51 protein-coding genes (2 of these 51 cut by a window edge) are annotated in these 57671 nt (G+C 43.9%); 34 read left to right on the top strand and 17 right to left on the bottom strand.

What is annotated here, in order from left to right; translation table 11 throughout:
• Window positions 1-811, bottom strand: partial view of an Hsp33 family molecular chaperone HslO gene (gene hslO, locus HRU23_11850; GenBank protein NRA54830.1) — the 5' portion only. 62 nt of this gene lie to the left of the window's left edge; only the first 811 of its 873 coding nucleotides appear in the window; the start codon lies at window positions 809-811; the stop codon falls past the left edge of the window.
• Window positions 812-854: 43 nt separating this feature from the next.
• Complete coding sequence (gene hslR, locus HRU23_11845) at window positions 855-1295, bottom strand: ribosome-associated heat shock protein Hsp15 (protein ID NRA54829.1); 441 nt, start codon at window positions 1293-1295, stop codon at window positions 855-857.
• Between the two features lie 298 nt (window positions 1296-1593).
• Here hslR and gspC point away from each other — a divergent pair, with 298 nt between their 5' ends.
• From gspC to HRU23_11785, 12 genes are all read left to right on the top strand, one after another.
• Window positions 1594-2472, top strand: coding sequence for a type II secretion system protein GspC (gene gspC, locus HRU23_11840; protein NRA54828.1), 879 nt, complete (start codon window positions 1594-1596; stop codon window positions 2470-2472).
• Window positions 2473-2570: 98 nt separating this feature from the next.
• Entirely contained in the window at window positions 2571-4634 is a 2064-nt protein-coding gene (gspD, locus tag HRU23_11835) for a type II secretion system secretin GspD (protein ID NRA54827.1), read from the top strand.
• Window positions 4627-6138, top strand: coding sequence for a type II secretion system ATPase GspE (gene gspE, locus HRU23_11830; protein NRA54826.1), 1512 nt, complete (start codon window positions 4627-4629; stop codon window positions 6136-6138). The genes gspD and gspE overlap by 8 nt, the downstream gene beginning before the upstream one ends.
• A gap of 7 nt (window positions 6139-6145) precedes the next feature.
• Complete coding sequence (gspF, locus tag HRU23_11825) at window positions 6146-7360, top strand: type II secretion system inner membrane protein GspF (GenBank protein NRA54825.1); 1215 nt, start codon at window positions 6146-6148, stop codon at window positions 7358-7360.
• A 25-nt stretch (window positions 7361-7385) separates the two neighbouring features.
• The gene (gspG, locus tag HRU23_11820) at window positions 7386-7823 is read left to right on the top strand and encodes a type II secretion system major pseudopilin GspG (GenBank protein ID NRA54824.1); all 438 of its coding nucleotides are present in this window, start codon (window positions 7386-7388) and stop codon (window positions 7821-7823) included.
• 21 nt (window positions 7824-7844) lie between these two features.
• Entirely contained in the window at window positions 7845-8471 is a 627-nt protein-coding gene (gene gspH / locus HRU23_11815) for a type II secretion system minor pseudopilin GspH (protein ID NRA54823.1), read from the top strand.
• Window positions 8464-8850, top strand: coding sequence for a type II secretion system minor pseudopilin GspI (gene gspI, locus HRU23_11810; protein NRA54822.1), 387 nt, complete (start codon window positions 8464-8466; stop codon window positions 8848-8850). The genes gspH and gspI overlap by 8 nt, the downstream gene beginning before the upstream one ends.
• A complete protein-coding gene (gene gspJ, locus HRU23_11805; GenBank protein NRA54821.1) occupies window positions 8850-9467 on the top strand; it encodes a type II secretion system minor pseudopilin GspJ in 618 nt (205 codons plus the stop codon). Before gspI ends, gspJ begins: the two co-directional genes overlap by 1 nt.
• Window positions 9467-10474, top strand: coding sequence for a type II secretion system minor pseudopilin GspK (gene gspK / locus HRU23_11800; GenBank protein ID NRA54820.1), 1008 nt, complete (start codon window positions 9467-9469; stop codon window positions 10472-10474). The genes gspJ and gspK overlap by 1 nt, the downstream gene beginning before the upstream one ends.
• Window positions 10475-10517: 43 nt before the next feature.
• Window positions 10518-11720 carry a type II secretion system protein GspL gene (gene gspL, locus HRU23_11795; GenBank protein ID NRA54819.1) on the top strand — a complete coding sequence of 401 codons (1203 nt, stop codon included), beginning with the start codon at window positions 10518-10520 and terminating at the stop codon, window positions 11718-11720.
• A complete protein-coding gene (locus HRU23_11790) occupies window positions 11717-12184 on the top strand; it encodes a type II secretion system protein M (GenBank protein NRA54818.1) in 468 nt (155 codons plus the stop codon). Before gspL ends, HRU23_11790 begins: the two co-directional genes overlap by 4 nt.
• Before the next feature lie 8 nt (window positions 12185-12192).
• A complete protein-coding gene (locus HRU23_11785) occupies window positions 12193-12945 on the top strand; it encodes a type II secretion system protein N (GenBank protein NRA54817.1) in 753 nt (250 codons plus the stop codon).
• A gap of 43 nt (window positions 12946-12988) precedes the next feature.
• On the opposite strand, the gene yrfG is transcribed toward HRU23_11785, so the two are convergent.
• On the bottom strand, window positions 12989-13651 hold the full coding sequence (yrfG, locus tag HRU23_11780; GenBank protein NRA54816.1) for a GMP/IMP nucleotidase: 663 nt from the start codon (window positions 13649-13651) through the stop codon (window positions 12989-12991).
• A 215-nt stretch (window positions 13652-13866) separates the two neighbouring features.
• On the opposite strand from yrfG, the gene nudE reads away from it, so the two are divergent.
• The 3 genes from nudE to HRU23_11765 all read left to right on the top strand — a co-directional run bounded on the left by nudE (window position 13867) and on the right by HRU23_11765 (window position 15655).
• Window positions 13867-14421 carry an ADP compounds hydrolase NudE gene (gene nudE, locus HRU23_11775; GenBank protein NRA54815.1) on the top strand — a complete coding sequence of 185 codons (555 nt, stop codon included), beginning with the start codon at window positions 13867-13869 and terminating at the stop codon, window positions 14419-14421.
• 18 nt (window positions 14422-14439) lie between these two features.
• Entirely contained in the window at window positions 14440-15237 is a 798-nt protein-coding gene (cysQ, locus tag HRU23_11770) for a 3'(2'),5'-bisphosphate nucleotidase CysQ (GenBank protein ID NRA54814.1), read from the top strand.
• A 109-nt stretch (window positions 15238-15346) separates the two neighbouring features.
• Entirely contained in the window at window positions 15347-15655 is a 309-nt protein-coding gene (locus HRU23_11765; protein ID NRA54813.1) for a TraR/DksA family transcriptional regulator, read from the top strand.
• 33 nt (window positions 15656-15688) lie between these two features.
• Here the strand turns inward: HRU23_11765 and sthA are convergent, their stop codons facing one another.
• Complete coding sequence (gene sthA, locus HRU23_11760) at window positions 15689-17089, bottom strand: Si-specific NAD(P)(+) transhydrogenase (GenBank protein NRA54812.1); 1401 nt, start codon at window positions 17087-17089, stop codon at window positions 15689-15691.
• A gap of 440 nt (window positions 17090-17529) precedes the next feature.
• On the opposite strand from sthA, the gene HRU23_11755 reads away from it, so the two are divergent.
• Window positions 17530-19671: a CHASE3 domain-containing protein gene (locus HRU23_11755; protein NRA54811.1), complete on the top strand. Its 2142-nt coding sequence runs from the start codon at window positions 17530-17532 to the stop codon at window positions 19669-19671.
• Between the two features lie 215 nt (window positions 19672-19886).
• The gene (locus HRU23_11750) at window positions 19887-20567 is read left to right on the top strand and encodes a hypothetical protein (protein NRA54810.1); all 681 of its coding nucleotides are present in this window, start codon (window positions 19887-19889) and stop codon (window positions 20565-20567) included.
• A gap of 186 nt (window positions 20568-20753) precedes the next feature.
• On the opposite strand, the gene HRU23_11745 is transcribed toward HRU23_11750, so the two are convergent.
• From HRU23_11745 to HRU23_11725, 5 genes are all read right to left on the bottom strand, one after another.
• Window positions 20754-21377 carry a LysE family translocator gene (locus HRU23_11745; GenBank protein NRA54809.1) on the bottom strand — a complete coding sequence of 208 codons (624 nt, stop codon included), beginning with the start codon at window positions 21375-21377 and terminating at the stop codon, window positions 20754-20756.
• 161 nt (window positions 21378-21538) lie between these two features.
• Window positions 21539-22660 (bottom strand): tRNA 2-selenouridine(34) synthase MnmH, encoded by a 1122-nt coding sequence (gene mnmH, locus HRU23_11740; protein NRA54808.1) that lies wholly within the window; start codon window positions 22658-22660, stop codon window positions 21539-21541.
• Window positions 22660-23700: a selenide, water dikinase SelD gene (gene selD / locus HRU23_11735; protein ID NRA54807.1), complete on the bottom strand. Its 1041-nt coding sequence runs from the start codon at window positions 23698-23700 to the stop codon at window positions 22660-22662. The genes mnmH and selD overlap by 1 nt, the downstream gene beginning before the upstream one ends.
• 238 nt (window positions 23701-23938) lie before the next feature.
• On the bottom strand, window positions 23939-24448 hold the full coding sequence (locus HRU23_11730) for a DUF4240 domain-containing protein (protein NRA54806.1): 510 nt from the start codon (window positions 24446-24448) through the stop codon (window positions 23939-23941).
• A gap of 71 nt (window positions 24449-24519) precedes the next feature.
• Window positions 24520-25455, bottom strand: a complete 936-nt coding sequence (locus HRU23_11725; protein NRA54805.1) for a LysR family transcriptional regulator — start codon at window positions 25453-25455, stop codon at window positions 24520-24522.
• A gap of 420 nt (window positions 25456-25875) precedes the next feature.
• On the opposite strand from HRU23_11725, the gene HRU23_11720 reads away from it, so the two are divergent.
• Window positions 25876-27462: an isocitrate lyase gene (locus HRU23_11720; GenBank protein ID NRA54804.1), complete on the top strand. Its 1587-nt coding sequence runs from the start codon at window positions 25876-25878 to the stop codon at window positions 27460-27462.
• Window positions 27463-27583: 121 nt separating this feature from the next.
• On the opposite strand, the gene HRU23_11715 is transcribed toward HRU23_11720, so the two are convergent.
• On the bottom strand, window positions 27584-28477 hold the full coding sequence (locus HRU23_11715) for an EamA family transporter (GenBank protein NRA54803.1): 894 nt from the start codon (window positions 28475-28477) through the stop codon (window positions 27584-27586).
• 568 nt (window positions 28478-29045) lie between these two features.
• Between HRU23_11715 and HRU23_11710 the strand changes: the two genes are divergently transcribed.
• Window positions 29046-29912, top strand: a complete 867-nt coding sequence (locus HRU23_11710; GenBank protein ID NRA54802.1) for a LysR family transcriptional regulator — start codon at window positions 29046-29048, stop codon at window positions 29910-29912.
• Window positions 29913-30030: 118 nt separating this feature from the next.
• Window positions 30031-34266 carry a DEAD/DEAH box helicase gene (locus HRU23_11705; GenBank protein ID NRA54801.1) on the top strand — a complete coding sequence of 1412 codons (4236 nt, stop codon included), beginning with the start codon at window positions 30031-30033 and terminating at the stop codon, window positions 34264-34266.
• A gap of 2 nt (window positions 34267-34268) precedes the next feature.
• Here the strand turns inward: HRU23_11705 and HRU23_11700 are convergent, their stop codons facing one another.
• Together HRU23_11700 and HRU23_11695 are read right to left on the bottom strand one after the other, a co-directional pair.
• Window positions 34269-34883, bottom strand: coding sequence for a LysE family translocator (locus HRU23_11700; protein ID NRA54800.1), 615 nt, complete (start codon window positions 34881-34883; stop codon window positions 34269-34271).
• A 19-nt stretch (window positions 34884-34902) separates the two neighbouring features.
• On the bottom strand, window positions 34903-35463 hold the full coding sequence (locus HRU23_11695; protein ID NRA54799.1) for a phosphoglycerate mutase family protein: 561 nt from the start codon (window positions 35461-35463) through the stop codon (window positions 34903-34905).
• 160 nt (window positions 35464-35623) lie between these two features.
• Between HRU23_11695 and HRU23_11690 the strand changes: the two genes are divergently transcribed.
• The 4 genes from HRU23_11690 to HRU23_11675 all read left to right on the top strand — a co-directional run bounded on the left by HRU23_11690 (window position 35624) and on the right by HRU23_11675 (window position 40336).
• Complete coding sequence (locus tag HRU23_11690; protein ID NRA54798.1) at window positions 35624-36004, top strand: YkgJ family cysteine cluster protein; 381 nt, start codon at window positions 35624-35626, stop codon at window positions 36002-36004.
• 402 nt (window positions 36005-36406) lie between these two features.
• A complete protein-coding gene (locus HRU23_11685) occupies window positions 36407-36616 on the top strand; it encodes a cold-shock protein (GenBank protein NRA54797.1) in 210 nt (69 codons plus the stop codon).
• 649 nt (window positions 36617-37265) lie between these two features.
• Window positions 37266-37751 (top strand): hypothetical protein, encoded by a 486-nt coding sequence (locus HRU23_11680; GenBank protein NRA54796.1) that lies wholly within the window; start codon window positions 37266-37268, stop codon window positions 37749-37751.
• A gap of 2 nt (window positions 37752-37753) precedes the next feature.
• Window positions 37754-40336, top strand: coding sequence for an LruC domain-containing protein (locus tag HRU23_11675; GenBank protein ID NRA54795.1), 2583 nt, complete (start codon window positions 37754-37756; stop codon window positions 40334-40336).
• 146 nt (window positions 40337-40482) lie between these two features.
• On the opposite strand, the gene HRU23_11670 is transcribed toward HRU23_11675, so the two are convergent.
• Window positions 40483-41886: a hypothetical protein gene (locus tag HRU23_11670; protein ID NRA54794.1), complete on the bottom strand. Its 1404-nt coding sequence runs from the start codon at window positions 41884-41886 to the stop codon at window positions 40483-40485.
• 289 nt (window positions 41887-42175) lie between these two features.
• Between HRU23_11670 and HRU23_11665 the strand changes: the two genes are divergently transcribed.
• From HRU23_11665 to HRU23_11625, 9 genes are all read left to right on the top strand, one after another.
• The gene (locus tag HRU23_11665; GenBank protein ID NRA54793.1) at window positions 42176-45967 is read left to right on the top strand and encodes an ATP-binding protein; all 3792 of its coding nucleotides are present in this window, start codon (window positions 42176-42178) and stop codon (window positions 45965-45967) included.
• Complete coding sequence (locus HRU23_11660) at window positions 45967-46593, top strand: hypothetical protein (GenBank protein ID NRA54792.1); 627 nt, start codon at window positions 45967-45969, stop codon at window positions 46591-46593. The genes HRU23_11665 and HRU23_11660 overlap by 1 nt, the downstream gene beginning before the upstream one ends.
• Entirely contained in the window at window positions 46593-47849 is a 1257-nt protein-coding gene (locus HRU23_11655) for a hypothetical protein (protein NRA54791.1), read from the top strand. Before HRU23_11660 ends, HRU23_11655 begins: the two co-directional genes overlap by 1 nt.
• A gap of 6 nt (window positions 47850-47855) precedes the next feature.
• Entirely contained in the window at window positions 47856-48773 is a 918-nt protein-coding gene (locus tag HRU23_11650; GenBank protein ID NRA54790.1) for a hypothetical protein, read from the top strand.
• A gap of 99 nt (window positions 48774-48872) precedes the next feature.
• Window positions 48873-50288: a replicative DNA helicase gene (gene dnaB / locus HRU23_11645; protein ID NRA54789.1), complete on the top strand. Its 1416-nt coding sequence runs from the start codon at window positions 48873-48875 to the stop codon at window positions 50286-50288.
• Window positions 50289-50297: 9 nt separating this feature from the next.
• Entirely contained in the window at window positions 50298-51380 is a 1083-nt protein-coding gene (gene alr / locus HRU23_11640; protein ID NRA54788.1) for an alanine racemase, read from the top strand.
• 277 nt (window positions 51381-51657) lie between these two features.
• Window positions 51658-52365, top strand: a complete 708-nt coding sequence (locus tag HRU23_11635) for a nucleoside-binding protein (GenBank protein ID NRA54787.1) — start codon at window positions 51658-51660, stop codon at window positions 52363-52365.
• 283 nt (window positions 52366-52648) lie between these two features.
• Window positions 52649-53368 carry a bifunctional protein-disulfide isomerase/oxidoreductase DsbC gene (gene dsbC, locus HRU23_11630; protein NRA54786.1) on the top strand — a complete coding sequence of 240 codons (720 nt, stop codon included), beginning with the start codon at window positions 52649-52651 and terminating at the stop codon, window positions 53366-53368.
• Between the two features lie 115 nt (window positions 53369-53483).
• A complete protein-coding gene (locus tag HRU23_11625; protein NRA54785.1) occupies window positions 53484-54413 on the top strand; it encodes an urea transporter in 930 nt (309 codons plus the stop codon).
• Between the two features lie 15 nt (window positions 54414-54428).
• Here the strand turns inward: HRU23_11625 and HRU23_11620 are convergent, their stop codons facing one another.
• From HRU23_11620 to HRU23_11605, 4 genes are all read right to left on the bottom strand, one after another.
• Entirely contained in the window at window positions 54429-54875 is a 447-nt protein-coding gene (locus HRU23_11620; protein ID NRA54784.1) for a hypothetical protein, read from the bottom strand.
• A gap of 178 nt (window positions 54876-55053) precedes the next feature.
• A complete protein-coding gene (locus HRU23_11615; GenBank protein ID NRA54783.1) occupies window positions 55054-55698 on the bottom strand; it encodes a LysE family transporter in 645 nt (214 codons plus the stop codon).
• Between the two features lie 47 nt (window positions 55699-55745).
• Entirely contained in the window at window positions 55746-56588 is an 843-nt protein-coding gene (locus HRU23_11610) for an AraC family transcriptional regulator (GenBank protein ID NRA54782.1), read from the bottom strand.
• A 111-nt stretch (window positions 56589-56699) separates the two neighbouring features.
• Window positions 56700-57494, bottom strand: a complete 795-nt coding sequence (locus tag HRU23_11605; protein ID NRA54781.1) for a DUF2431 domain-containing protein — start codon at window positions 57492-57494, stop codon at window positions 56700-56702.
• 131 nt (window positions 57495-57625) lie between these two features.
• Between HRU23_11605 and recJ the strand changes: the two genes are divergently transcribed.
• Window positions 57626-57671, top strand: the 5' end (the start) of a protein-coding gene (gene recJ, locus HRU23_11600; GenBank protein ID NRA54780.1) for a single-stranded-DNA-specific exonuclease RecJ. The gene runs 1688 nt beyond the window's last position; 46 of the gene's 1734 nt are visible here — the first part of the coding sequence; the start codon lies at window positions 57626-57628; its stop codon lies off the right edge, out of view.

The following is a 57671-nucleotide window of genomic DNA, read 5'->3' as shown; positions in this document are numbered from 1 at the left end:
TAAACTGATAGCTAGTTTTACAGTACTCACAGTTCATGCCAATGCTGCCTTCCTCGCTTAAGATAGATTCTGCTTCTTCACGCCCGATAGCAATAATCGCGCCCTCGCTGCGCTCGCGTGAGCAGCCACAGACATAACTTAATGATTGTGGTTCGAATATCCGAACTTCTTCTTGGTGATACAAACGATTTAAGATGTCGTTAGGTTCCAGCTCGAATAATTCGTTATCTTTAATTGTCGCGGTCAATTGCTGTAAATGACTGTAATCATTTTCACTCGCCCCGTCCTGTTCGTCGGTGCTTGGCAACGCTTGCAACATAATGCCGGCCGCATTTTTAGCGTCAGCGCGCAACCAGAAATGAGTTTTAAGTTGTTCTGACTGCATAAAATAGCTTTCAAGACACTGGCTTAACGTTGGTTTATCTAAAGCAACAATGCCTTGATAACGTTCGCCTTTTTTAGGGCTTATGGTAATAACCATATAACCCTTGTTATTAAATAATTCGGTTAAGTCGCCAGTGGTGATTTCGCCAACGACTCGGGCAACGCCACGTAATTGTTGCTGATCATTGCCGTTTACTACGGCGAGAGGCATTGGGCCATCACCCTGTAACTGCACCGCAATGTTGCCTTCAAATTTTAACAAGGCAGTTAACATTGAAGTAGCCACTAATAATTCGCCTAACAGGTATTGAACTTCAGTGGGGTAGTTATGATTAGCAATAATTTCTTGATAGGCCTGATTCGCCTGAACTAGCTCGCCACGAACAGGGATGTTGTCAAACAAATAACGGTTTAATTGATCTTTCACTTCTTTGATTCCAGTTATGGTCGGATACTTGAGTAACCGAACCTTATTGTGCTTTAAATTGAATAATTTTACGCCGTTGCTTTTTGTCTGGACGTCGCTCAGGGTGAGGATTGTCTAACACATGAAGCCGGCGTAATTCTGCATTTTTGTCGCGTAGCTCGATACTCGCGATGGTTTCTTGGTAAAGTGCTTGCGCCACCGGTGCTGGTCCGCGCTGCCCGCTTAACGCTAAAATGACTACTTCTTTATTTTCGTTACCTTGACGTAACTTAACCTTGGCCCCAATTTCAACTGTTTTACTGGGACGGCTTCGCTGATCTTGATAAGTCACTTTTCCGCCCTGTATCATGTCTTTAGCAATAGCTCTGGTTTTATAGAAGCGGGCGGCCCATAACCATTTATCAAGTCGAATGGCATTACTTTGCGTTGCGTTAGCTGTTGATTTTGCCAATTTTAAAACCCTTAAGGAGGTAGTAATAGCCATTACACCACTGCGTGATCATCTTTCTTGTTCAAAAATGAACATTTTATAAATGTAACCGGGCTAAGACGGATCAATCGCCAAAATTAGCATAAATATGGTTATTTTTCCATCTTGAATTAATGATCTGCTAAGGTGTGTTCAATGGTTGTGGCAGAGGTCATACAATAGTATCATTATATTAAATGAGAATAATTCTCGAAAAAATAAGTGTGATGTAATATTTGTTGTGATTATTTATATAAAACAATAGCTTTACGGAAATTTTGTAGGGACTGAAATTGGATGTCGTAAATTCCTGATGGATAGATTTAAACATATTATTAGCGCATCAACGATTAATAGCACTAAACTGGTTCGTTTTGCTACCGTTGTTATCGTTTTTTTCATTGTTTTTCAACTCGCTAAAATTACTTGGCTAGTGCTTACTCCTGCTGCCGAGTCTGCACCGTCATGGCGTCCGCCGGCATCAGTAAATCACAATAGCGGCTCTAATTTAACGACTAATTTTAGTGGCTATCAATGGTTTGGCAAATTTAACCAGAGTCAAAAAGTCGATATCGTTGCCCCCCAAGCTGTTACCAAGGCGCCTAAAACCAAATTAAACTTAACGCTATCAGGCTTAGTGGCCAGTAATGTTGTTGAAAACTCGATGGCGATTATTGAGTTCAAAGGCAAGCAGGCGACTTACGGCGTTAATGAGAAAATTAAAGGCACCAGGGCGGTGGTTCATCAAATCTTCCACGATCGAGTTATTTTAAAAAACGCGGGCAATTATGAAACTCTGATGCTTGACGGTTTTGACTATCAAGCACAGTCGTCCACGCAACCCGTTGCTTTAAAAAATAAAAATAGCAATAGCTTTTCGGCTCAGCTGGCTAAGTCGCGTGCGGAAATATTAAAAGATCCGGGCAAGATCATCGACCATATTTCGATTACCCCAGTACGTAAAAATAATAAAATAAAAGGCTATCGCTTAAACCCGGGCCGTAATCCGAGTTTGTTCCGCGCGTCGGGCTTAAAACATAATGACTTGGCAGTGTCGATTAACGGTTACGACCTCACCGACTTTAGTGAATCTCTTCAAGTAATGAATGATTTAAAAACCATGATAGATATGTCATTGGTGGTCGAGCGTGATGGGCAGTTGATTGATGTTCAATTTGGCTTGGCTCAGTAATTAGTCCGATGGTTGATGGCGCTAAAAAGTGCCACGACTACCTTTGTCCGGATTATCCATAAGAATTTAAGAATTTAAGAATTTAAGGAAGATTATTAATGTTCGGAACTCGCGGTTTTCTCGCATCTTGTCAGCAGGCTGTCACCATATTATCGGTCGGTTGCTTGTTATCTACCGCGTCGTGGGCGGCCCAATATTCGGCAAGCTTTAAAGGCACCGACATTAATGAATTTATTAATACTGTGGGTAAGTCGCTTAATAAAACCATCATCATTGAGCCAAATGTTCGTGGCAAAATAAATGTCCGTAGTTATCAAACGTTTAATGATGAACAATATTTCCAATTTTTTCTAAATGTATTGGAAGTATATGGTTATGCGGTTGTTAATATGGATAACGGCATTATAAAAGTCATCAAAGGTAAAGACGCCAAGCTGGCTCCTATTGCGATTGCCGACGAAAACTCTCCAGGTTATGGCGATGAAATGGTCACGCGAATTGTGCCCGTTTATAATGTGCCAGTACGTGAACTTGTGCCTATTTTACGTCAAATCACTGACAATGCCCGTGGCGGCAATATTGTGTCGCACGACGCTTCTAATGTCATTATGTTAACCGGGCGAGCGGCTGCCGTGAACCGGATTGTTGAATTAGTACGCCGAGTTGACAAGCAAGGCGATCAAGAGGTTAGCATTGTTACGCTTAAACATGCTTCTGCCCCTGAGTTGGTCCGAATTGTTGAATCAATTCTTAGCAGTGCAAAATCAGGCAAAGCGGCGGCAAGCAGCCAACTGCGACCAAAGCTTGTTGCCGACGAACGAACCAACAGTGTAGTAGTGAGTGGTGAGAAACGCGCCAGAATGCGAGCGGTTTCGTTGGTGCGCCGACTTGATAACGAGCAAGAGTCGACCGGCAATACCAAGGTCATTCACCTTAAATATGCGCAGGCGACCGACATTGTTAAAGTATTAACAGGGGTTGCTAAAAACTTACAACCGACCACGAGCAAATCTAAAGCTAAAAGCAAAACCACTAATCGCGAAATAAACATTCAGGCCCACGAAGACACTAACTCACTCGTTATCACTGCTCAGCCCGATACCATGCGCAGCCTTGAAAGCGTTATTCGCCAGCTTGATTTTCGCCGCGCTCAAATTAATGTCGAAGCGATTATTGTTGAAATTTCTGAAGGCGATGGTATCGATCTTGGCGTGCAATGGGCCAGTGCCGACGCTGGCGTAATTCAGTTTAGTAATGGCGCCTCGATTTCATCGTTAGCGGGCGCGGCAGCGGCAGCACGTGGGACAACAACAGAAGAAACATATACTCCATCAGATGGTAGTGCAGTCCAAAATCTATCTATAACCACTGAGGGAGATTACAGCTCCCTCGCTTCGATTCTAACGGGCGTATCTGGTGCCATGACTGGCTTTGTCGCTGGTGATTGGGCCATGGTACTGCAAGCCGTACGTGCCAGCAGCTCGTCTAATATTTTGGCCACACCCAACATCACCACGTTAGATAACCAGGAAGCGACATTTGTCGTTGGCGAAGAAGTGCCCGTAATTACAGGCTCGGCCGCGAGCAGTAACAATACCAATCCGTTTCAAACGATTGAGCGTAAAGAGGTTGGCATTAAGCTAACCGTGACCCCGCAAATTAATGAAGGCAATGCGGTTCAGCTTAAAATTGAACAAGAAGTCTCAGGGGTTAAAAGTGGCACCGCCGGTGCTGCGGTTGATGTTATTTTCTCTAAACGTTCGGTAAGTACCACGGTGATGGTTGACGATGGTCAAATTGTGGTGATTGGTGGTTTGATCGACGAAGATGTTCAGCAGGTGGTATCTAAGGTGCCATTGCTCGGGGATATCCCTATTTTGGGGCATTTATTCCGCTCAACCCAAAGCAAAACCACGAAGCGTAATTTAATGATCTTTATTAAACCAACCATCATTCGTGACGCAGCCACTATGTCACGATTGAGTGCGCGAAAATACAATGCTATTCGGGCGCAGCAGCTTGCTGAACGAGAAAATGGCATCGCCTTAATGCCTTATACCGATTCGCCAGTACTGGAACCCGTTGAATTGCCCAAATCATTACAAGATTATATTAAAGCGCAAAAGACCTCGCCGCCACAAAAGATAAATTATGATGAGTAATCTCGAGCAAGGCAGTTTGACTGAGCCTCAGCCTGAAGATGCTCACTTTAATCGATTTAGTTTTGCCCATGCCAAAAATCATGGAGTATTGTTGATGATTGGCGAGCAAGAGCAAACGCTGATTTTCGGCCCTGATACCACAATGGCTGCCTTGTTAGAGGCGCGGCGTTATTATGGCAGTGACCTTAAGCTTAAGCGGGTCGACAGCGACAGTTTTGAGCGTGAATTAACCATAGCGTATCAGCATGATACTTCTAAAACTCAGCAGCTGGTAGAAGACTTGGGCAACGATGTTGACCTGTTTACTCTGGCCGATGAGCTAACCGAAGTCGAAGATTTATTAGAGTCGGAAGACGACGCGCCGATTATTAAACTCATCAATGCCACCTTAAGTGAAGCGATCAAAGAAGGGGCTTCCGATGTACATATCGAAACCTTCGAGAAAAAATTAATGATCCGTTTTCGGGTTGATGGCATTTTACGAGAGGTGTTAAAACCTAATCGCAAGCTTGCATCGTTACTTGTTTCGCGTATTAAAGTCATGGCCAAGTTGGACATTGCCGAAAAACGCTTGCCCCAAGATGGTCGTATTTCATTACGCATTGCAGGACGCGCGGTTGATGTCCGAGTATCAACCATGCCATCGAATCATGGTGAGCGGGTGGTCTTACGTTTGCTCGACAAAAACCAGGCGCGGTTAAACCTTAAAGACTTGGGCATGACCGCTGGTATTCGTGAGCGGTTCGACGTTTTAATTCATCGCCCCCATGGCATTATCTTAGTCACTGGGCCAACGGGCTCAGGTAAAAGTACCACCTTATACGCAGGCTTAACCGATTTAAATAGCCAAGATCGCAACATATTAACCGTTGAAGATCCGATTGAATATAACATTGACGGTATTGGTCAGACCCAAGTTAACGCGAAGGTCGACATGACCTTTGCGCGTGGTTTACGGGCTATTTTACGTCAAGATCCCGATGTGGTGATGATCGGCGAAATTCGCGATCTTGAAACCGCGCAAATTGCGGTGCAAGCCAGTTTAACCGGTCACATGGTATTGTCGACTTTGCACACCAATACTGCGGTTGGCGCGGTAACACGCCTGCAAGATATGGGTGTTGAAACCTTCTTGCTGTCGTCAAGTTTGCTGGGTGTATTAGCGCAGCGATTGGTCAGAACCTTGTGTGGCCACTGTCGCGAAGAGCATTTGGCCGATGACGGTGAATTGGTGTTATTGCAATGTATTGAACCCACTAAAATTTACCGCGCTATTGGCTGCGAGCAGTGTAACTATCGCGGTTATCGTGGTAGAACAGGCATCCATGAATTATTAGAAGTTGACGATAAAGTACGAGAAATGATCCATAACGGCAGCAGTGAATTTGATATTGAACGCCATATTCGCACCACTTGTCCGAGCATTCGTCACGATGGTATTTCTAAAGTATTAGCCGGCATCACCACACTTGAAGAAGTGCTGCGTGTGACCCGTGATGAGTAACTAAGTCGTGGCAGCATTTGAATTCCAAGCATTAGACAAACTAGGCAAACAGCACAAAGGCGTGCTCGAAGCTGACTCTAGCCGTCAGGTTCGCCAGCAATTGCGCGAAAAAGGCTTAATGCCTGTTGATGTTAAATCGGTTGCCACCGTGACCTCAAAATTGGGGCGGGTCGGTGGGCGGCTCAAAATCAGTACTGCTGAATTAGCGTTAATTACCCGCCAAATTTCAACCTTGGTACAGTCATCGCTGCCGATTGAAGAATGTTTGCAAGCAGTCGCCGAACAATGTGAGCAAGCCAAGGTGAAGTCGGTCATTTTGGCTGTTCGCAGTCGGGTGGTTGAAGGTTATAGTTTGGCTGATTCGATGGCTGAATTTCCACAAGTTTTTGAAAAACTCTATACCGCGATGGTTGCAGCGGGAGAAAAGTCTGGTCATTTAGATATTGTGTTAAACCGACTGGCTGATTACACCGAACAACGACAAATTATGCGCGGCAAGTTAATGCAAGCGATGATTTATCCGATTATGCTGACGGTGGTAGCAGTTGGGGTTATTTCGCTATTGCTGGCGGTCGTGGTGCCTAAGGTCGTTGAGCAATTTCAGCACATGGGGCAAGAGTTACCCTTGTCGACCCAAATTCTGATTATGGCCAGTGATTTTGTCGTTAATTATGGCCTGCTGGTCGTCATATTAATTGCCGCCGCGGTGAGTCTATTTAAGCGCCAGCTTAATAATCCGGGATTTAAATTAGCGGTGCATCAGCGGTTATTGTCATTGCCAGTTTTTGGTAAGGTGATCCGTGGCCTTAATACCGCGCGCTTTGCTCGAACATTAAGTATTTTAACCTCTTCAAGTGTACCTTTGCTTGAAAGCATGAAAATATCGTCTGAGGTGTTGGCCAATATTCATATTCGTAACGCAGTACTCGAGGCGGCTAATTACGTGCGTGAAGGCTCGAGTTTACGGGCGAGTCTACAGCAAACTAAGTTATTTCCACCCATGATGCTGCATATGATCGCGTCGGGTGAAAAAAGTGGTGAGCTCGAGCAAATGCTGGGCCGAGCCGCCGATAATCAAGACCGCGAATTTGAAGCAATGGCTAATATGGCATTAGGGGTTTTTACCCCAGCCATTGTAGTGGCCATGGCCTGTGTGGTGTTTTTTATTGTTATCGCTATTTTACAACCTATTTTAGATCTCAACTCTTTAGTTGGCGGTTAATTAATTTTATATATACGAGGAATTTATGCAGTCTAATCATCACAAGCAAGCGGGCTTTTCATTACTAGAAATTATGGTTGTTATCGTTATTTTGGGTATTTTAGCCAGCATGGTATTGCCTAATATCTTGGGTAATAAAGAAAAAGCCGAGCGCCAAAAAGTGGTGTCTGACATCACGACATTAGAAAGCGCAATGGACATGTACAAATTGGATAACAGTCGCTATCCAACAACAGATCAAGGGCTTGAGGCCTTAGTCAGTAAGCCTGAAGTCGATCCTCAGCCGCGCAGTTACCGTGAAGACGGTTACATTAAGCGTTTACCGCAAGATCCGTGGGGCAATGACTATTTATTACTAAGCCCAGGAGAAAACGGTAAGTTTGACTTGTTTTCACCCGGTCTTGACGGTGAAGAAGGTACTGAAGATGATCTAGGCAACTGGAATATCTTTGACAAATCATAACTGCGTTAAGCTAACCTATTAATGCGCCAGCATGCGATGTTGTTACCGCGCCAGCTGACCAGCACTAAACAACGGGGTTTTACCCTGATTGAGTTAATGCTGGTGGCCGTGTTAATGGGGCTGGTGGCGTCGGCGGTGTTGTTTACCCTTGATAGCTCTGGGCCGCAAAAAGCGCTTAAGCGTCAGGCACAGAAAATGGCAGCACTGACCGAGTTAGCTTTAGATCAAGCGACTATGACAGGGCGTGACTATGGCTTGGTGATGACAAGCAATAGTTACCGCTTTGTTGAATTGTCAGAGCAACGTTGGCAACCCTTGGACGACACATTACTGGTCGAGCAAGAGCTTAAAGATGCCCAGCTGGTAATGTCGGTGGATGGTTTTTTATGGTCACCGCAGCAACGTGATTTTAGCTCAAGCAACTTGTTTGAAGAGCGCGAGGTTGATCTGGAACTTGATCAAAAAGAAAGTGCTCATATCCCCCAAGTATTGATTTTGTCGTCGGGCGAGCTAACGCCATTTAAGGTCGACTTTCAGCTTAATAATCAGGCTGACTTTAGTTTGTCACAGCAACAACAAAGCTACCGAGTTCGCTTAAATGCCGACACGTTGGGCATGGTTAGCGTAGTAGTAGCTGCCAATGAATAATCTAAAATTACGACTTAGCTTAGTACGCGGCATGACTCTAATTGAAGTGATGGTTGCTTTGGCTGTGTTCTCATTAGCTGCACTGGCGGCGGTTAATGTCGCCACTGAGCACATGCGCTCATTGTCTTACATTGAACAGAAAACCTTGGCCTTATGGGTTGCTAATAATCAGCTAACCCAACTTCAGCTCGATCAAAAACTACCAAAGCTTGGTGATAGCAAAGGTGAGGTTGAGTTTGCTGGTAATACTTGGTACTGGCGCCAGTCCGGTATTAAAACACCGGATCCTGACTTTAGAATGGTTAGGGTTAGCATCTTTAGCAGTGTGGACAGTAAGTCATCACTGGCAGAGTTGACCAGCTATATGGTGGCCAAATAATGAGGCTCAAATATCAAGCGGCTTTTACCCTAATTGAAATAATGATCGCGATGGCGATTTTTGCCTTAATCGGTCTGGCTTCTAATCAAGTATTGTTTTCTGTTTTGACCAGTGACGAGGTTTCACAACAAGCATCACTGCGCATTAAGCAGGTTCAGCGAAGTTATCAGCTGATCCAAACTGATTTTATGCAGATGGCCCCGCGGCCAATTCGGGTCGGTGACAACCAGCCTTCAAGCAAGTTGTTGTTGGCTGGTGACGGGGTAATCGACAGTGATGATCACGGCATCGCATTTGCCCGGTTAGGCTGGCGTAACCCAGCGCAAATGTTTCCACGTGGCAGTGTGCAAGCGGTAGGTTACCGGTTAGTGGATAATCAATTGCAACGTTTGCATTACCTTTATCCGGATCAACAAGCTGGCACCGAACCTCAAGTTACCGTGTTATTACGCGATGTTGAACAGTTAAAGTTTGAATATTTCGCGGACAAAAAATGGCAAAAAAATTGGACCAAATCCGAGTTACCTCAAGGGGTAGCAATGCTGCTTACCTTAAAAAGTTACGGCAGCCTACGGTGGCAGTTTTTAACCGTTGCTAGTGGCGAGGTGGTTAACTAATGACGGATAATTTTAGCCCGCAGCGCCAGCGTGGCGTAGCACTAATTACCGTGTTGTTGGTCGTGGCTTTAGTGGTGATAATTGCGTCGACTATGACCGAACGTTTGCAATTGACCGCTAATCGCACCATCAATCAACAGCTATACCAGCAGGGGTTATGGTCGGCGATGGCAGGCGAGCACTTAGTTTATAAAGTACTAGCGCAAGATTACAAGGACGATCCTGACTCGGTTAACTTGCAACAGCTATGGGCACGTCAGGGCATGATCTTTCCGCTTGAAAATGGTCAATTATCGGGTTCAGTCCAAGATTTGCATAGCTGTTTTAATCTCAATGTGCTGGCAACACCGCCACTGGCTGATAAAGAATACGAACCAACCATGCAGCAGCGCCAATTTGAAACACTATTACGGGCGCTAGATATTGAAGAATATCAAATTGAGCAGTTGTCGAGCACCATTCGCGATTGGGTTGATAGTAACAATAAGGTTGAAAGTTCGCTCGGGGCTGAAGACGACAGTTATGCCTCACGCCAAGTGCCTTATTTAACGGCCAATGCGCCAATGGTTTCGGTCACCGAATTACTGGCAATTGAAGGCATGACGCCAGCGATATATCGAAAAATACGTCCCTTTGTTTGCGTGATCCCCAATCAAACAACGATGGCGATAAATATTAATACCATTGATCCTGAACAGCCGCAGATCCTGATGGCGATGTTTGGCGATCAATATAAGCTGTCATTAGACGCCGCCAATTCGGTCTTGAGCAGCAGAGATGAAGAGGGCTATAAAGACCTTGATACCTTTTTTAAACTGACAGAAATAAGCGGTTTAGGCAAATTGTCCGCAGAGTTTAAACAACAGTTCTTTGTCACTAGCGATAGTTTTCGAGCGGTAATGAGCTTTACGATTGACCAGCGTAGCTTTACCTTAGAGAGTATTTTCTCTCGCAACAAAGAAGGTAAATTGGCGGTAATAAGCCGTCAGTTTGGTGACATAGAATGACAATTTTGATAGTTGGGCGCGGCCCGCGATTGGAGAATACAAAGTGAGTGAACGGTTAATCATCCGATTGGGAAGTCAGGTTACAGACACGATTAATTGGTTAGTGTGGTCAGATGGCGAACAAGAAATAATAGCCTCGGGTACGCTCAATGACGCCCATGAGCTGTCAACATTATCGCAACGGGCAGCGCGCTGTTTGGTTTTTGTGCTGGTACCGGGTGCTGACATTGGGTTTTTTGAGGTCGAATTACCTAAAACTAATCGTCGTCAAGCGCTTAAAGCCATGCCTTTTATGCTCGAAGATGAGTTAGCCAGTGATGTTGAGCAAATGCATTTTGTGCCAGGTCAAAGTGTTGGCAATAATCAAAGTGTTTATGTGGTCGATAAAAGTAAGCTGGCTTTATGGCTGAGCTGGCTAACGGCTGCCAACATCACGGTTAAGCAAATGCTGCCCGATTGGTTGGCATTGCCACTGCCAAGCACTGACGATGCCGTTAGTATTATCGAGCTCGATAATCAGTTGTTAATTCGTCAAAGCACAGAGCAAGGGCTGACGATTGCAAGCGATTGGTTTGACTCATGGTTAGCTTTTACGGCCGAGCTGCAGCCGCAACTGCTGTTAGAAAATTACGGTGCTAGTGAACAAGTAACCCAGCATGACGCCAATTGGCAAGCGCGGGATACTTTATTGCCAATGCAGTGTTTGGCGATGGGCGTCAACCAAAGCAAGGTTAATTTGTTGATTGGTGAGTTTGCGCCAGCACAGCGTCATACTACGCTGCATTTATGGCGCTCGGTCGCGGTAGTCTCTGTGGTTGCTGTCTTGCTTATTTTTGTCGAGAAATTTTATCTTATTAACCAATTAACCGCACAAAAAACGGTAGTGATGGCTAATTCGCAAGCAATCTATCTGCAACTCAACCCCGACGCAAAGCGGCTTAATCGCCTTAAATATCGAGTTAAGCAGCAGTTAAAACAAGTAACCAGTGGCGGTGGTCAATCGCACTTTTTACCAATGATGGCATCACTTAATAATGCCTTTGCTAAGGTACCGCAAATTAAGCCGGTCAGCATTAAATATGATGATAAGCGCCGTGAACTTAGGATCCAGGCTAATGCTGATAGTTATCAGCAGTTTGAGGCGTTTAAGCGTCAGTTGAGCACGACGTTTACGGTCACAACCGGGGCGATGAATAATAATGGCAGCAAGGTTAACGGTTCGTTGACGATTAAGGTGGCATCATGAAAGAATATTTAGCATCGTTGCAACAGCGAGAGCGTAATCTGGTGTATCTGATGGCAGGATTCGTGTTGCTCGCGCTAGGGTACTTTGCCGCTTACCAGCCGGTTGATCAACGCTTGCAGCGTGCGACGGCTTCGCTGGAGCGGGAAGTTAGTTTGCAACAGTGGCTTGAAACTAACGCCACTAAGCTAGTAAAACTTAGGGCTGACAATGGCCAAGCTAAAACAAGTTCGGTAGGACTCGATCAACTGGTTAATCGCAGTGCTCGCCAGTTGGGTTTAACCATTAACCGCTTGCAACCGCAAAATAACAAATTGAACGTGACCTTGGAGCAGGCGAAATTTAATACCGTACTGCAATGGCTGGCCGTGTTGCAGCAACAACATGGTGTGAAATTAAACAGTGTTGATTTTAGATCGGAATCGACCCCAGGCATGGTTCGCGTTCGTGTCTTGTTAGGTAAATAGGAGTGATGGTGAAATTTTTTAAATATGCATTATTCGCATTGCTTGGTTATAGTTTTTTTCTCGTGGCGCTGTTACCCGCTCGTTTTGTGATGAGTAAAGTACCGTCGCAACCGGGACTTACCTTCGGGGCTGCCCATGGCACCATATGGCAGGGCAAACTTGATTTTGTTCGTTATAACAACGTCAGGGTTAACGACGTTAGCTGGGATTTTAACTGGAGTAGCTTATTGCAAGGTCAAGTGATGTTAGACACTACGATGGGGCGTCATCAGGGTGACATTCGTGGTGGTGGCGCAATCGGTTATTCAATGGCTGGGGTGGTGGTAAATCAATTTAAATTGTCAGCGCCATTAAGTATTATTAGCCAAATTAAGCCACTGCCGCTGGGTTTACAGGCTTCCGGAGACTTTAATCTGACTCTGGATAGTTATCAGCAAGCTGCGCCGTGGTGCGAGACTTTAGCTGGTAACATCCGCTTGTCTGCCGCCAATATTAAAAGTAATTTTGGTAGTGTCGATATTAAAAAAGCGCAAGCGGTAGTGCGTTGCGATAAAGGTGCGCTGGTGGCGGTGATAAAACCTGCCACCAATAGTTTGGGCATTAATGCCACCGTACGGCTGGACAGCAAGCAACTACTTGAAGTGTCTGGACACGTTAAGCCGCCGGGCAATGCACCACGCGACTTTGTCGAGTTGCTGAAATTTACCGGTAAAGCGGATGCCAACGGTCGTTATTTGCTAAATTTTAAGCAAGCGATATAGCGTATCGACAGTTATAATTTAGCTTATTTATCCGGTGGTCAACTTATTTAATTTGATCAATAATCTGATTAAAATGACTGATGTTAGGGAAGTTAGCCATCTCAACTGCGGTTTTTTGGCTGTCGGGCTGATTAATCCCCAAACATTGGCCAATACCATTCTTAGCAGCGACATGCAGTAGCGGTTCGCTGTCATCGATAAACAAGCTGGTGGCCGCGATAATGTCGTGTTGCTTAAAAATAGCCTGCCACAACAGATCAGACTCTTTGGCGTAACCAAACTGGTGGGTCGACAACAATAAGTCAAAATGAGGTTGCAGTTGGGTTAATTCCATTTTGAGCGTTAAGCTGGTGGGAAAGGCGTTTGTCAGCAAAATTATCCGTTTATTAGCTTGTTTTAACGCGGTTAAAAACTCAATAACATAAGGTCTGACTTTTATTAAATGGCTCAGTTGTTGTTTTAATTCCAGAATGTCTAAATCAAGCTGTTGCTGCCAATAATCTAAACAATACCATTGTAAGGTACCGTGTACTTGTTGATACATTTCAGCGGTTTTTTGTCGGGCTTGTATCAGCGATATTTGTTGTTTTTTAGCGTATTGAGCCGGCAGATATTCTAGCCAAAACTGATTATCATAGTGCAGATCAAGCAAGGTGCCATCCATGTCTACTAATACCGTATCAACCGTTGACCAATTGATTGTCATGTTTTTCACCTCGTCATAAATTATACTTAATATGTAGTTTATCAGTATATTTGAGATGCAGGGGCGCTCTATTTTTGATTATGCTGGCTATTTTATCCCGCTATTGCGTGTTTGAACGTAAAATCGGTTGTTTAAAGCCGATAGTCGAGCTATTTTAATATGGTGGCTCGTGTGTGAGCCGGTATTTTTATCGATGCAGCCAGCAGTGAGGTTTTATGGCAAAACAGCGACAACTCCCAACGATAGTTTCTTCAACAATAAGTGCCAAAAGTCGGTTTTTTGCGATTGAGGAGCTCGAACTTAAATTCTCTAATGGGGTCGAAAGAACCTATGAGCGGATGAAAGGTGGTGGCCGTGGTGCCGTAATGATTGTGCCTTATTTAGATCAAGCGACCATGATTTTAATTCGTGAATACGCTTGTGGCACCCATAATTATGAATTAGGTTTTCCGAAAGGTTTGATTGATCCAGGTGAAACTCCTGAGCAAGCGGCCAATCGTGAGCTAAAAGAAGAAATTGGTTACGGTGCTGAGCAGTTGATCCCGTTAAAGTCTTTGGCAATGGCGCCTGGTTACTTTGGTTCTACCATGCATATTTTTATTGCAACAGGCTTGTATCCACAGCGTTTAGAAGGGGATGAGCCCGAACCATTAGAGTTAGTCCAGTGGCCATGTCAGGACATTGACCGGCTAATGAAAGATCCTGACTTTAATGACGCCCGCAGTGTTGCGGCACTGCTGATGGCGCATCAACATATCGCGACGACTTAGGAAAATTGAGGAAATTACATGGATTTGTGTGAATTAACCCTAGCTGTTGAGCAAATATCTCGGACCGCAGGTGCTGAAATTAAGCGAATTTATCAGTCAGGCAGCTTTGAGTCTCATCTAAAAACGGATGAATCGCCTGTCACCAGTGCCGATTACGCCGCCAATGATATTATTTGCAAAGCGTTGGCTGAGCTAACTCCAGAAATTCCAATTGTTTCAGAAGAATTGCCCGATATTAGTTGTCAGGAGCGGCAAAGCTGGTCCCGTTATTGGTTAGTTGATCCGCTCGATGGTACCGGCGAGTTTATTGCTGGCAGTGGTGATTTTTCTGTCGCGATAGCCTTGATAGATAACCACGTTCCGATCATTGGGGTTATTTATGCCCCGATCCACGATCGCTGTTATTTAGCAAGCCGTGGCCGTGGTGCCTTTAGGCGTGACAGCGATGGTTTGGCGCCAATCTCTGTTGATGATGAACCGCGAGAGCGCCTTAAAATAGCGGTAAGCTTAAGGCAACCAAAAGCAACGGTATTGTCGCTAGTATCGTCACAATTTAATTATGATTTAGTCCCGATGGGCAGCGCCACGTTAAAAAGCTGTTTAATTGCTGAAGGCGGTGCTGATTTTTATATCAGAATTGGGCCTACGGGAGAGTGGGACACCGGTGCAGCTCATTGTATTTTAACCGAAGCGGGTGGCGATATTAGTGATCTGTCACTGCAAACCTTAACCTACAATAAGCGCGATACGTTGGAAAATCCTAACTTTATTGTGCGTGGTAATCTTAAATTGCCGTGGCAAGACATAGTGAATTAGTCTTCTAGGTTCGATTCCGCCTTATGAGCATTGAACTTTTATTTAGCGGTTTTAGTATTATACTCAATTGTACTGATTGAAGGAGAACCTTATGCCAGAATTTGATGATATGCGTACGCGCTTAGTAGAGATGCAGCATCTGCTAACTGAAAAGTTAGAGCGGATTGTCCAAAATTTGACAACTGAAGCTAATACCGACTGGTCAGAGCAAGCACAAGAGCGTGAAAACGACGAGGTGATGGACGCACTAGGCAATGAGGTTAGACGTGAGCTGAGACAGGTTAACGTTGCGCTGCATCGGCTTGAGGCGGGAGAGTATCAATATTGTACCGACTGTGGTGAAGATATTGCGCTGGAACGATTACATGTTGTACCTTTCACTGAGCACTGTATTAAATGTGCATCGAAAAGAGATTAGCAACAGCGGTGCTAATCTCCCCCAGTATTTAGCTTAGAACAATCTGTTTAAACCATTTAATGCCGCCACGCGATAAGCTTCAGCCATCGTTGGGTAATTAAAGGTGGTATTGATAAAGTACTCAATTGTATTGCCTTCGCCTTTTTGCTCCATGATCGCTTGACCAATGTGCACGATTTCTGACGAACGTTCGCCAAAGCAATGAATACCTAATAATTGCTTGGTATCACGGTGAAATAGTAGCTTAAGAAAACCAACATCAACTCCGCCAATTTGAGCACGAGCTAGGTGTTTAAACTGCGCGCGACCCACTTCGTAAGGTACCTTCTGTTCTGTTAATTCTTGTTCTGTTTTACCCACTGAGCTGATTTCAGGAATGGTATAGATCCCCGTCGGGATATCACGAATTAACTGTCCTTCACTGTTACCTGAGATCATTGATTTGGCGGCGATACGCCCTTGATCGTAAGCGGCGCTAGCGAGCGACGGGTAACCAATCACATCACCAACGGCATAGATATTTTTAACGACAGTTTGGTAGTGCTCATTTACTTCGAGCTGGCCGCGTGAGTTAGGCTTAAGGCCGACATTAGCTAAAGCAAGTGAGTCGGTATTACCGGTACGACCGTTGGCAAATAACAAACAGTCGGCTTTCATTTTCTTGCCAGACTCTAGGTGCAGTACTACGCCGTCTTTGGTTTCTTCAATTTTTGAATAAGACTCGCTATTGCGCATCACAACGCCGCTATTCCAAAAGTGATAAGACAATGACTCGGTCACTTCAGTATCAAGGAAAGACAGTAAGCGGTCGCGGGTATTAACTAAATCGACGCGTAACCCTAGGCCACGGAAAATTGAAGCATACTCACAGCCAATAACACCAGCGCCATAAACAATAATACTGCGAGGTTGGTGTGCTAATGACAAAATGCTGTCACTGTCGTAAATCCGCGATTTATTAAAGTTAACATCACTTGGTCGGTAAGGGCGTGAGCCAGTAGCAATAATTACCTGTTTAGCACTTAAGTAAACAATTTCGTTATTAGCATCAGTAACAGCAATGGTATTGCAATCAACGAAGCTCGCAGCGCCATGATAAATTGGGCAATTGTTACGATAGTAAAAACCTTGGCGCAGTTGCACTTGGTCTTTTATAACCCGCTGGGTGTGTTGTAAAATACTTTGAAAAGTAACCTTGGCACCGATATCGGTTTCAAGATTAAAGCCGCTCTTTTTAAATTCAACCATCCGCGATACAGAATGGCGTAACGCCTTAGAAGGGATTGTGCCAACATGGGTACAGCCACCGCCAACATCTTTCTCACGCTCAATTACCGCAACAGTTTTTCCTTGCTTGGCCAACCCCATTGCAGCGCCTTCGCCGCCTGGGCCCGTACCAATCACGATAACGTCATAACTTGCCGATATTTTGATATTTTCAGGTGTTTTCTTATTCTTTGCTGCTGCTGCCACAGTTACCTATCCTTTTATATTTTTTTTAATTGGGCCAAATACTACCTTTACTAGCATAAAATCGCCATGTAATACGAAAAAAACTCGTTGGATATTGATTATCTAGGCCTTGAATACTGAGCCTTGGCATCCCATTTTGGATATTTAGTCTTTTAGTCTATAAATGACAACAAATGAGTAAGCCAAAATGCTTGATTTTGTCGGCTGGACTCACCATAGTTACTTAGATAGATTGTTTTTTGAACGAGCATGTTCATTTAATCAGAGAGGTAATAATGGTGATGGATAGTTAATTAGTTAATTATTTTATTTAATATAATAATTAATTTGTCGTATTAGCTTCAGAGCAAACTGTTACTACTGTAATTAGGTCTTTTCACCGAAATAATACGGAGAAACCCATGTTTGATCAGCTGAAATTTAGAACCAAACTATTAGCAGGGTATGGAGTCATCCTATCAATGATGCTAATTATTACGTTAATTGTTTTTTTTAGTGTTAAATCATTAGTTAGTAATTTTGGTGCGGTAACTCATACCTATGAAGTTTTAGACACTGCATCGCAAATTGAAGCCTCAGCAGTAGATATGGAAACAGGAATGCGCGGTTACCTGCTTGCAGGTAAAGATGATTTTCTCAATCCTTATCGCAATGGTGGTGTTAAATTTGATAAGTTACTCGATGAGTTATCATCAACCGTATCGGACAATCCCGCCCAAGTAACATTGCTTAAAGAAATTTCATCAACCATCTCGCAATGGAAGCACAACGTCACTGAACCTGTTATCGCGTTGCGGACCCAGATTGGTGATGCTAAATCGATGAACGATATGGCGGATATTATTGGTGAGGCCAAAGGTAAGCAATACTTCGATAAATTCCGCAGTCAATTGCAAACCTTTATTGGCCGTGAACGGGTCTTAATGGAGCAGCGTCAAGAACGGGTCAAGCAAAGCTTCTCAATCGAAGAGGTCAGAGAATTAAATGCCCGAGTTAGTCATACCTACGATGTCATGGCCACAGCGCAGTCTATTGTTGCTGCGGCGGTTGATATGGAAACGGGAATGCGAGGCTTTTTACTCGCCGGAGATGAACACTTCCTCGATCCATTCAATAGTGGTAAGCAACAATTTTTTCAGCTAATTAGTCAATTGTCCAATACGGTATCTGATAACCCCGCTCAGGTTGAATTGTTAGCTCAAAGCAAAGACACAATTAATGATTGGATTAACAAAGTGGTCAACGAACAAATTGACCTTCGTCGACAAATCGGTGACTCCAAAACCATGGACGACATGGCTGACTTAGTTGGCGAAGCCCATGGCAAGGTCTACTTTGACAAGTTTCGTGATCAAATAAAGACATTTAAAGATCGAGAAAGCAGCTTAATGATGACTCGGGTTAGTTCACTGGCCGACACGGAAACAATAGTCATTAACAGCAGTATTTTTGGTACTTTAATCGCCATCGTTGCAGGCGTTACGATTGCAATATGGCTAACAAGCCATATCATGAGTTTGTTAGGTGGCGAGCCATCGTATATTGCACATATTGCTAAAACAGTAGCGTCGGGTGATCTAACGATGGAGTTAGAGCACAGTGGCGCACCAAAAGGTATTTTTTATGAGATGAAAAATATGATGGATACCTTGAAAGAAAAAGCTGATTTGGCCAATAGAATTGCCGCTGGTGAATTAGACCAAAAGGTTAATTTGGCATCGGACAAAGACTCTCTCGGCCTAGCCTTACAGGAAATGTGCAACAACCTTAATGAGGTATTGGGACAAACTAAAGATGCCAGTGATGAGATTTCACAAGGTAGCAGCAGTGTTTCTTCAACCAGTGTGGTTTTATCCGATGGCGCGGCTCGTCAAGCATCAAGCTTAGAGAATATGTCAGCATCATTGAATCAACTGACCGCTCAAATTAATCTTAATGCTGAAAATGCCGATCAAGCACGCGAATTTGCATCACAAGCACAGGATCAAGCCAGAGCTGGCGGTGAAAAAATGGAGCAAATGATATCGGCGATGGCCGAAATATCTAATTCTAGTCAAAGTATTTCTCAATTCATTAGTACCATCGATGAAATAGCTGCCCAAACTAACTTATTGGCATTAAATGCGGCGATTGAAGCGGCGCGAGCTGGTGAGCAGGGCCGTGGTTTTGCCGTGGTCGCCGATGAAGTAAGAAGTTTGGCCGCACGCAGTACCAAGGCAGCAGAAGAGACGGCTAAGTTAATTGCTGGCTCGGTTGAGAAAACTGAAAATGGCAGTGTCATCGCCAGTCAAACCGCTGAAAGTTTGAAGAGTATTTTCGAAACAGTCACCAAAACATCTGAACTGGTTACCCAAATAGCCAGTGCCAGTAACGAACAGGCAACGGGTGCAGAAGAGATTAATAAGGGGGTGGCCGACATTGACAGTGTTACGCGCCAAAATAATGATACCGCGCAAGAAAGTTCCGCGGCAGCCGAACAACTATCACAGCAAGCAGATAACCTGCGACGCTTATTATCTCGATTTAATCTGGTAGGCTCTTAAGCGATAGCTAGTAATTAATAGTCGATAGTTGGGTATCAAAGGCCGGGAATATACTTCCTGGCCTTTTTTTTGTTAAGCCGATATCGACGCTACCGCTAGTGACAATTAATCCGCTTTCATTACCAACCAATAACCATAACAGAGAACCGATAATCAATGGCTGGCACTGAGCCGAGGACAAGGTATAATTGGTTTTTTTATCTCTGAGAAATATCATGGCTCGATTTACTGTGCTTGGCACGGCGCCAATTCCTGGTCAAAATAGTCAGTTGCGGCTGCTTGAACGCAATGGCGAGTTTACCATCAAAGTCGCGGGCAAGCCGGGCGACTTAATGAATACCAGAATGCACGCCTCTGAAGATGCACTAGCGACCTTAACCTGTCAAAAAATCGCTAACCGCCCAGCGCCAAGTGTGTTGGTTGGTGGTTTAGGCATGGGTTTTACGCTGGCGGCGGCGTTAGCTACTTTAGGCGATAATGCGACGGTAACTGTTGCTGAGTTAGTGCCTGGTGTCGTTGAATGGAATCATGGACCGTTAGGCGAAGTGGCAGGCTTTCCGATTAAAGACCCGCGAACCCGAGTACATTTGGGCGATGTTGGTCAATTATTAGCGCAAAGCAACGCGGCATTCGACGCTATTTTACTCGATGTTGATAATGGCCCTGAAGGTTTTACCAGCACTGAAAATAACTGGATTTATTCACCGGCTGGTTTAAGCGCGGCTAAAACAGCCTTGCGTCCACAAGGTATTTTAGCCTTTTGGTCGGCCGGCGCCGATGATGCTTTTACCAAAAAACTTAAAAAAGCAGGTTTTAGCGTTAAACCAGTAACCGTACGTGCCCATAGCGCAGGCAAGGGCGCTAAGCACGTTATTTGGTTAGCTTGGTGTGACTAGGCCGTCTGTTGTTCGGTTAATTACTGGCAAGTGTCCATCCATAAACTGCGAAGCAGGACACTGGCTATGTGGTACAGGGATGTGCCAATATTTTCAACTTGTTGAAAATGAAAGCGAAGTAAAACCACGTTTTACGGTAGTGTCTCCAGAAACAGACAAGGATGTCTGTTTCTGGACGATAACTGGCTAGCCAGTAATTAACCAGACACCGACTCCAAGCATTAGCGTGCCAGCCACTCGATTAACAATTTTGACATTGCCAGAGCTCGCCAGTACATGCTTAAGTGCTCGTCCACCTGTGGCGTATAACATTAAGCACACAAACTCCATGGCTAATATTAGTACCACTAAGGCGCTTAACTGGGGGGCTAATGCTTGCTCGCTATTAATAAAGGGCGGCAATAACGACATCATAAAAGCCCAGCCTTTTGGATTGGCTACCGCAGTAACAAAACCTTGCGTCGCTAACGACATATTAGACGCTGAAGTTTGCTGGCTTTCATCAAGGTTGAGCGATAACTTGCCTTTACTAAGCCACATTTGCCCACCAATAAACATCAGATAAGCACCACCGAGCCATTTAAAGACGGTAAACGCGGCTGGGTAATTAAGCATAATCGCAGAGACGCCGAGCACAGCGGCCACAGCAACCAAACCGACTCCAATTAATTCGCCCCACATCATATGCATGGTGCGGCGCAAACCAATGCTCATGCTAAGACTCATCGACAAGGTCATGCACATGCCTGGCGTTATCGAAATAAAAAAACTGGTGGGTAAAAACAGTAATAATAAGGAATAGTCGACCATGGCTTAAACGGCTCTTAATTAATGATTCACTACAAATCAGCAAGATAGTGCTGGTGGCGAGTGACCTGGGAAAAAACGCCCAGGTCATATTTTATACGTTAAAGATTAATTCGAAGCAAATTATTTCTAATAAATATAATATTTATAATTAAAACAATAGTCTATGGTTGTTTGTCGGGCTGGTATTGGCGTAAAAACTCAATGGTTCCGGCTTGGTCTGATTCAAAAATAATCCGCTGTTTTTTCTTCTCTATTTGATAGCTATACATGGGATCGTAATACCATTGCAGCAGTGGTGTGATCCATTGGTAATGGCCATCAACATCGCCATTTTGTTGCTGCTTATCCAAGGCTGTCGTCATCGCCAGATGCAGATCATTAAAACGCACATCGCCTAAGCGTTTTTTTATTTTAACTAAACTGGTGAGTAAAAATTCGCTAAATGCGGCAAAACTTGCTTCTTCGCCCACTGCATCAACAAAACCTGCTAACTGTGAGGTGACATATTCATGATGAATTTGCTGCTCACGTTGCTGTTGTGATTTTTGCATTATCACAACAGGTGCTGTTTGCACCTTGTCATGAAAACAATGCGGCATGGCACAGCGGCCAATTAAAAAGCTTTCATCTTCGAGCACTATGGTACTGTGCCCAGCTTGCTCTGCACGCATCAAGGCAATAGTCAGGTTGTTTTCAAAATCGATTTGACTTGGTTGGGCGCTGATTTGGCGACCAAAACTAGAGCCACGGTGATTAGCTAACCCTTCGAGATCTATTGCATTAGCCAGTTGTGGCAACACCACGGTTTTGCCACTGCCGGTATGTCCGGCCAAAATGACAAAATTGAGCTTGGCGGTTAGGCGTTCAAGTTCGCTGAGCAAAAATTGACGTAGCGCTTTATATCCGCCTTCAATCAATGGCATGGTTACGCCTTCGTCACTTAACCATTGCTGCACTGTGTGTGAGCGTAAACCGCCACGAAAACAATAAAGAATACCGTCAGGATGTTGCTTGGCAAATTCTAGCCATAACGCCAGCCGTTCTTTTTTTGTTTTGCCGCGCACCAGTTGGTGACCCAGCGCGATAGCTGCTTCTTTACCGTCACGTTTATAACTAGTACCGACCTTTTGCCGTTCTGAATCGGTCATTAGCGGCAAGCTGACTGTATTTGGGAATGCGCCTTTTTTGAACTCAATTGGCGCACGCATGTCCATCATCGGCACGTTGTTTAACAACAAGGCTTTAAATTGGTCAGCGGTGATTGGTGTCGTTTGAACTGTCATTATTTAACCTCAATCACAGCGTTTTGCTGTTCATTACTCACCAGTTGGCCAATCGGGCTGGCATGTAAACCCGCCGCACTAAGTAATTGTTCAACGGCGGGACAGGCCGCAGGTTGCACCGCAATTAACAAACCACCGCTGGTTTGCGGATCGCACACAATGTGTTTTTCTACTTCGGTGATTTCACCAATCAGGTGCTGGTAGCTTTCATAATTACGATGAGTGCCACCGGGAATGCAACCTTGGCTGCGATATTGTTCGACTTGCGCTAATAACGGTAACTGGTCGAAGTTCACTTGACCTTTAACGCCACTGCCTAGACATATCTCACTTAAATGACCAGCAAGGCCAAAACCCGTAACATCGGTTAATGCTTCAACCCCATCGATTTGAGCTAACTCGGTACCAATTTTATTGAGTAGGCACATTGCATCAATCGCAATATGTTGGTGAGCATCAGCTAACTTTTGCTGCTTTTGAGCGGTGGTCAAAATGCCAATGCCTAGTGGCTTGGTTAAATACAGCTGACAGCCGGCCGTTGCGGTATTGTTTTGTTTGAGCTGATTTAGCTCAATAATGCCGGTCACTGCTAAACCAAAGATTGGCTCAGGGCTGTCGATGCTATGGCCGCCAGCAAGGCTAATGCCTGCTTCGTGACAAACAGAGCGGCCACCATCAATCACTTGCTGCGCGATTTCAGGCGCGAGCAGGTTAATTGGCCAGCCTAAAATTGCGATGGCGGTAATAGGTTTACCACCCATGGCATAAATGTCGCTAATTGCGTTGGTGGCGGCAATGCGGCCAAAGGTAAAAGGATCATCAACGATCGGCATGAAGAAATCAGTGGTGCTAATAATGCCGGTACCATTGCCAATATCAACCACCGCGGCGTCGTCTTTACTGTGATTGCCAACAATTAAGCTAGGATCGTCAAAGTTGGCGAGCTGGGTTTTAAGGATGGTATCTAACACCTTAGGCGAAATTTTGCAGCCGCAGCCGGCACCGTGACTGTATTGAGTTAACTTGATTGGTGGAGTCATCGTATTGCTTCATTGATAAAATTGTTGCTAATTTTAACGCAATGCGGGGCATGACTACATCTATTATTTTAGCTGGATGCCAAATAAACGGCCAGCTTAACAATTTCAATTAATTAGTGTTTTAAATCAGACTATTATATTGATGTTTATTTGGTTAAATAGAGTGGGTTTTATGAGGGGGCTTTATGGGCGTTGGTGAACAACGACTTAAGCCCGGGCTTAAATCGTTTCTAATACTTTACGTGCGGTATTGGGAAAATAACTTTGGATAATTGGTTTTTAACAACTTAGGGCGGTCTTTAAAGCGCTTGCCTTTGGGTTGATCTTGCCCTGATAAAATAAACGGCAGCTCCTCGCCAACGCGATCTTCATACAGCTGACCGGCAATTAAATCGTATTCATCAAGGTAAGGATAAGGCTGCTGCTCTTTGCGTGACATGATATCAAAATCGGCCAAATCATCTGGTTTCTTTAGAGTTTTTTCAAACACGTCTTGGCCGCGTGAAATTAACCAGCAGCGAAATTCAGAAAATGCAAACTCGGAATTACAGGCTGCTATTAAATAGGCTGCGCCCCATAAATCCCAGCGATAACTTTCACGCATTTTTAAGTTAAAGGCCTTATCAAAAGCGGCTAAGGTTTCATCATCAAGCGAGGTTAATCGGTCTTTAAGCTGCTGTGCTAATTCGTCTGACGAAGAAAAAACATCGGTGGCGGTGACTAGTTGCCAAAATTCTTGATCTGTCATGGGCTGCTCTTATGTCGGTAAAATCTATATTGGTTAGTATACCTGAGTTTGCCTATGCTAGTCGCTATGCCTTAACAGTTTAAGGCAGCTTCAAGTACTTGCTGTCTAAACCAGATGTGACTTGAGTCATGATGCAATAACGGACTCCAAATCATTTTTAGTTCAATCTCTGGGATATCAAACGGGGGAGGCACGACGACAAAACCGGGATCGTTGACATAACGTGCTGCCGCTTTAGTCGGTAAGGTCGCAATGAGTTGATCTTGAGCCGCAAGCTGCATCGCAACATTGTAGTTACGGGTGAATACTTTAATTGAGCGCTGCTCACCAATGCGCGAGAGGGCTTCGTCGACCCAGCCAAGCTTTTGCACATCTTTAGGATCCATGCCAACACCCACACCAAAACCAGTTTTAGAGACCCAAATGTGCTTGGCACGCAGGTAGCTTTGCAAGCCAAAACGTTTAACAACAGGGCTGTCGGCAGCCATTAAGCAACTAAAGGAATCATGCCATAAGGTTTTTTGATGAAATGACTGTGGTAACTCTTCAAAGCGATTGATCGCCATGTCGACCTTACCGGCTTCAACATCGTGAAAGTTAATATCACTAGGCGTCATAATATCGATACAGATGTGCGGTGCGATTTTACTAATGTTGCTCAATAAGTTTGGGATTAAAGTCGAGGCAGCATAATCGCTCGCCATCAATCGAAATACCCGTTCGCTGGTGGCCGGATTAAAATTATCTTCGCTTTGCAAAGCTTCTTCTAGCTCGAGCAATATTTTACGAATTACCGGGCCCAATGCTTTCGATCGCTCGGTTGGCACCATGCCGTCGGACGTTCTGACCAGGATCGGATCATTGAACAGATTACGCAATCGCTTTAAGCCGTTACTCATGGCGGGTTGAGTAATGTTTAATTGATGTGCGGCTCGCGTAACGTTCTTTTCACGCAATAAAACATCGAGATAAATCAATAGGTTCAAATCGACTTTATTAATATTCATTTGATAAATGCTCATGGTAAAAACAATAATTTACATGAATTATATGGTGATTACCATTTGAATAATTCAATCGGTCGTTTAATTTTTTATTGTGTCTAAACACGCGGCGTACCAGGCGTTATAAAAGAACACTTGATCATATTTCAGATGATACCTATCCAGCGTGTTGTTATTGCATTGTTTTTTATCAACATTTAACATATCAGACGTTAGCGGTTCTACATAACACTAAGGAATTTAAACTCAGAGAATCATTCACATTGTGAATGCTGGTAATAGCAATTATAAATTTCATAAATGTAACTGTGTTAGCTATTATTTTTGTAGTTCGGTGTAGCAGCTTACTAAGTGAGTGAGTTACATCATCCAAATTAATTACAGCAGCTAGATAGCTGTTCAATAAGACTCTTGGAGAATATTATGTCTAACTATCAAAGTGCAATAGAAGCGGTTCAAGCGATTAAAGCAAAGGCAGGTAGCTCTTGGGATGCAATAAACCCTGAATCTATTGCCCGTATGCGTGCTCAGAACAAGTTTAAAACTGGTTTAGAGATTGCTCAGTATACTGCGGATATTATGCGTAGCGATATGGCTGCATTCGATGCAGACAAGACTAAATATACCCAATCTCTAGGTTGCTGGCATGGTTTTGTTGGGCAACAAAAAATGATTGCTATCAAGAAACATTTTGATGGAAAAACAGATCGTCGTTATTTGTACCTTTCAGGTTGGATGGTTGCTGCACTACGTTCTGAGTTCGGTCCACTTCCTGATCAATCAATGCACGAGAAAACTTCGGTAGCTTCTTTGGTTGAAGAACTTTACACCTTCCTGCGTCAAGCTGATGCACGTGAACTAGGCGGTCTTTTCCGTGAACTAGACGCCGCTAGTGAAGGCGATAAAGCTGCTATCCAATACAAAATTGATAACCACGTTACTCACGTTGTGCCAATTGTTGCTGATATCGATGCTGGTTTTGGTAATGCAGAAGCGACTTATCTAATGGCTAAGCAAATGATTGAAGCGGGTGCTTGTGCCCTTCAAATCGAAAACCAAGTAGCCGATGAGAAGCAATGTGGTCACCAAGATGGCAAAGTAACCGTACCTCACGCTGACTTCCACGCGAAAATTCGCGCTTTACGTCACGCTTTCCTTGAGCTAGGTATCGATAACGGTTTAATCGTTGCACGTACTGACTCTGAAGGTGCTGGTCTTACTAAAGAAATCGCTGTTGTTAAAGAGCCGGGCGATTCTGGTGATATCTATAACTCTTTCTTAGATGTTGAAGAAATCGACGTAGCTGACATGGGTGAAGGCGATGTATGTTTCAACCGTGATGGTAAACTTGTTCGTCCTAAGCGTTTACCTTCTGGCTTATACCAATTCCGTCAAGGTACGGGTCATGAGCGTTGTGTATTTGACTGTATCGGTGCATTAAATGCAGGTGCAGATCTACTTTGGATTGAAACAGCAGTTCCTACAGTCCACGAAATTGCTGGCATGATGAATGATGTTCGTAAAGTTCACCCCGATGCGAAACTTGTTTATAACAACTCTCCATCGTTCAACTGGACACTGAACTTCCGTCAACAAACCTATGATGCAATGGTTGAAGCGGGTAAAGATGTATCGAACTATGTTCGTGGTGATTTAATGAATGTTGAATATGACACCACTGAACTGTCTGCAATTGCTGATGAGCGTATTCGTACTTTCCAAGCGGATACAGCGCGTGAAGCGAACGTATTCCACCACTTGATCACGCTACCAACTTACCATACGACTGCGTTGTCTGTAGACAACCTAGCTAAAGAGTACTTTGGTGAACAAGGCATGCTCGGTTACGTTAAAAAGGTTCAGCGTGAAGAAATTCGTCAAGGTATTGCCTGTGTTAAACATCAAAACATGTCAGGCTCTGACATGGGTGATGATCACAAAGAATACTTTGCTGGTGAAAATGCGCTTAAAGCTGGCGGTGCGAACAACACTTCTAACCAGTTCAGTTAATCACTAACTCTTTAGTGTGTTACTCAAGTTTGTGAAAGCTGAGTAAATAAGGCTAGCGTATTTACATACGCTAGCCTTTTTACTTTAAATACCCTATTTGATAGTAAAGAACAGTCTGAATTTATATAGAGTTAGCCACCGTTTCCACCATAGGCTTTTGCTTTACTTGTTTAATAAACAAGGCCAACACAATTAAAATCATCGCGGTAATTTCCAGTTGATCTAAATTCTCCCCCAGTAACACTGCACCTGCGAGCAAAGCAACGACAAACTCGAGTGATCCAGTGAGGGCATTTTTATCGGCACATGATCTGGGCGCGCCGATCATAAACAATACTTGAGGGATCGCGGCCGCCAGTAACGCAATGCCAAGTATCGAGAAAGCCCCCGTTGCTGAAGTCGGTAATATTTGCGCTGGCGAACTTAAGATGGCTATCGGCAGCAGCACCATAACATGGCCAATTGTGATCCAAGCCATGCGGTTGGTCGTCGGGATGTTTTTGACCGGCTTAGACAAATATTGAACTTGGACCGCGACCACTAACGGCGCTAAAAAACAGGCTGCTACTGACCATAACTGCTCGCTAGACAAGGCGTCTGGTCTTACTGTTAATGACGCGGCAATCATGATTAGTGCCGCCGAAATCAATGCATTTTGGCTTGGCTCACGTTTAAAAATAAGCCAACCAATCAAAACACTGAACACCGGGTAAGTATAATAAATTAAGATCGCCGTTGCCGCGGGCAGCGTTTCAAGTGCATGAAAGTAACTAAAAATGGCAATGCCACTGACTAGCCCCAAGAGCAGGGTTCTTAAGGCTTCAGGCCAGTTTTCTTGCGGGGTACGCAGAAAAAACGAGAAGAATATCATTGGTACAATAAAGCGATATAGGCTCACTACCTCGGCACTAAAGCCATCTTTAAATAACAGCTGAGCAAAAAATGGGTTCAATCCGTAGAAGAAAGCGGCCATAAGCACTAAATATTGACCATTTATCCTTGATTTATTGTTCACGTTATCCTCTTTTTATTGGTTGCGGTTGGTAACATTAGTGCGCTTTTGATTAAAAAAATAGTGAATTATTCGTAGTATTGATTAGTATTGTTCATGAATATATATATTACTGGTGTCCGCTACGTTCCAGTTAAGTGTGGCTAGTTATTGAGTTCAGTAAATTTTTTGATGTGCTAAATACATTTTCTTTCTATTAAGCGTGGGTGAAAGCACACCAGTTACTTTTCTTTGCTTCGCCAAAGAAAAGTAACCAAAAGAAAGGCGACCTGCGGTTTTGTTGCTGTCCTCCTTATAAATCACTGTATTAACGGAACCGATTTCAATGCGCATCCTGCGCGGAAATCTAAAAATTCGTCCCTGAATTTTTCTCCTAACAGTTATTAATAATGAGGCAACTAAAAGCAGGAGCTTGGTGACCGCAGTTAAGTTTGATACTAGATTCAATTAGTTTTTTAATAAAAACACAGATCCAATTATTTAGAACATAGCCATAGTATCAATGTATTAAGACTGTTTATCTGAAAGTAATGAGAGGTCAAACGTGAGACTAGACATAAAACATTGGCAAATGCTCAAAGCGATAAACGAAGCCGGCACTTTAAGGCAAGCCGCTTATGTGCTGGGCATAACCCAGTCGGCACTTAGTCATCGACTGGCTGAAGCTGAAAGGCGCTTAGGCGGTTTGTTGTTCGAGCGAGAAGGGCGCAAGCTGCGCGAAACATCGGCTGGGCGGGCGATGACCCAAACAGCCAACCAAATCATTCCAATGCTTGAGCGTGCTGAATTTGATTTTCAGCAGCTGTCTGATCACGAAATCACGGTGGTGCGCTTTGGTGTCGCCGCTTATAGTTGCTATCACTGGTTGCCAGCATTTTTAAGTAGCCTGGCTAAACAAGAGCCAGCTATTAAGCTAGAGCTGGTGGCCTCTGCTACCCAGCATCCACTAAAAAATCTTCAGGAGGGTACTGTTGATGTGGTATTGGCACCCGGATATTCAGTGATACCCGGCATTGACTCGGTACCTGTGTTTGAAGATGAGCTGGTGTTAGTGACCCATAACCAACATCACTTAGCGACAAAACCCTTTATTGAAGCAACTGATCTCGTCAGTGAACAGTACTTGTCTTATAGTAAAACTGCGCAACCAGGCTTTGAGTATGAACGCTTTATTCGTCCCTCAGGCATTGCTCCTCAGTTAGTCACTGTGGTGGAAGTAACCGATGCCATCGTTGAGTTAATTGCCGCGAACTTTGGGGTTAGTATACTTTCTCAGTGGGCGGTGCAAACGGCGATAAATAATAAAAGTGTGTCGACGGTACAGGTAGGAAAAGACAGCTTGGATTTACATTGGTCTGCATTAATTCGAAAATCAGAGCACAGCGACTCGGCAGCTCGAATTTTGTCGAATCGATTAGCCCAATGGTTTCACGAATAAATCGTTGATTTATTACGGTGATAGAGGCTTTAATAAACAGGAATATAACCAATGTTGACGGTGGCTTTTTTTTAAACTGGCGCTAAAATAAGTTATCTTTTGCTTACCGCGTCGCCTTATGTCTTTTATTACTGATACCAACCGCTTAATCACTCAATCCATTGATAGCTATTCCCGCTGCGATAGCAACGAGCAGGCGATGTTACGCGTTTTGTCGGTGATTAATAAACGCATTGGCCAAACCAAGTTTAAGGCGGTGTTGTCAGAGCTGGGGCATTGTGAATCCTTTTATCGTCAAAAACTCCATACTCAATTTACCCCCGAAGTACGCCAAGCGTTAGTTCAACGCGGTTTAATTAATGCAACGCGAGAAGGCTTACGCATTGCCGATCATATCGCGGATTATTTAACTCGACTTTGCCTTAACGATGGCTCATTTGAAGATATTATCGAATGCGCCGAAATAGTGGTGCCAATAGAGCCGATGTATCACTGGAACAAGCCGTTATTGGTTGAGCGTCAACGACAAGTGCGTGACTGTTTTTATCGTGGTCAATATACCCGTTGCATCGCGTTACTTGAATTTAATAAAAATCCGCAAATTATTGAGTTACCGGTCAATCAGATCTTAATCGAGGTCTGTTTTTACCCGTTTAATGCCCAGGTGTTTGTTGGCCTGCCGCCTGTTTTGCAATATCAGGCACTGGCGGCGTTATTTCAGGGCTTACGTCGCGATTTAATTGACAGCACCGAGCTCGTGACCGTGTTAACCGCAGTGATTAAGCAAGATCAAGACTACGAGCCATTGCGCTTGTTACTGGCAGAGCAATATTTACAGCGTGGTTTGCTTAATGCGGCCAGCGAGTTATTAACCAGCAAAGAAAAGTCGAGTTATGGTTTACAGTTGCTGGGCTGGCAACAATTTTTAAGTGGCCAATCTCAACTGGCGTGCGAGCTGTTTGCTAAAGCTATTGTGGCTAAAAACCGTATTGCCCGGCGAAAAAAGCAATACATTGGTGAAATGCCGGGTTTAATTTTTGGCATGGCGCTGTTGCAGCGAGGTTTAGGCGAGGATCCAGCGAAGCTTAGCGAGTTAAAGCAGCAACTAGAGCATGTGCTGGATGACTACCGGGTGGCTAATCACATGCGTTTTAGTTACATGATGCTTAAACAAGTGGTGCAGGTATTGGCCGGCAAGCTCGATCAATTTACGGTCGCTAATACCGGATACTCACAGCAAGACGATTATTATAGCCATATTGAAGTTGTTTTTGGTTGTCTGTGCAGTCATTGGACTAAGAATCCGCTTAATGCTTATTATCAACAAAACTTGATTAAATGTGTCGATAAACTCGTGGCTGCCAAGCAAGATGTGTTTGCTGGCGTTGGGTTAACACTGCTCGAGCAATATGGTCTAGTTCCGTTAAACTCACCGTCTGTTCGCGATTTTGAATCGCCTCCAGTGATTGATTTGTGTGACATTGTGGTGCGAAAAGCGCCTTGGGCTCTGGCGCTTGAACAATTAATTGCGATGAATCAGGCGCCTCAGCAGGTCGCAGCGTCAGAAACACCGCCAGCATCAAAACAAACTCGCTTGGTGTGGCTGCTCGACCCGACGCGTTATAGTTGTCATTTTGAGGCTAAAGAGCAAAAGTTGGCTAAAAGCGGTTGGTCAAAAGGACGTGCTATTTCACTCAAACGTTTAAGCACTGAAACTGCCAGTTTTGATTATTTGAGCGCGGGCGATTTAGCGATGTGCCTTCGGATCTCGGGGGGGTATAGCGGTGGTTATTATGGTCGCGAATATTATGAACTTGCCGGTTATGGCGCGTTAAGTGCTGCGGCGGGGCTCGATAATTTATATTTGCTCGAGCAACCAATGCAGTCCGTTAGCATTGCTGAATCGGAGCCAGAATTATTGGTCACCCAAAATTCTCAGGGGTATTTGCTAAGCATGGCTAATATTCCCAGTAATTTTGAAGACGGCGAGGCCTGTTATTCGCTGACTAAGGAAAATAGTCAGCGCTATCGTTTAGTTCGTTATCAAAATAAGCACCTAGAAATTGCAGGCATTGTCGGCGAGGGCGGTTTAGTGGTGCCAAACTCAGCCAAAGATCAAGTGCTGCAAAGCATCAGTGCGATTGCACCGCTATTAAATATTCAATCCGATGTTACAGGACTTGAAACGGGCATAGAACAGCGCGCAGCCGACAGTCGCCTTTATATTAATATTGCTCCTGCCGGTGAAGGACTGGAATTTAGTTGTCAGGTTCAGCCATTAGGCACCCAAGGTCCAGCCATGTCACCAGGACTGGGCAATCCAACGTTGTCGGCCCAAATTGATGGCGAGCGTTTAACGACTACCCGCCAGCTCGACGATGAAAAAAAGCAGCTGCAGTATTTAATGCAGCAGTGCCCAGCGTTTCAATCGACCATTGATGGCACCGTGATATTAGATCAAATAGACGAATCACTGCATACCTTAGAGCAACTTGAAACGATTTTAGGCGACGATGACGCGCTTAAAATCGCCTTACAATGGCCGAAAGGAAAAACCTTTAAACTGAGCCCAAAACTTGGGCCGCAGCACATGCAATTGGCCATGACTAAGCAAAAAGAGTGGTTTTCGCTTGATGGCACTTTAACGGTTGGTGATGATCAGGTGGTTGAGTTAAAGAACTTAATGGCCTTGTTATCCCAATCTAACAGTCGTTTTGTCAAACTCGACGATGGCCAAATATTGTCGTTAACCGAAGAGTTGCGCCAGCGGTTAACTGACCTTGGCGCGGTGAGTGAATCAGGCAAGTTTCATGTCTTAGCCAGCCCGTTGATTGATGCAGCTACTCAAGGGATGCGCCTTAAAACGCTGCATTCATGGCAAAAACAACGGCTGTTATTAGAACAAGCCGAACAACTTGAGCCGCAACTGCCCTCAACCTTGCAGGCACAATTGCGCGATTATCAGCTCGACGGTTTTAATTGGGCAACGCGACTAGCATCGTGGGGTGGCGGTGCGTGTTTGGCTGACGACATGGGGCTGGGAAAAACATTGCAAGCATTGGCGGTTATTTTAGACCGTGCGCCGAGTGGCCCTAGCTTAGTGCTGGCGCCCACCTCGGTGTGCTTTAATTGGCAGCAAGAAACAACGCGTTTTGCCCCAACGCTGCGGGTTAAAATATTTGGGGTCGACACCACTACTATCGAGCAACGTCATCACATGCTTGATCAGGCGCAGGCATTCGACGTTATCATTTGCAGCTATGGCTTGTTACAGCGCGAGGGCGAGCGCTTAGCTAAGGTTAATTGGCGCACCATAGTGGCCGATGAAGCGCAGGCGCTTAAAAACCCACTGGCTAAACGAACTCAGGCGGCACTAGCGCTGAAGGGCGATTTTAAAATGATCACCACTGGCACCCCGATTGAAAACAACCTTAACGAGTTATGGAGCCTGTTTCGGTTTATTAATCCGGGTTTACTGGGTGCGCAAAAGCAATTTCATCAACGTTTTGCTAACCCAATGGAGAGCAGTGACGGTGACGAAAGCGCGATGATCCGCGCTAATCAGGCGTTAAGAAAGTTAATTAGCCCGTTTATTTTACGCCGGATGAAAAATCAGGTATTAACTGAGTTACCGTCTCGGACCGAAATTAATATATCGGTAGAGTTGAGTGAGCCCGAAGTAGTGTTATACGAGGCGCTGCGCCAACAAGCGATTGAAAATTTGGCTAAGGACGATGAGCAGCCGGGTCAACATCATATTAAAATGTTAGCGGAGATCATGCGATTACGTCGCGCTTGTTGTCACCCCGATTTGGTGATGCCAGACGCGGGTATTGAAGGCTCTAAGCTGAAAGTATTTGATAACTTAATTGATGAATTACAACAAAACAACCATAAGGCACTGGTCTTTAGCCAGTTTGTTGGACACCTTAAAATTTTGCGTCAGCACCTCGATAACAAGGGCGTAAAATACCAATATCTCGACGGTTCCACGCCAGCCAAGTCGCGACGCGATCGGGTTAATGCGTTTCAGGCTGGTGATGGCGACGTATTTTTAATTAGTTTAAAAGCGGGCGGTTCAGGGCTTAATTTAACGGCTGCTGATTATGTGATCCATATGGATCCGTGGTGGAATCCGGCGGTTGAAGATCAGGCATCTGATCGCGCGCATCGCATGGGCCAAACACGTCCGGTTACTATCTATCGCTTAATTGCTAAAAACACCATTGAAGATAAAATATTGGCATTGCACCAACAAAAACGCGATTTGGCTAATAGTTTGCTCGACGGCAATGACTCCAGCGACGCTATTTCAGCCCAAGACATGATGGCGTTATTGCAGCAACAAATTTAGCCTTAACCGTTATGCTCAATCGACGCAGTGATGGCGCCAGCGCCAATTAACATGCCGCCGCTTACTTTATTAAAACTGTTTTGAAAGTTGATTGAACTCACTCGGTGGCGCAATGCCGCTGAGCTAGTTGCATAAAATGAGACGCTGACTGTTGATACCGCTAAAAATGAGCCGACTAAAATAGCCATTTGCGGTAGCAATGGCGCATTGGCATTAATAAATAACGGGAAAAAGGCCAAAAAGAAGATGATGCCTTTGGGGTTTAGTGCTGTGACAATTAACGCATTAAAAAATACCGAGCTTCTTTTTAGTCGGCGAGGCGGGTTAATGGTTGCTTTGCTGCGCCAAGCTTTAAGGCCTAAATAAATCAAGTAGAGCGCACCGACCCATTTTAACAGCGTAAATAACGCCGCCGAGGTTGCGAGTAAAACGCCAATCCCAATAAATGAAAACCCCATGGCGATAAGGTCGCCCGCCAGTGCGCCAGCAACTAACGGCACCACCGACCGCTTGCCATGAGCTAGTGCTTGACCCATGACTAAAAAAACGGTCGGACCCGGCGAAAAGCACAGGATCATTGAGGCCCCAATGAATGAAACCCATAGTTCAATGGTCAAGTTATTCTCCAGTAATAATTTATGCGATTACAACTTGTTGCAATTGAATCGAGCCCCAATAACCTTTGTCAGCGGGTGACGATTGCCAATTAAGCCTCTTTAACTCCTGCGCTATAAAATGATTGATCAAGCCATGACCAAATACCGCGACTCGCTGATGAGTCTGCGCTAAATTTTGGAGCTGTTGTGCCATAAACTTAGCACGTATTTTTGCTGTTTTAAAGGATTCAACTTGGCCGTTAAAGCCGAGTAACCAACTGACTCTATTAAAAAGCAACCAGCGATTCACGCTTAATTTTAACGGCAGCTTGTAACACGGTAGCGCCATCTCACTAAGCTGGCGAAAGGTTAAATCAGCATGTTGCCCGCTGCACAATAGTGCCGAGTGACTCGCACGGGGTAAACAGCTTGATACTATATAACAGCCAGCGACTAGTTGAGTTAGGCTGGTGGACGGCACGCTGTCTGGTGCCACCGTTGAGTTATTATAATCTGTAACCCAGCGTGAAAATTCTGCTGCCGTTAATGAGGGATTGGTTGCAGCGGTGGGTTTGCCGTGCCGAATTAAGATTATCTTCATTGAGCAATACCTTTCCTTGGTTGATTTAATTAATGGCGGTTTAAAATCCTATTTACTGACACCATAAATTCCCGTATTTCCAATGGTCATGGCTATAAGCTATTATCCACCTTATCTGTATAGCTAGTATACTGGTACAGAGCATTAGAGAAATCAATTTATGAAAACATGTAATTCTTGTGGCAAATGCTGCATAAAATACAGCAATGGTGCTTTGTCAGCATCTGTCGATGAAATCGAGATGTGGGAAGTGTTTAATCCTGACATTGCTGAGTATGTTCGAAATGGTGAAATATGGGCTGACCCTAGCAGTGGTAAATTGTTAGAGCTGTGCCCATTTTTAACTAAAACCACCGATGCCAAATCTAGAGTAAAATACAGCTGCGACATTTACTATGATCGCCCCGACGATTGCAAATATTACCCCTCTAACGTGCAAGAGATGATTAACGATCAATGCGAAATGATTGAAGCACAGGATTTGCTTGATCTAAAAAAATCACAAAAAAAATTAGATATTATAATGATCGATAGCCGATAAAAATAAAATCTTGCTCGTGGCGGCACTTCATTCTAAATATATCCCCAAATGTCGTGCACAATTTAGGCGGTTGGTTTTTCAGTTAGCGAGTATTGGGGTATCTATCAAAACTGTTATGGGCAATAAAATCGCCAAGAGCTCATTTATTCAGCGGATAAGTGACATTAAAACTAATTTGATTGATATAGCGCATATATTGGGTGTGTAATTTGTAATCAATCCTTGACTTTTATTTTAGATTCTATAAAGTGCTCATCAGCAAGAAAGAAAGCCTTTTGTTTACATTCTCCATTTCGTTGTTTTATTAATAATACCTCGCTCTGTAGTTTCTAAGTTCCAGTCTGTTTTTACGCTATTCAAGCCTATTGAAGGCAATTTAAAATTAAATTACAGGATATTATTATGTCTAATAAAGTACAAGGAACCGTTAAGTGGTTCAACGAATCTAAAGGTTTTGGTTTTCTAGAGCAAGCTTCTGGTCCTGATGTTTTCGCTCACTTCAGCGCTATCTCTGGTGACGGCTTCAAGACTCTTATCGAAGGTCAAAAAGTTGAATTCACAGTAAGCCAAGGTCAAAAAGGCCCACAAGCTGACGATATCGTTGCTCTTTAATTAGCAGTGATATTTTAGCTTAGCTTCTGAGTTAAAAATATTTTAAAAGTGGTAAACCTTTACGGGTTTGCCATTTTTTTTGCTTTTTTTTAACTCAATTCGTACTAATCTCGGTTGCGATATTCTATTCCTAAGGTTATGCCGTAACCTTAGGAATAGATTTTCAAATCAGGCTCATAATTAGATTATATCAATCGTATAGTTATGCCTGTCCCATTTCTGCACCATTTCTGCATAAATATACGGTATCGTATTCGCCAGCGAATTTCCATCAGGTCAATTAACTTCATTGTTTCAATATTAATAATGCCAGGGCTGTTTAAGGTTCAGCCAAAGAAGAGCGAGCATTTAAAACGAAGGTCATCACAAGCGGCATAATACACGCGTCCCATTTTTAGCATTTCTTCTTGCTCGTTAATTGTTGCATTGCAAAATGCGTTGCAACTAGAGCAATTTTTTCAAATTGCGTGAACTATTGGATCTTGAGCGAGCGACGAAAGTCGATGAGATTTATAACCCTATATATTAATTAACTTTTGTTACCTATTTTTTACCATTTTACTAATGGTATGTACCTTGCTACTGGGTAATGCAAGTTGGTATTGCTAGTTGAAGATTAGTTTAGCCAACAATATATAAGGAATTAAATATGGAACAAATTACTCATTGCGTTGCTAAGCTCTGCCTTGGTGTAGGCTTAGCCGTACTGCTTACTGCCTGTGGTTCGTCTGAAGAAAATGCCGAAGTTGCTACTGTGGAAGCCACAGCAACTTCGGCGGAAGTTTTAACTCAGAAGCAAGTTGAAGAGCTCGCGGATCTTTCGATGCAAGACATCAAGGTAGCAAGTGACTTTGTGTTTGCTACCCAAAGAATGGTTACTCTTGACTTAAGGTTCTCTAAAATTCAGGACTCAGCACAAATAGCTATTTATTCCGAGCTCGACCAATCAAGTACCAGCCAAGGTACATTATTAGAAAAAGGTCAAATTCAAAATTCGACACAATATCGAGGGATGCTGTCAGTTATAAGCTCTGTTGACACTCTTATCGTGGTTCCTAATGAAAATTTTTCAGCAGCAGTTGCTATTGATATTGATCAAAATGATCGCCTTCACTATATTTTCGAGGAGCTATAACAATGAATATCAAAGACAAAACTTCACTATTGGTTCTGCCGTTAATTTTTGCTGCCGTGGCAAACGCCGAACCGTTATTTCAAACCCAGCTATCAGAAAATACCAGTTCACTGTTTAATAAGTTTGGTAGCTCAGTAGCTATCTCAGGAGACATTATTTTGGTCGGGGCACCTGGAATCTCAAATGATGCCGGCCAATCATGTGTGTTTCGAAGAAGTGAACAAAGTTGGAATTTAGATGCTTGTTTGCTCGCTAGTTCCCCCGCTGTTATTACTCACCAGCAGTTTGGCCTTGCTGTCGCCATCGCTGGAGATTATTCGGCTGTTGCTGCTACAGAGCAAAACGGTGGCAATGTAGGAGTCGTTTATCTCTTTAAGCACCAGAATGATAATTGGGCTGAAATTCAGGCATTAGTTAACCCGCAATCTACCTCTAATGATTATTTTGGTGCCGCCGTCTCAATGTCATCCGATTACTTAGCAATTGGTTCACCCAGTGTGAGCGCTGCCAATAGTGGATCGGTTTATATCTATAAAAAAACCGACTCAGGCTGGGCACAAGATATTGAAATAACGTCGACTTCAAGCATGAAAAACAATCGATTTGGCTCCGCTGTGATGTTATCAGGAGACTATTTGATTATTGGCGACCATGAAAATGGCAACGCCAAAGAAGGAACCGCCTATATCTATAAACAACAAGATCAAATTTGGAAACTGCAAGCTAGCTTGAAGGGCGGCACAGTGACTCGAAATGGTGATTTTGGGATATCGGTTGCTATCTCTGACTACTACGCGGTGGTTGGTGCAAAATCAGAAAATAACCCAGATGATAAAAAGCTAAAAAAGAGTGGAGCAGTTTATGTTTATAAGCGAACGGGAACACTTTGGAATCATCAGGCTAAGTTAATTGCTAGCGATAGTGCTATGGGAAATAACTTTGGTACATCGGTAGCCCTTTCTGGAGATTACATTACCGTTGGAACAGAGAAAGCCAATACAGCGACCGGTGTTACTTACCTTTTTAATAACAATAATAATTTTTGGACTGAGCAATATAAATTTGAGGCCGCAGACCCAAATAAACAAGATCACTTTGGTCACGCTGTTGCAATCGCTGGTGATTATCTGGTGATTGGCGCGCATAACAAGGAAATTGCGTTAGATGTATCGGGTGCCGCTTACACTTATGATCTCAACATTGACACAACGCCAACGGCGAGCGAACTTGAGCTCGATCAAACATTAGCCACGTTAAACAACAGTCCAAACACCTTAGATAGTGATGGTGATGATATAAGCGACAGTGACGAAATTAATATATTGGGCACGGACCCCACTCTTGCAGATACTGACAATGACGGTTTGACTGACAAAGAAGAGATTACAATTTATCAATCTAATCCATTAGTTGCTGATACGGACGGCGATGGACTTAGCGATTTAGAAGAGGTTATTTTTTATAATTCAGACCCAACCCTAGCCGATACTGATGGTGATGGCTTTAGTGATTTTATTGAAGTTACTGATAGCAAAACTGACCCAGCCTTAGTTGATTCAGACAGTGATGGTTTTACCGATCAGCAAGAACTAACGCAAACCAACACTAATCCAACGTTGGCCGATACCGATGGTGATGGCTTAAGCGACAATGAAGAGCTAAACATTTATCAAACCAATCCATTGATTGCCGACTCTGACAATGATGGGTTTAGTGATGGCAATGAAGTTAATTATTACGAAACTGACCCATTAGACGCTGCCAGTGTTACTAATTCTTCGACTTTGAGCACTTCTTTTTCACCGGCAGAGGGGGAAACTGGCACCATGGCTTTTGAAGATGAGTGGCCGCTCAAGGGGGACTACGACTTTAACGATGCGGTGTTTAATTATAATATTGAAGAAACAAAGCAAGACGGCTTAGTTAAACAGATAGTCTTTAGCGTGTTGCCAGTGGCTAGAGGAGCTATATACGATAACTCATTGAGATTATTGATTAATACCCCGGTCAGTAATGTAAGCAGTGCGGTGGTGAAATATAAGGGCACAACCAGCGAGTTGGCTGCTATTGCTGACGGAAACAAAACCCTATTTATCATTATCGACAAAATAGAAGACGCATTGCCATCGCCAAAGGGTTTTAAGATGTCTAACACCTTATCCGGTAGTCCTAAAGTTACCGGCCAGTTATACAAGGTAACTATTAATTTTAACTCACCTTTAACCCCGGCAATATTAGGGGCTCCACCATACAATAGCTTTATTGCCAGAGTCCTTGATAATGGCGAAATGCTCGAGGTTCATTTCCCAGGAAAATTTCCGACAAAACAAGCATCAAGAAGAAAGTTTGGTCAATTCGATGACGACTCCGATATTACCCAAGATCGTTATTACCAAACGAAAGATAACTTGCCTTGGGCGATGCAAATGCCCGCTGCTTGGCACCATACTAAGGAGAGAGTCGATTTGTCTAACGGCTATCCCGATATTTTAAATTGGGCATCAAGCAAGGGGAAAAAGAATAAAAACTGGTATAAAAGCAAACGTAAAGGCAAGTTTGTTTTTGAAGAGGTCCCTGATATTTAAAGGGGCATTAGCACAACAGATCATTAGCCATTTTAAAATTAGCGGTTACGAATATTTTGGATAATAAAAAATATCGAATAATTTAAAATGTATCAAGCTAACTCGTTTACGTCAAAGCGAGTTAGCTATTGTGACAGCTGAAGAGTCTACGGGCTTTCAGGCTTCTTAGTCTCAGTAGCCGTCAGGTCAATTAACTTCATTGGTTCAATATTAATAATGCCAGAGCGGTTTAAGGTTAGCTTGAATCGCTGCAGCTGTTGTTGGCCTCTTTTATCGCTTTGCACTAAGACTAAATTGATTTGATAACGGCGTTCGACCCCTTGCTGGCTTATTTTGTTGCCATCGAGAGAATATAAGCGACCTTCGCCTTTTTTGAGGTAACGGACTAATGGCGTAAAGTTGAAAAATATTTGTTGTTGTATTTCATCGTAACCGGGTAAAAATTCTTTGACCAGCACCTTAGTATCACTACGAAAATGCAGTAACTGGGCTGCTTGCTTGTTTTGCTGCCGGCGTTTTTGAAATAGCTGATTAACCGAGTCGGGCAGGTGGCTGGTTTTTATATATTCGAGCCACAGCGTTTGCTTGGCAATGCGAGATTTCATGGCATTATTGACAAAAACATTCTGCCATTTCGGTAAACCTCGCTGGATCCGGCGCCAAATATAGCCGGTAATGTCATCTTTAAAGGTTTCACGCAGCCCGTAAATAACAGCAAGTATCGCGATTAACATCACGGTGATTTCAGTAAAAGAAGAGCGCGCATTTAAAACTAAGGTCATCACAAACGCCATAATACAGGCGGTTACCATGCCACGAACACCACGGCGCAAATTTTTGTTTAGGTAGCGAGTCTCTTTTTTAAAGACCACGCCATATTCAATTAAACGCTGCAATAAGCGCATCTTGTTGGTGATGCGGTTTGGATCGTTAATCGTCACTTGTGAGTTGTATTGGTTTTGTTCACGGTATTGATTTTCTTGACGGCATAATTCAAACATAAAATCACGCTGCTCGGAATGTTCGCTGCTTTTTGGCCCTTTGGACAACAGCTTTAAAAAAGACTGCTCGACGTGCCAGCTTAAATAATTGTCGGCGTTTTCAAAGTACGATTTTAATTTTGTGTCAGGAGGACTATAACGGCGTAGTTTTTTTAACAGCGAAATAATGTGCTCGGCTAATTCTATTGACTGATCGTAAAACGGCTGCGGTTCTTTTTCTTTTAGCGTCGCTTTAATATCAGTGTCGAGCGCAATTCTAATTTGATAAGAAAACAGATTCAGATTAACCCGATAGTCGTCTTGCTGGCCTTTGTTTTGGCTAATATAACGGCTGCGAACCAGCGGTAGGTGCAATTGATCTGAATAATAGGCGCAATGGCTTTTAATGCCCGAATGGAAATAACTTTCTTCGTCGAGGGTTTTGGGATCGAGCCCCATTTCGACAGGCAATGAAAAATATAAGTCGAGTCGTTGGTAATCAAGCGGCAACATGCGGTGGCTGATTTTTATTGATAAGTTTTCGTCTTGTTCTAGGGTGATATTGTTCACTCTGTTGGGCTGCTCCTTTACATAAGTATGATGAATAATCTCGCGTGGTTATTATATAGGTTAAGCATGAATTATTGCCTAACCTAATGAGTATTACACGATATTCTTAAAATCACTAGTGGCTAAGTAATGTCGGCATGGCAGAGCCTTGTTATGTTTTGCTGCTATTTTGACCGATGTCAGCTCATTATCATTTGATTCTCATTAGCAGTTCGTGTCGGTGTTACTTGAGCCGATATCTTTGCTGGGTTACCCTAGCTGCTTATTCATATTGTTATAGGTAATTTTAATGCTCAAGGGTTCATTTCAGCTGTTACGGATCATCATTATTGACAGTTTTTGGCGCGGTAAGGTTAATGAATTAAACTTCAGTGGTCATACCCAGCTTGAAGGAACCAATGGTGCAGGAAAAACCTCGCTAATGCGGATGCTGCCATTGTTTTATGGCATGCGCCCCAGCGATATTGTGAGCAAGGTTGATCAATCAAAAAACTTTGCCGACTATTACCTACCTCGCGAGTCGAGCATGCTGGTTTATGAATACCAGCGACCAAGTGTTGCCTCGCAAGAGCCTCAAATTTGTCAAATGATTGCAACCAGTGATGGCCGCGGCATTCAATATAAGTTAATTGATGCGCCATATCGCAGTGAGTTTTTTATTGGTGAAGATAACAAGCCATTAAAAATAAAAGAAATAGTCGCTAAATATCAGGCTAACTTAAGCAATGTGCATTGCTCTAACTTTCTTGGCGTTGATAAATACCGTCAAGTTATTCAAAAGCTACGCAGTGGCAGCAAAAGCAAAGAAATTAAGCAACTTCAAAACCGATATAGCTTAAGCAACAGCCCTTGTCCGCATATCGATAAAGTGGTTAATGGCACCATTGAAAAGAATCTCGACTTTGACGCGGTTAAGCGAATGCTGGTCTCTATTGTTGAAGACTATATTGCGCGCAGTGATATTACTGGCTCAAAAGAATATATGCAGCTTAACAAAGATGAAATTTCGCAATGGCTTAACGACATTCAGGCCAGTCGCAGCGTGCAGAAGGTTGCCGATAAAATTGCGTTATGGAAAGACGACTTTATTGTATTAGGTAATTCGCTGACCAAATTAAAGCACCTAGCGGCGTTAAGTGTTGACCATCATCAAGATGCTAAACAGACCGAGCAAGAGTTAATCGAACAACGTCTGCAAGCTAAAAAGCAGCGTGAGCAAAGTCAGCGCCAACTCGAAAAATTAAAAGACGAGTTGGGTCTTGAAATTAAAGCGATTAAGCGTGAAGTTGAAAGTGATCAGGCCTTTATTGATAAGCTCGATCTCGACAAGCAAAATTTCGACGACGATGACGCACCAAGTTATCAGTTAAAAGCGGACAATAAAGCACAGTTGCTCAACCGTTTGTCCGACGTTAACCAACTGATCGAAACATTTGAAGGTGAAATTGCTAATATTGGCGCCAAATTCGAAAGCATGATCGCCAAGTTAGACCTGAGCAGTGCTAAGCATAATGCCAAACAGCAAGAACAAATTGCATTAATCAGCCAGCAAGCGAATGTTAAAAGTACTGAATGTGAGCAGCAGTATCAGGGTCAAAAGGACTTGCTAGTCGCTCAGCAACAGCAACAGTTTTTAACCCTAAGCAATGCGCAAGCCCAGCTCGAAGTTAAACTCGAAACCACCGAGCATTTGGTGCTGTCGGTGCAGATCCCTGCGCCACTAAATGACAAGCGCCTGCAATGCGAGCAAGCGTTAAAGCAAGGGCAGCAACAATATAGCGAGCAACTGCAAGCGCAAAGTCAGCAAGAGCTTCACCTTGCCAAGTTAAGCTCACAACGCGAACAGGCGCTGCATCAGTTAGTCGGCGACAAACGCTTGCTTGATGAATTAACGCGAGATTACCATTTAATTACTCAGCAAATTAACCCAGAGGTTGGTTCACTACATCACTACTTAGACAATCATGCGAGTAACTCCAATAACAGTGAGCTGAGCTGGAAAGACAATATCGGCCGCATTTTGTCGCCGCAGTTATTAGCGCGCCAAGATTTAAGTCCGCATTACTTAGAGCCAGAGCGATTAACTTCAGATAACAGCACCGCTGATGCTGCTATTTATGGCCTGACCATTGATTTAGAGCAGTTAAGCGATGATAACGCCTTGTCGCTTAGTGAAAGTGAATTGCGCAATGAAGCCGAGCGCATTAGCGACAAGCTAACAGCGCAAATGGCGCAGGTTGAGCAGCAAGAAGCCTTGATTGCAGAACAAAACAAAGTAATTGAGCAGCAAAATACGATTATTTTGAGTTTAAAGCAGCAAACATTACGTTTGCAGCAAGAAATAGAGCAGCTAGGGCAGCAATCACAACGTAACGATGTCGAATGTCGCCAGGCTCTGCTGGATGAAAAACAAAAGTTTAGTCAGCAAATCGAGCAGCTTAGTGCGCAGCTCAAGAAGAATAGTCAGCAACAAGCCGATTTTAATCAGCAAAAAACAGATGACTTGCATGAGTTAAATAATCAATTACTTGAAAATAAAATGGTGATCGAAAGTGACAGCAGCAGTCAGCTCGACACGATAAATGAGCAGTTAACCAGTTATAACGACCAGCAAAAGCAGCTTAAGAAAGATTATCAGCAGCAGCTCAAAAAAGAAATTAATCAACACGATCCCGATGGCGAAATCGACAAGTGCATTCAAGAGCAACAGGGGCTTAAGAAATCGCTGACCGAGTGTGACGTTTTTGCTGAAAAGGCGCGTAAGTACCAAAGCTTTATGCAAAGCAGCTTTAGTCAGCGCGAATCACTGACCAACAATAACAATCAGCGTCAGTTGGCGTTAAATCGACTTAACGAACAATTAGTCAAAGACAGCGAAGTGGCTAATGTCGAACTGCGCCGAGCCAAAGACAGTATTAGTCGGATTAACGAAGCGATTGCCAAAAATGAAGAGTTGCTAATAGGGCTAGAGCGGGGAAAAACGCAATGTGATGGCTTAGATATTGTGGCCGAGCTTGATGATAACGCCAGCATCTTTCAACCTGAAATGGTGCCGCGCTTTATTGATCAAGACGCGACCAGTTACCGCGCGCAAAAAGATCGCTTAAGCAAAGCGATTAATGGTTTTAGCGAAATGTTTCGCCGTCAGCACGCTGGCAGTCAGCTGTATAGCAACTGGGTTAAGTTAGTGGCTGAAAATGACAGCTACCAAAGCAGTGAGTCGGTGTTTAAATATCAGCATGCAATTAGTGACTTGCTGTCTACTGCTGATCAGTTGCAGCAATCGACCGGCCAGTTAATTGATGTTAACGCGATTAAAATAGATGAATTTTATAAGCATTTAACCAACTTCAAAAAAGAAATTAATCGCGTTGGCCGTAAGTTGTCAGACAATGTCACTGCGTTGGCGCAGTTTGAAGCGTTGGCAGAAATTAACATTAATACCATTTCTAAAATCGAGTCGCTTGACTACTGGGCGCAGCTAAAAACCTTCTCCGAAAGTTACGACATGTTGCGTGACGATTTAAATGATCCCAATCGCGAAGTGCCCGAAGAGCTGATTAGCGCAATGCGTGAATTGTCACGGGTATTGCCAGCCGAGGGGGTATCACTTGAGCATCACGAGTTATTTGATATTGAATTTGTGATCACCGAAAAAGGCGAAGTTAAACGCGCCCGTAATGCGCGGCAGTTGAAAAAGATTAGCTCGACCGGTTTGTCATATTTAGCGATGTTGTCGTTATTTGCTGGCATATTGTCGATGTTGCGCGGCAACAATGAATACCCAACTAGCGTGATTTTACCGGTTGATGAATTAGGTGAGCTGGCCGCTGAAAATATTGATTTGTTGCTAAAAATGTTCGCTCAAAATTCAATTGTGATGCTGTCGGCGTCGCCGTCAACCGATCGTCATATTCTGTCGCTTTACCAGCGTCATTACAAAATAAAAGACAGCAAGTTGTACCATGCCGATATTCCACAATCTCGCCTTGATCAACTACTGGCCCAGCGTAAGCAAGATCTGTTAGTCAATCAAACAACTGCGATGTCTGGCATTGCTAGTGGAGAGCTTTCATCATGATTTTTAAACAAACTATTGAGGCGCTATTAACTGGCGCGGTAATTTGTGAAACCGCTAACAGTGATTTGTTTAATTACCTCGACAACGAGATTAATAAAGAGCAAGTCAGTGACTTTTTGTCGAATTTAGACCGCCAGCTGAGCTACCTTGACAGTGCCCAAGCTTATTATTGTACTTATAACAGTGTTGATAGCAGCAATAAAGCCGACATTAGCGCCTTGTTTTCCGAAGTTCGCAGCTATTTCCGCCCATTAGTTGAATGGCTTGATATTCATTTGGTGGCGACAGGCAGCGATACGCCGTTGCGCGCTAAAGACATGGTTAATTTGAACGAGTTGTTTGAAGCGTTTGAACATGATCAAACCTTAACCGAGCAATTGCGCCGTTTAACCACCATGCGCCCGTTTAAAACCAGCAAAACTGAACCGCGTGAACAGTTGGTGATTATTTTTAGCAAGCTAGAAGAGCTAGGTTATTTTGTCCGTAAGTCGGCTGGCAGCAGCCGTTATTATGCGACGGCCCGGTTCGATTTAATTTATCTATTAATTGAGTTTTTAAACGACAGTGAAAAACTAGCATTGCCTGAACAAAGCGAAACTTCGACCCAAGAGGAGTTATTGCTGTAATGAGTGGATTTGATAGTGAACAGGTCGCAAGTTTACTGCGCCAGCTCGGCCACAATGATCAGCTAATAGCCCAAGCATATGTTCAGGGTTATATCAGTGGTGATGACAATAACTTAAATCACTTAATGGCGCTGCATAAGTCGGGTATTTTACGGCCCGATGAAGATCCGGGCGACTACCGAACATCGGCCGACATTAAGCAAATGCTTAACCGCCTAATGCGTCAACAGCGCGGTTATCGCCAAATGAGCGACATGGGCAAAGTAATTAATGCCCTAAGCGACAGCGTGACCGATTATCGTGATTCTATTTTGCAGCAGCAACACGACGATGCCGATTACTATTTAGAGCAGCTCGATGACTTGCTTTATGATACCAAAGACAGCTTTGCGGGCAGTCTCGACAATATGCATTACGCGATCACTAGTCAGTTTGGCTTTGTGTCGACCTTGGGCGCTAAAGTGCGCGAGAACGAAAAAGCACTTAACTATGCGCAAAAGTTGCTGATTGAACTGAAACAAATCGACCCGAATACTTGTTATCAATGGATTGATTGGGCGTGCCCTAATGAGTTGGCACGTAAAGTAACTGGCTTTATCGAATGGTTCCATCAGGTGCTCGATCGATTAGCCCACATTATTGATAAAATGCGAGTTAGCCTATTTCGACTGCGCCGCGATGAAAAACAAGCCAATCAATTGCGCGGCATGGCTCGTTATTTACGCAGTCATCCCGAGTTTGAAATCGATCCGCAGTTACACGATGCCGAACATTTACCGCAACAGTTAAAGTTTGCGCCGGCCTTGCAACTGCGCGGTTATGTTGACGTGCGCAATACCGGGCTAGAGGCCGACTTAATAGAAATTGTGCAAACGCTGCGCAAGGCGGCTGTTAGCTCGGTCTTAAAAAATCGTGAGAGCTGTGAGGTTAGTGATGAAGCCATTGAAGAGCTCGCTTACCAATACGATTTCTTCGAGCAAGAAGTCGAGCTGTTGTTCGAGCGCAGTATTATAGATAACAGCGCTTGTTCGGCGTTGCAATATTGGCAAGCCCATCAAGACGATTGGCATCAGCAACAGTTAGAAATGTCGCCCAAGTCGTGGATAGAGTTAGTGTTTAGCTGTTATTGCAAACTGACCAGCGACCAACAGCAGGGCCTAACCATTAAAATGAAAGGTCCAGTGGTTGCTGGCACCAATAATAACTATGCCTTTAACGATGTCATTATTGAACCGCGCGCTTTAAATGAAGCCTAGTAACGCATGAGCAAGATTTTTGACAAACACGGCGCTGAGGTATTTAATTTCGTTAAAAGCCTTAACGCTAACCATCGTCTTGGTGGTGAAGTGTTGGCCTCTGCGCTTGGTCAGTTTGTCGCGCGCGAGTTTAATTTTGGCCAGCTCGGCCATCGTAATAATCTTAAATTTAGCCTGCAAGATCTGATGGAGCTTAATCGTGAAATCGCCCAGCTAACAGGTAATAATCCCGCGTGGGATAATTACACTAAGTTGACACGGCCCGAGCGGGCAAAATCTCATCACAGCACCAAGCTGCAAGTTTTGCCCGTGAGTGAAGATTTTGTATTGGTCAATTGTTTGGGTTCGCTCAAAATAAACCAGCATGTTGCAACATTACCGCCGCTGAGTGCGCTGGGGGTTTATCTTAATGCGAGTGAGTTTAACTCCATTGAACATGAACAGCTGATCTTGGTGGAAAACCTCGCGGTAATGGCCTCGCTAGCCTTATTAAAACTGCCTGAGGCAATTGATGACCCGCTGTTTGTATATCGTGGCGATGTTAAACCGGAGCAAAATATTACCAGCGCTTATCAATTTTTTAGGCGCTGGTCGTCAAGTCATCAACTGATTTGTTTTAGTGATTTTGACCCCGCCGGTTTGCTCATTGCCACTAGTTCGGGAGCGACTTGTGGTCTGGCGCCTACTGCAGATAGCATCGATGATATTTTTAGCACCGAATTTACAGATAAAGCACTTAAAGATAGCGAACAGAACTGGTGGCAACAAGCACAGCAAAAAACCGCGCTTGAATCACTAATTAAACAAGACTCGTTGTCACCAGCGCTAATTACAGCTTTTCAGCAAATGGCTAATTATCGACGAACTTGGCAGCAAGAACACATGATTACTCACCAAACCCCGTTACAACTAATAGCCCTTTAAATATTTGCTGCAAGCAAAATCTCATTGCGATGATTGATGGCTTTATTCGCTGGATTTATCTGGCATAATGGCAGTAATAGATCTTAACGATGATTCGAAATGGCCCAGCAACAGTTTACCCCTAAAAATAAAAATTTCGCCAAGCACGATGCGCAAGTTGAAGCGCTGAAAGTTCCGCCGCATTCACTTGAGGCCGAACAGTCAGTGCTCGGTGGCTTAATGCTCGACAATGAAGCGTGGGATCGGGTCTCTGAACTGGTTGTGAGCGAAGATTTTTACCGTAAAGATCACCGCACCATTTTTAAATTTATGGGCAACTTGATTGAGCACGGTAATCCGATCGATCTAGTGACCCTGTCTGAAGCGCTTGAACGTGAAAACGAGCTAGATGCCGTTGGTGGTTTTGCTTACATCGGCGAAATGGCAAAAAACACCCCAAGTGCGGCCAACATTGGCGCCTATGCAACTATTGTACGCGAGCGTGCCGTGGTACGTGACATGATTGGGGTAGCCAATGAAATTGCCGAAGCTGGTTTTGAGCCAGAAGGTCGCGACAGTGCCCAATTGCTTGATTTTGCTGAAAGCAAGGTATTTAAAATTGCCGAAAAGCGAACCAACGCGTCGGAAGGGCCACAAGATATTAAACATATCTTAGCGTCGACCGTTGATAAAATTGAAGAACTTTATAATAACCCCCACGACGGTGTTACTGGTATTTCAAGTGGTTATGGCGATTTAGACAAAATGACCGCCGGGTTCCAAGATTCTGATTTAATCATTGTCGCGGCGCGACCGTCGATGGGTAAAACAACCTTTGCGATGAACATTGCTGAGCACGCGGCAATGAATGAAGACAAGCCAGTGATTATCTTTTCGTTAGAAATGCCGGCAGAATCAATCATGATGAGAATGTTGGCGTCGCTTGGGCGAGTTGATCAAACTAAAATTAGAACCGGTCAGCTTGAAGACGACGATTGGGCGCGCGTTTCGTCAACCATGGGTATTTTGCTTGAGCAAGGCAAGATGTACATTGATGATTCATCGGGTTTAACTCCAACTGAAGTACGTTCACGCTCACGCCGAATTGCCCGCGAGCACGATGGTGTCTCAATGATCATGATAGATTACCTCCAATTAATGACGGTGCCAGCGCTGTCCGACAATCGTACCTTGGAAATTTCTGAAATTTCGCGCTCACTTAAAGCCTTGGCTAAAGAATTAAAATGCCCGGTTATAGCACTGTCGCAGCTTAACCGTGGTCTAGAGCAACGTGCCGATAAGCGACCGATTAACTCGGATCTGCGTGAATCAGGCGCGATTGAGCAAGATGCCGATTTAATCATGTTTATTTATCGTGATGAAGTTTACAACGACGATACCCCTGACAAAGGCAGTGCCGAAATTATCATTGGTAAGCAGCGTAACGGCCCCATAGGTAAGTGTCGCCTAACCTTCCAGGGACAGTACTCGCGCTTTGATAATTACGCCGGTCCGGCTTACGACGACGAATACTAAGGTCGCTTAATGAGCACTGTAACCGCGCTTGTTAGCCGCAGCGCTATTGCCGATAATTATCGGCAAATGAAAAAACTCGCGCCGAAAAGTAAGGTATTAGCGGTATTAAAAGCGAATGCTTATGGTCATGGTGCAGTGGCGATGGCGCGTGAACTAATGCGTGTTAATGTCGATGGATTAGGCGTTGCTCGGCTCGAAGAAGCCTTAGAGTTACGGGCTGCTGGCATCACCAGCCCTATTTTATTATTAGAAGGTTTTGCCGAGCAATCAGATATCACTCGCTTGATTACCTATCAATTAGAAACCGTGATCCACAGCTTAGAGCAAATCACCATGCTTGAGCAGTGTCAGCAACAAGGTCGGTTGAAAATCTGGCTCAAAATTGATACTGGCATGAACCGGCTAGGTTTAAATAGCAGCGAAGTTGTACAAGCTTGCCAGCGCTTAAATCAGCTTAAAATAGTCGAAACCCCTGTCAATTTCATGAGCCATTTTGCCTGTGCCGACGAGCTTGGTAATGATTTTACTGCGCGTCAAACTCAAGCCTTTTTTGAGTTAGTTAAAGAGTATGACGGTCAGTTAAGCATTGCAAATTCTGCCGCGATTCTTGCATGGCCCGAGACCCACCTAGACTGGGTTCGAACTGGAATTTCTCTTTATGGCTGTAGCGCCATTGAGGGTAAAACCGGGGCTGACTTTGGGTTGCGCCCAGTGATGACATTGCAAACTAAAGTCATCGCTATAAAATCGGTAACTCAGGGACAATATGTTGGGTATGGCTCAACATGGCAAGCTAAAACCGATGGTAAACTTGCCGTGATTGCGGTGGGTTATGGTGACGGTTATCCGCGGCATGCCAAAACAGGTACTCCGGTGCTTATTAATGGCAAGCGTTACCCTATCGTCGGGCGTGTTTCAATGGACATGATTACCGTTGACCTTGGCCAAACTAGTCAAATTAGCTGCGGAGATGTCGTTACTTTATGGGGACAAGGGCTGCCCGCTGAAGATATTGCCCGCTGGTCTGATACCATCAGTTATGAAATCATGATTAAGCTGACCCATCGCGTTGCCGTTTCTTTGATCGATTAATCATAAATGTAAAACCTCTCCTGTCTTTTGCAATTAAAAGCATATAGAATGGCGCCGATTTTAACATGGTGCAGCAAAAAACGTTTCATCCGTCACATATTTCACATTTTGTTTGTCTGTTCTTAATATTCCTGTCTGTTGCTTCGAAAGTTACTTTCGGTCGGTAATAGATGAGGTGTTTTTCTCGATTAACCCTAAGTGATACTGACAGATGTTGGGTCTATCGAGCTGCGCCATGGCAATAGTTGTAACCATTATTATAGAAACAGGAAGTAAGATGTCAGTATTAAAATATTCAGCCGTAGCTTGCGCTGCACTTTTGTCAACCACAGTTAGCGCTAAGCAATACTGGAGCGATACCAGCTTTTCTGCCTTACAAGGCAGCAATTATGAGCTAGGTGATGATGATCGCAACATTTATACTTTTGAACACGCAAGCGGACATAGCTGGGGTAGTCTTTTTACCTTTGTTGACCGTGCTCATAACACTAACTTTGGCGATGATGATACTTATGGCGAATTAGGTTTTAGCTTTGATGTGTATAACAACCAAGACGGTTTTGTGAAAAAAGCCTACGTGACACCACAATGGGAATTTGGCCGTTCATTAAGCGGTACCTTCAATAACTTTTTAGCTGGTGTTGGTGTTGATCTAGCGATCCCTGGTGCATCTTATTTTAATGTTAATTTATATCAGCGTAACAATGAGCAAGACGATAACAACCAACAGTTAACATTGGTATGGTCTTTCCCGTTTGCAGATAGCTTTGTTTACGATGGTTTCTTAGATGCGATTAACGGCTCAGACACCCAAACAGGCGGTTACAATTTTACTTCACAGCTAAAATACGATGTGGGTCAACACATTGGTGTTGAAAAAAGTAAGTTATACCTTGGCATTGAATATGTTTACTGGAAGAACAAATTCGGTGTTAGTGGCGTCGACGAAAAAAATGCTAACTTGCTAATTAAATGGCATTTATAAAATAGACCTAGATTAAGGTAAGTTTTTAATGCCAGCGGTTTAAGCAAAGCGAGCAAATAAAAGGGGGCTTAGTTGTAATAACTAAGCCCCCTTTTTTTTAATAAGTAATCGAGCTCATTGTATTCATCAGTTTTTCATACGCAAAACAAGATTCCATTTAACCCTGATTTTTATAAGAAAATGACCCCTGATGTTGTATTATTAAATAAAGGTCGCGCGAGTGAATTTTTTTAGTGTTATCGTGGTCTTGTCATTATATTAATCACAATTATTGAGAAAATGGATGAAAATACTTAAGTTATTAGCCGTATCAGGGATATTGGCTAGTCTGTCTTTTACGGCCTTGGCCGGTGAAGAAGGCATCGCCAAGGTTAAATTAAAGCTAGAGTCAGCATTGGGCATTGAGCAAGCCGAGATCACTGAGTCGCCGCTTAAAGGTTTTTATGAAGTAATGACTCCTCGTGGTCTGTTGTATGTGTCACAAGATGGTCGCTATGTGATGCAAGGCAGTATCTATGATCTCGATAATAAAATGGTCAATATTACTGAACAAAAAATGGCGACCGTTCGCGTTGACAAAATGGGTAACTATGCCGATTCAATGATTGTATATCCGGCCAAAGATGAAAAGTATCAGGTAACGGTATTTACCGATGTCGACTGTGGTTATTGCCAACGCTTGCACTCACAAATGGCAGATTACAATAAGTTAGGCATTACGATTCGTTACTTGGCATTCCCCCGCGGCGGTCCGCGCTCAAAAGCTTGGACAGATATGCAATCGTTATGGTGCAGTGACAATCAGCATCAAGCAATGAATGAGCTTAAAGCCGGCAGCAGCATTGATAAAATTACTTGTGACAATAAAGTTGCTGAACATTATCAATTAGGCCTAGAGTTTGGCGTAAATGGCACTCCTGCCTTGGTGCTTGAGGATGGCACGATGATCCCTGGTTATCAGCCGCCAGCTCAGTTATTTGAAATACTTAGTGCGGGTTCTTAATCCAGTCACTTTTTTAACAAGCCCAGCACTGATGCTGGGCTTGTTTTTATCTGCTGGACTATCCATAAGCACCTGCCTCTCTAATGATATTGTCATGATACCGGTCAACTAATCGGTGACGAAAAATCCGAAAATTACTCGCCTTAGTGACGAGATTACTCCTTTTCTACGTGGCTTTGGTCAAATAATCTTTCAAGCTAATGCCTTAAGCGGTCTAATCTTTATGCTCGCTATTGGGCTCAACTCTGGCGCGATGTTAATTGGCTCTGTCATTGGTGTTTGGTGCAGTACTCAAAGCGCGAAATGGTTTGGTGGCGACCCTGAAGTCATTCATCAAGGATTATATGGTTATAACGGCGCGTTGATCGGTTTAAGCGTGATGTTATTTTATCGTCTCGATTTAACTAGTCTTGGCTTAATCGCATTAGCGGCAATGCTTTCTTCATTACTACTGCAACAACTACAGCAACAACTATTGCAACGCTTTCATTGGCTATCGCCGTTGACTGCGCCATTTTTAATCATGGTTTGGTTGGTCTTTGCCGCTGCTGATCTTTTTACCCTAGTGCCAGTTGTTGCTCAGCCACTCATGATTGAAACTAACCCAGTGATGGTTTTTTTTCGCGGTTATGGTCAAATGTTATTTCAAGCCAATGCTTTGTCTGGGCTGCTGATCTTAATTGGGGTAGCGATTAGCTCGAAAACCGATGCTGTGTGGGCGATGTGTGGCGTGGTACTTGCGATGGTGGTTGTGTCGGTGTGGGGGCAGGTGTTAGCCACGCCAGTGGGTTTTTCTGCGGAGTCAGCGGCGCAAGGTTTTTATAGTTTTAGCGCCGCGCTGATTGCAGTGGCACTTGCTAACCAAACAACACCGGGCAATAAAGTGGCTCAGTTAATGATAGTGACAGCTGGCGTGATATTGGCGGTGCTGTTGACCCTATTAGGGCAGCTGGCAGATTTAACCGCCTTAACCGCGCCATTCGTTTTGTCGATGTGGCTAATTTTGACACTTGTTTGGGCTTGGCGGCAATGGTGGCGCGCTTAACATTGTGGGTTTAACTTAACCTGAGTTCTGGTGTTGTAATTGGTGTAAAAAATCTGAGGGTTCCAGGGGGAAACCCTGTGGTGCAAGCCATGATATCGCATCATTAATACTGGAAAAAACCTGCCGTTCGTAGTCTTTCTCTTGATATGGCACCAAAGATTCTAACACCATCTTTTTGAGTATATTGGGAGCGTAAACATGACAGTCTCTCACACATCCATGATCAATAAACCAACGACAGTGTGCTTTTATGTGGGGATTGATGTCTTGGGTGCCCAGTTGCCATTGATCAAATAATGATAAAATAGCCCATGGCGAATCGAGTAAAGGTTGCGTAATGACTTTAAATTCTTCGATATATGCAATAGCGGCTTCTTCATTCCAAGAGCCACTAAAAACTTGAATTAACACTTTATTATTGACTGACAGCTGCCAGTTACCGTGAATTTTATAGTTTGTCATTGTCACCTTCCTATTCATTATCAGCATAGCTGCTAATGAATACATTGAGAACTTTGCATGGCAAGTTTTTATTGTATTCTCAATAATATAATAGCTCTGCAAGCTATTACTGCTCAATCTGGCGCATCGCGTAATGTTCACTGTCTGGTTATGGAACAGTACTTGGCATAAATGGCGGCTAATTGGTGGTTTGAATAAGAAGCCCCAAGCCGAAACTGATTAACACCGCACCTGCGCCGCGTTCAAACAAATGAATTTTACGGCTAAGAAATTGCTGAACGTGGCGATGGCCAATCGCCGATGCGACAATTAAGTTCCAACTAAGCACGGCCAAAAACATCCACAGTCCGCAAAAGGCTTGTTGCTGTAACGTCACTTCTTTACCCAATATAACGGCCATTAAACTGATATAAAATAATGCGTTTTTCGGGTTAAGTAACGCAGAATTTAGCCCAAGCCATAGTTGTTTTAAAGCGCTTGGCACGGCACTTTTAATAATAGTCGCGTCGACCACTACCTCGTTTGCTTGGCTCCTAATTAGTTGCCAGCCTATCCATAACAAGTAAGCGGCGCCAATTAATTCAATTACCGAAATAATGGTTGGAAAACTTTCAATGCTGCTCCAACCTAATATCGCGATAGCAATATAAACGGCATTGCCCAGTGCCACGCCAACACAAATAAACCGGCTGCCGCGCAGGTTGTGGCGAATAGCATGGCCGGCGATTAGGAAAAAGTCTTGGCCGGGGCTGAGCAATGCCAAAAAATGTGCCAGCGCTAGCGCGGGAAATGCTGCAGGAATTAAGTTGTCTAAAGAAGTCATTGGGTCAGCTGCCTTGGTAATTAAGCTGACATCTTAAAACAAGGGATTTAGCTTTTATTGTCGAAAATTGACTTGGACAGCTGATATTGACGCGGCGTTGCCGCGCTATAGCGAACAAAGGCCCTGTGAAATTGGCTTTGGTCGGAAAAGCCGACCGCGATTGCGACATCAACAATGCTAATGCCTTGCCTAAGCAGCAGTTTTGCTTGTTCTATTCGGGCATTATTAATAAAAGATTTTGGGGTAATGCCAAATTGTTTGCTAAAAGCCCTGATGATGGTCTCTTGGCTGCGCGCCAAATCATGGGCTAAGTGTTCTAACGTTGGCGGCTCAACAAGATCATGTAATAGCCGCCGTTTTATCTGCAGTGCTAACCCATTATGGTCACTATCATTGTTCGCTGGGGAACACCAAGTGGCTAGCACTGGCAGTGCTAGTTGCTCAAAGGTTAAATTGGCAGCGGTAAGTTGGTAATTTTTAAGTTGCTCAACCATAGTCAAAAATAAAGGCGCGAGCTGAGCGCTTGCATGTTGAATTTTTGGGATTATTACTTGGTCGCAACTTAAGCGGGTAACTTGATGGCCGTATAAGTCAGACAACTGATTCAAACACCACTGACTATCAACATATAACATATGATAACTGCGTGGTTGGTCGGCAATGGGATTACAGGCATGTACTTTGTCCGGCTCAATAAGAATTAGATCGCCAGCATTAACGAGCAGCTCTTGGCCTGCTATTTTCAAGCGTGTTTGGCCAGCGATAACCAAACCAATCGATAATTGAGCATGGCTATGGGCTTTATACCCTTGCTGACTTTGAAAGGTACTGCGCAGCTCAATTAAAGGCAAGCTGGGGTGTCGCCAGTATTGCTGGTTTATGGCACTAATAGGCTGAGGCACAAGCGATTACCCTTTGTTGTGGAGTAGCTCGAGCTTAGCAAAATTAGCGCCGATGGCAAAGTGGGTGTTATTTTCTGTGTTGCTTACTCATGTTATTTACTATGGGTTAATTGCAAGATCAGTCAGCCATTGCTGTTCAAACTGGGCCATTTTTAGATGGCGTTTTGACTGCTGGTGATTGATCTTGTCTAGCTCGTTGCCAAAAGGGCCGACTCGGCACATCGCGCAATGTTGACTGCCTTGGTATGGCGCTGGACTAAGCAGCTTATCGAACTCGCAGTGGTGGCGGGCACTCCACACATAACTGATGCCAAGGGTGTTTTTAACAAACTTGTCGCGGTCGACATTGCGGATTTGATAATTGGGGAAATCCTGAGCGTTAAAGGCCATACTGCCAAGGTAGTTTATTGGCGTATTAAGAGTCAGGCTATTTTCAATGTCCCACTCACGATAAGGTTTTACGTCTTTAGACGTAATAATGCACAGCTGTGGCCCGGCGGGATCAAGAAAGTGATTAATTGCGTTGAGCAAAAAGCTTCGTAACAGGCGGCGGTTAATGGTGTTTACACCGGCATTTTTACATTGCTGACTAAAGTCACTGCGATCACTAAAACCCGGTACTAGCGGAAATTGAAAAATCACTAAATCAAATTGCTCGGCAGTTAATCCAGACCATGTTTGCGGTTTGGTTACATCAAACTCAGTTAATACTTTGCAACCCGCTTGGCTTAATTGTTGATGAAATTTAGCGCCATACTTGTGGGTCAAGGTGGTTAAATCATCAAAAATGGTCGCGGTTAAGCGCTGTGGTTGGTGGTGATGCCATAAAGACGCTGAAAACGATAAATCGCCATCGCCAACCGTTAAAATTCGCCATTTAGGATTGATATACATTGAGCCGACTACAGAGTTGTGATTAAAGGCTAATTATCGTTTGAGCGAGTGGCTTTAGCAACAAAAAATACGTAGCAGCCACGGCTACGTGCTATGCTGGCGGGGTTTATTACTCTGCTAAAGGTCTTGTTGTGGAACCTACTATTGTACGTCGCGAACTAGCTGATTGTTCTCATC

The organism is Gammaproteobacteria bacterium (assembly GCA_013214945.1).
Classification (GTDB): domain Bacteria; phylum Pseudomonadota; class Gammaproteobacteria; order Enterobacterales; family Psychrobiaceae; genus Psychrobium.
This window is presented reverse-complemented; position numbering and strand designations above follow the sequence as displayed.

Coding starts and splice junctions, on each gene's coding strand:
- gspG (NRA54824.1), top strand. CDS start 7,386: ATGCAGTCTAATCATCACAAGCAAGCGGGCTTTTCATTACTAGAAATT.
- HRU23_11710 (NRA54802.1), top strand. CDS start 29,046: ATGCTCAAAGCGATAAACGAAGCCGGCACTTTAAGGCAAGCCGCTTAT.
- HRU23_11620 (NRA54784.1), bottom strand. CDS start 54,875: ATGACAAACTATAAAATTCACGGTAACTGGCAGCTGTCAGTCAATAAT.
- HRU23_11675 (NRA54795.1), top strand. CDS start 37,754: ATGAATATCAAAGACAAAACTTCACTATTGGTTCTGCCGTTAATTTTT.
- HRU23_11705 (NRA54801.1), top strand. CDS start 30,031: ATGTCTTTTATTACTGATACCAACCGCTTAATCACTCAATCCATTGAT.
- gspC (NRA54828.1), top strand. CDS start 1,594: ATGGATAGATTTAAACATATTATTAGCGCATCAACGATTAATAGCACT.
- mnmH (NRA54808.1), bottom strand. CDS start 22,660: ATGACAGTTCAAACGACACCAATCACCGCTGACCAATTTAAAGCCTTG.
- cysQ (NRA54814.1), top strand. CDS start 14,440: ATGGATTTGTGTGAATTAACCCTAGCTGTTGAGCAAATATCTCGGACC.
- gspH (NRA54823.1), top strand. CDS start 7,845: ATGCGCCAGCATGCGATGTTGTTACCGCGCCAGCTGACCAGCACTAAA.
- HRU23_11690 (NRA54798.1), top strand. CDS start 35,624: ATGAAAACATGTAATTCTTGTGGCAAATGCTGCATAAAATACAGCAAT.
- gspI (NRA54822.1), top strand. CDS start 8,464: ATGAATAATCTAAAATTACGACTTAGCTTAGTACGCGGCATGACTCTA.
- HRU23_11790 (NRA54818.1), top strand. CDS start 11,717: ATGAAAGAATATTTAGCATCGTTGCAACAGCGAGAGCGTAATCTGGTG.
- HRU23_11755 (NRA54811.1), top strand. CDS start 17,530: ATGTTTGATCAGCTGAAATTTAGAACCAAACTATTAGCAGGGTATGGA.
- HRU23_11655 (NRA54791.1), top strand. CDS start 46,593: ATGAGTGGATTTGATAGTGAACAGGTCGCAAGTTTACTGCGCCAGCTC.
- gspK (NRA54820.1), top strand. CDS start 9,467: ATGACGGATAATTTTAGCCCGCAGCGCCAGCGTGGCGTAGCACTAATT.
- HRU23_11680 (NRA54796.1), top strand. CDS start 37,266: ATGGAACAAATTACTCATTGCGTTGCTAAGCTCTGCCTTGGTGTAGGC.
- HRU23_11695 (NRA54799.1), bottom strand. CDS start 35,463: ATGAAGATAATCTTAATTCGGCACGGCAAACCCACCGCTGCAACCAAT.
- gspD (NRA54827.1), top strand. CDS start 2,571: ATGTTCGGAACTCGCGGTTTTCTCGCATCTTGTCAGCAGGCTGTCACC.
- dsbC (NRA54786.1), top strand. CDS start 52,649: ATGAAAATACTTAAGTTATTAGCCGTATCAGGGATATTGGCTAGTCTG.
- HRU23_11650 (NRA54790.1), top strand. CDS start 47,856: ATGAGCAAGATTTTTGACAAACACGGCGCTGAGGTATTTAATTTCGTT.
- HRU23_11750 (NRA54810.1), top strand. CDS start 19,887: ATGGCTCGATTTACTGTGCTTGGCACGGCGCCAATTCCTGGTCAAAAT.
- HRU23_11685 (NRA54797.1), top strand. CDS start 36,407: ATGTCTAATAAAGTACAAGGAACCGTTAAGTGGTTCAACGAATCTAAA.
- gspJ (NRA54821.1), top strand. CDS start 8,850: ATGAGGCTCAAATATCAAGCGGCTTTTACCCTAATTGAAATAATGATC.
- HRU23_11745 (NRA54809.1), bottom strand. CDS start 21,377: ATGGTCGACTATTCCTTATTATTACTGTTTTTACCCACCAGTTTTTTT.
- gspE (NRA54826.1), top strand. CDS start 4,627: ATGAGTAATCTCGAGCAAGGCAGTTTGACTGAGCCTCAGCCTGAAGAT.
- HRU23_11635 (NRA54787.1), top strand. CDS start 51,658: ATGTCAGTATTAAAATATTCAGCCGTAGCTTGCGCTGCACTTTTGTCA.
- yrfG (NRA54816.1), bottom strand. CDS start 13,651: ATGACAATCAATTGGTCAACGGTTGATACGGTATTAGTAGACATGGAT.
- HRU23_11765 (NRA54813.1), top strand. CDS start 15,347: ATGCGTACGCGCTTAGTAGAGATGCAGCATCTGCTAACTGAAAAGTTA.
- HRU23_11730 (NRA54806.1), bottom strand. CDS start 24,448: ATGACAGATCAAGAATTTTGGCAACTAGTCACCGCCACCGATGTTTTT.
- HRU23_11615 (NRA54783.1), bottom strand. CDS start 55,698: ATGACTTCTTTAGACAACTTAATTCCTGCAGCATTTCCCGCGCTAGCG.
- HRU23_11720 (NRA54804.1), top strand. CDS start 25,876: ATGTCTAACTATCAAAGTGCAATAGAAGCGGTTCAAGCGATTAAAGCA.
- HRU23_11665 (NRA54793.1), top strand. CDS start 42,176: ATGCTCAAGGGTTCATTTCAGCTGTTACGGATCATCATTATTGACAGT.
- dnaB (NRA54789.1), top strand. CDS start 48,873: ATGGCCCAGCAACAGTTTACCCCTAAAAATAAAAATTTCGCCAAGCAC.
- selD (NRA54807.1), bottom strand. CDS start 23,700: ATGACTCCACCAATCAAGTTAACTCAATACAGTCACGGTGCCGGCTGC.
- HRU23_11725 (NRA54805.1), bottom strand. CDS start 25,455: ATGAATATTAATAAAGTCGATTTGAACCTATTGATTTATCTCGATGTT.
- HRU23_11605 (NRA54781.1), bottom strand. CDS start 57,494: ATGTATATCAATCCTAAATGGCGAATTTTAACGGTTGGCGATGGCGAT.
- nudE (NRA54815.1), top strand. CDS start 13,867: ATGGCAAAACAGCGACAACTCCCAACGATAGTTTCTTCAACAATAAGT.
- alr (NRA54788.1), top strand. CDS start 50,298: ATGAGCACTGTAACCGCGCTTGTTAGCCGCAGCGCTATTGCCGATAAT.
- hslR (NRA54829.1), bottom strand. CDS start 1,295: ATGGCTATTACTACCTCCTTAAGGGTTTTAAAATTGGCAAAATCAACA.